Here is a 46698-nt window from a genome sequence, read left to right as displayed (position 1 = left end):
GAGCAGGCTCCTCCGAGGCCCCCCTGCCGCCCTCCCGCAGGATCGAGCGCCGCTGCCGGTCGATCGCATAGCGGGCGTGCGTGAGGCCGACCGAAAAGCCGCCGCCTTCGGCGCCGGGGTTTGTCCTGACGAACCAGGCGACAATGCCGGCCAGCTCCGTTTCGAGCTGTTCGAGCTGGCCAAGATCGCGTGTGCGCAACGCCTCGTCGGCGATGCCGACTAGGCGTTCGATCCGCCCCATCTCCTCACGTGATTTGCGGTTGGAAAACCGGCTGATGACGATGGCGACGACCGAGCCGACGGCGCTCAGCGCCATGCCGCCCATGTAAAAATATTCCTGGAATTTGTCGAAAAAGCTTTGCGCGCCATTTTCCAGAAAGGCCGCAACGCCGGGATGCACCGGCAGGACGGGATTTTTGTCGTCGGTGTCGGGGGCCTCGATCTGCGCCGCGAGCGGCGATATCTGCATCAGCCTTGTCTTGGCGGCGAACAGCGATTGGGCGATCGCGCCGGCGACAATGTCCAACATCGAATTCGGCGCGACCAAGCGGTAGGTAACGGCGAGCGCCGTCACCGTGTCGTCCGGCGTCGGCGGCCGACCCTTGAAGGCCCCGGCGGGAACGTCGATCGACTCGAAGGCGGGAAAGCGCTTGTTGATGGCGTCGGCCTCATCGACGGCAAGAATTTTCGGTGCCCCCCGCGTCGCCGCCTTGACCGCGGCGACAACATCGACGACGTCGCCGGGTCCGATCGGGCCAATCGCCAGCACCGCGCCGATGCGTCTGTCCGCGACCGCATGGCCGACCTCGGCCAAGGGCAGCACGAGGCGCCGCACGCTTTGCGGAGGAATGTCGTAAAAGCTGAGAATGACGTCGAGCGCCGCCGAATTATAGGCCTGCAAAGGACCCTCGACGAGGCCGATGGTCTTGTCGGCGAGATCCGATATTTTCTCGATGGGCGATTTCGCCGACGTCACGACGGCAACGACGTCGCGGCGCAGAATGGCGATCGTCGCCCCGTTTGCGGGGACGGCCGCATCCGAACGGATGATCGCAAGATCGGCCTTATGGGTTTCGATCGCTTGAGCGCTCGCCGTCAGATCAGACGTCTCCACCGGCTTGACGACGAGGCGCGGATGCTGCTGCGAGAGCGCCGCCGCGAAAGAAATGATCAAGCGATGGGCGGGACTGCCCGGCGGACCCTCTGCAATGCGCAAGGTCGCATGCGGCGAAACAAGGCGCACCACGGCGAGACCGGCCGCGGCGATCAGCAAAATTGCGGCAACCGTCAGCAACACAGGACGCAATGGCTTTGGCCCCTGTTCCGCCCGTTCAGGCCCGATCCGGCGGCGCGCCAGCGCCGACCCGCGCGATCCTCATGGCCGCGAACGAGCTGCATTCTCTACCCGAGGATGATCGACAATTCCATCAGGTTGTATTCGATCCACAGAATAAACGTCACCGAGTCTGTCTAAAACCGGTCGCCCAAAGTAGAAGTCTTGGCGCCCTGTCGGCGCAAACTCCACAGCGGCCCTTACGTAGATATGTAAAAGCCTGTCAATTTCAAAAAATCGGAGGAAAAATGCAACGGACCTTGCTCGCCGCCGCCACAATCGCAACGTGCCTCACCGCCGCCGCCAGCGCCCAGGTGGCGACGCCGCTCAGCGCCTATGCCGACAAGGACGGCTATCTCGACGTCCAGACGCTGACGTGCGCGCAGCTCGCCGGCACCTATCAGGAAGACGCGAACTACCTCACCGCCTGGTATAGCGGATGGTATAATGGGCTCGCCAAGAAGCATTTCGCCAATATCCCGCGCAGCAAGGAAGCAGAGCACCAAACGATCGTCTATTGCAAGACGCATCCCGAGAAGACCGTCATCGAGGCGATCGGGCTGGTCATAAAAGAATTCCGCGAAAAGAACGGCATAGAAATCAGCAAATAATAAGCCGCGGCAGGCGAAAGAATTACAACCATTGCTTGCATCCAGGCGGCGCGCTGGCGCCGCCTGGGCTGTAGCAGAATTGTAACGCTTTGCCCAAATCATGCAATTGGGCGGCGAAGCCGAGATTATTGCCTCGACGGCCGCAACATCGCCCCTAGACTAGCTCCGGCTGGGCGCGCTCGCTCCGGCAGGCAAAGCATGAAGGCGCCCTAACCCATGTTCCAGGGGCAAAACAAAACAGAATTCGTCGTCATTCTATTTGCCAGTCTTGCTCTGGGGTCCGAGGCCCCAGCGTCGGAATATGGCCTTAGCCTCTATCAGCTTGGATTAGTCCAGCCTGCGCCTGGCTATACGCCGCCGCCCGGTCTTTATTTCTACGATTCTTACTATCTTTATACAGGCAGTGGAAATCTCTATCAGCATAGCCTGACCAGGGATCCGACCCGCGTCACTTATCAATTTGCAGCAAATCTCGCCATTTTCGCCTGGTACTCCGATCTGACCCTGTTCGGCGGGCGGCTGGGTCTTGCGACGACCAATGCCGTCGGCTCTGACGTATCGAGCTATTCGACGCCTTTCACAGACGCCGCCGGGATCAATCGACATAGCGACGTGCAGAAGACCGCCATCGGCTTCGCTGATTCTGAACTGACGGCGATCCTCGGCTGGCAGGCCGGCGATCAGCACTGGAAGCTGACCGTGAGCGGGTTCTTTCCGACTGGAAACTATCTTGCCGGGCGGCTGGCCCAGACCGGCCTCAACCGCCCCGCGATCGACGTCAAGGGCGCCTATACCTATATCAGCCATGAAACCGGACTTGAAGCCTCGGCCGCGCTTGGCTTCACCATCAATGCGATCAACACGGCGACGGATTATCTGAGCGGCGCCGACATGCATTTTGAATGGTCGCTCGGCGAGCACCTCCCAAACGACCTCTATTTTGGCGTTGGCGGCTATTTCTATCAGCAGATCACGCCCGATTCCGGGACGGGGGCGGCAAAATTCGGATCGTTCCAAGGCCGCGTCGCCGGCGTCGGACCGATCGTCACCTATAAGCTCAGGGCGGGAGAACAGAGCGTCGACCTCGCGGTGCGGTGGTATCACGAATTCGCCGCCTATAACCGCGTCGAAGGCGACTCCATCTTCGCGACCGTCGGCTTCCCGCTCTGGACGCAGCCGCCGTCGGCGCTGGCGCAGAAATAGAGCCAATGCGCTCGCGGCGCGGTCTCGTCACAAGGCCCCTTGCCACGCGAACGCCAAGCGGCTAAGTCTGCATCGCCGAACGGCCAGAGCGCCTGCGAGCCATCTCGCAGCGTCTGAAGTCGTCAGCATGCGCCCGTAGCTCAGCTGGATAGAGCACTAGACTACGAATCTAGGGGTCAGGAGTTCGAATCTCTTCGGGCGCGCCAAATAAATCAATAACTTAGGAATTACTCCGCCGCCCTCGCTCCGCGGCGTTTTTTGTAGGGGCAACACTTGGGGCAACAAATGTCCCTGTCTCCTCTCGGCCCAGCTAGCCCCTCTTGGCTATAGCTCAGGTGGCGGATGACGTGTCACCTTGGCTATGCTGGCAGCCCGAACGTCTCTCCCTCCGGTGAGCGGGCAGCAGCAATCCCGCCAAGACGACTTGAAACCGGGCCAATCGCCCGGCTTCTTTTCGTTCCGCGTGCGTCAACAGTGCCATTTACGGCGCCCCCGCTCACTGTCGGCGCGAGCCGTCGGCCAGTCGTTACATCCGGCGGGGCTGGTTTTTACGAACGTCTTCGCCGCCCACGCGAAAAACAAAACCAAACGCGCAACTAACAACTAAAGAGTGCGTTCATGCGTCATATGTGTTGACGAAGCCTCGCTCAGTCGCAGCGCTTGCTCGTTGAAGCCTGGTGGGGCGGTAAAATGGCCCAAAATCTGATCCCATTCATTGCGCGCAAGCCGAACTTAGTGACGGATCCCGATTTACAGAATTATCTCGACCGCCATTTAATTCCGGGATGGCGGCAGTTTCTCATTAGCGTTGCGATAAAAGCCGACACTGGCGACGCCGAAGCTGCGAAGCTCTCCGCCGCTATGAGGGCTTGGGTCGCCACGCTATGCCGCCGGCGAAATATAAAAAATCGTAAGGCCAAAATAGCTGCCGCGGGCGTCAATGTCATCTCGATGGCCAAGTTCCGGGCCGCTGGAGCGCCGGTCGCGAAGAGTAGCCAGGCGGTCTAGCCCACCGCACGATCGGCGTATTTGCCTTCTCATAGAGCCCGCGCGCCGACCCTGTGACTGAATCTCACGCAAAAGTTGTATTTGGCGAATTTTAATAGTTTCAGTGAAAATTATAGTAGAAAATATAGCGCGAAAGTTGTCTTTCATAATCGATATGCGTGGTAGGACTCGTGGGTCATGGCATTGATGGAAGCTGCATGATGGCAGCGGCGTCGAAGCCGATGTCGAGACTAAGCTTCCGAGAAAAGCTGTCGGCGTTGTAGGAGGGCTCCCGCAACCGTCGTAACTTCACAACTGGGCACTACGCCTGGTTTTTTTTGCTGTTTTTCCAATCCAGTTTGGGTTACTCTCTATGGTTGAGAAATACAAGCAGCGGGTTCAGGGTGGATTCCGACTGCTTGCATTCCTCCAGTAGAAAGGCGGGAGTTAGGTGACTGGCTCCCGCCCGGTGTACAGCACGAACGCCTTGTAAAGTGCAAGTCGGTAAATTTGCTGTTGCATGTACTGTCAAATATCTGCAATTATTATCCGTCCAGAGGGGTGGATATCTCTGGAGCAACGCGGCCTGCTAAGAAGCTGCGATCTAACGCTTTCGTGCCGGGCCTCCTCACGAAAGGTTTTGATACTCCGGATTAGAAACCAGGCCTTGACCTGGTTTTTTCTTTGTCGCGCAGCTAAACCCGCCGCGGAACCTCATGCGTCCTCTAGCTCACGGACGCGAGCGCGCGCGGGCTCTGTCGTGTCGGCTCGATGCTGCGCCGTCTGCAACACGCGGAAGCGCTGCGGGGCGTAGCCACATTCATGGCGCCGGACCCCGTCCCGTCCGCGGAGGATTTCGTCGATATAGACGACGAAGCCGCTGATCATGTCTTCGTCGGGATGGAAGCAGCGAACCGTGTAGACGCGGCCTTCCGTCAGGCCGTCGAGGCTTCCTCGGGTGCTGATCGGGCGAGCATAAAAGGCGTCCCGCGTATTTATGCAGACAACCTTGGTCCCCGCAGGAGTATTCGGAGAGATCATCGCTCACATCCTCTGATAGTTGCGGCTCATGTCGAAGTCGTTTGACCGCCGTCGAAGCTGCAGCGGTTTCTTGCGGGGAGCGGCAGGCGGCGGGGCCTCCTGCCCTTGCGGATCACCTGCCTCAAGCAAGGCGGTGGTATTGCGGATAAGCATGTGAAAAACGGAGGCGTCCTCGCCCGCGGCCTCTGCTGCTGCGGCTTTCGCGATGAAATTCGCGAGCGCAGCTGTGAGGAATTGCTTGCGTATATCGGCCATCGCTAGGCCCTCCATTCGCAAGCCGCAGAGAGCAGATCGTTGACGATGGAGTGGCCCAGCGTCTTGCTCCATACGCAGTCGTAAGGTTCGATTATCTCGACGACGACGGCCTTGAATAAAATGTCGTCGATCGTCTTCGAGCGAGCTGTCCTGATCGCCGTGATCGGCTTTTTCATATAGCGGCGTATCTGCGCCGCCTTTTCCTGCTGGTCGCCAATTTCTTTGCGTAGCGCTGGCCAACGTGGGTCCGAGAGCGACGAAACCTTCTCTCGAACATGGTCCGCCATCTGAAGAGCTGCGGAATACTCGTCGAGCTGGACAAGAAATCGATCTAGCTCCTCTCCGGAGAGCATCGACGGCCGCAGCGCCTTGATGCTTTGCGAGCGAATGACGGCGAGCCCCGCCGGGTTTTCTGCTAGGCCTGACGGCGGGTTCATGTCTGAATTTGGCAAGCCTTCAACGGCTGCCGGAACGGTGTCGTTCGGCATTGTGGTTGCTCCTTAAGGTATTGCTACCGATATTCGGTATGGAGAGCCTAAATAGCCTTATTGGACACGTCAAGCTATTTTAGGTATGATAATCTAAATTAGCTGGAGCTTTGTATGCTACCCACGCAGTGCCGCGCGGCGAGAGGATTGCTCGATTGGTCACAAGCAGCGCTGGCCGAACGTGCCAAGGTTAGCCTAAGCGCTCTCAAGAACTTCGAGGGAGGTCGTTCGACGCCGATCGCGAACAATCTCGCCGCCATCCGTACCGCCCTCGAATCCGCCGGCGTGATATTTCTCGACAACGGCGAAGGACCTGGTGTGAAGCTGCGCAAATGATTGAACGCGAGGCGCGATCGAAGACGCGCTCCAGGGGCGCCGGGTGAAGACTTGCGGGCGCCACTCAGTACTCAGGGGATAAGCGTCATGAAAATCACAGTCGAACTCGATCCGAAGGATCTGTCCGCGATCACTGAGCAAGTTCTGAAGGCCGCAGGTCCCGAAGCCCTCAGCAAACTTTGGATGGAAATCGGTCAGCAAATCGCGGAACAGATGCAGGCAAAGATGTTGTCGCAGGTGCCGGAAGCGCTCCAACCCTTTTTCAATCTCTACGGCGGCGCCAAAGGGAAGAAATCGTGACCACCAAAGCCGGCGGCGGCAAGGACACTGAAATGACCTACGTCCCCTCACATATCCGCGGATTCGCCATTATCCACGACACGTCCGTCGAGATCGCGCGCGCGATTTTCGAGATCGCAGATGATGGCGACGAAGAGCGCATTTGGCTGGAACCGACCGCGGAGGAGAGCGAGGCAGTTCTGAAACGAGCCTGGGAGCTTGCCGGCCCAACGGGAACGGAGCTGCATTGGAGCGACGAAATTCATCGACGCCCTTAAAGCCGTTCGTCTTACTGTCAGATGCCGTCGAGTTCATCGCCGAGAATGCGGAGGGCCGGGCGCGAGGCGGAGGAAGGGATATTCAATGTTAGGGGACAGTCGGGAGGGACGGTCCAAGCTGAGACGCAGCGCCAAATACATCCCTCTCATTGCGTTTGCCGCAGGCGTTCTGCTTGGCATCGCGTTTTACTATCGCACGGGCTTGCCCACCCCGCGTTCCGATCCGGCAGCATCACGGAATAACTTTGGCTTCGGCCCAGAATGGACGTGCATCTCGCAAATCAAGGGAGACCCTATTTGCTCAAAGGGGTCGTCTACGAGATAGCGCGACTTCGTCCTAGACTCGCGCCTCGCAGATCGTTAGAACAAAACAGGAACAATCGCGGAGGACCGGCAATGTCGAGGCGACCCTATCGGCCCGAGATGCCGGATGATCCAGCTGCGGCGGTTCGCTCGCTTCGCGCCTGCCGCGACGTGATGATCGGAATTTCAAATCGCGTCCGCATCAATGGACCGGTCTATCAGCAAGCGCACCTTGTCTTGACGGCGATCGACGCACTCGTCACCGAGTTGACAGGCGATCGCGAATATTTCTGGAGCATCGGCTCCGGCGCAACGCCGGATCAGTGCAAAGCTCAGGAGGAGAAAGCGGCGCGGGAACGAGGGGGCATCCCATGGCGGAAGTGACGTATTTCGTGGCCATGCCCTTCCTTAGAACAGAGGATGGCGACTTGGCTGTGGGCGAGGCGAAAGAGCTTCAGACTGCCGGGGCAGCTGTCCGGGAAGCGCAACGCCTGGCGATGACAGCGGCGGGCGCCGTCGCCTTCAGCCGAAGGGGCGATCCAGGGACCGGAGAGTTTCAAGACGCCGTCGTGATCCACCGCTTTGGCGACGTTCCAGACGCGGATGCTTTCCTAGGCGAGACTTGACCAAGCCAATTACAATCGCTCTCCTGCCTCTATGTGCAACCTCTATTCGATCACCCGTGGCCAGGAAGCGATGCGGCGTCTCTTCCGGATCGGCCGCGACCTGACGGGCAATCTGGCTCCGATGCCCGGCGTCTTTCCCGACACGATGGCCCCCATTGTCAGGATCGCCCCGGATGGCGAGCGCGAGCTGACGATGATGCGCTGGGGCTTTCCGCCGCCGCCAAACCTCGGCAAGGTTCCGGTCACCAACGTCCGCAACACCGCCTCACCCTATTGGCGCAATTGGCTCAAGGCCGAATGGCGCTGTCTCGTGCCGGCGACGTCATTTTGCGAATGGACCGACAGCCGGCCGAAGGTGACGCATTGGTTCGCCCTCGACGAAAGCCGGCCCGTCTTTGCGTTCGCGGGGATCTGGCGGCTTTGGACCGGCGAGCGGAAAGGCGAGACGCGCGAGCATCGCCTGTTTTCATTCCTGACGACGGAGGCGAACGATATCGTCCGCCCGATCCACGCCAAGGCGATGCCGGTCCTGTTGACCACGCCCGAAGAATGGGACGCCTGGCTGTCCGCGCCGCTCGCCGATGCGCTGGCGCTTCAGCGGCCTTTGCCGAATTCCGCCTTGCAGATCGTCGCTAAGGGAGAGAAAACCGATGGCGCCTCGGTTTGAGAGTTCGTTCAGTCCTAAACGGCGACTCTAAATATCGGACTATCGAAACAATGAGCGAAAAATATTCTGGCCCTACCTCTGCCCTCCTGAGCGTGGTCCTCCTAGTTCTGCCTGTGGCCTGCAATGCTGAAGATCGGATCGTTACAGTCCATCCCAATCCGCATTTCGCGGTCGACGGGTTGGTTCTGGGAAGGCCTGTAGCCCCGAACTCCGCCGCTTATCGCCGCTATAGTTGCACGCCAAGTGAACAATATCCTGATTTTACTAGGTGTAATCAATCTAACATTAAGGACGGGGTGCGCGTTTCTGGAACCATATTGCACGGCTCCAATCTGTTGGCTTGGTACGTCAATAAACAAGTATCACCAGCATATTTCACGCCCTCCGAGGTCGAGTCAGAGATCGAAAGATTATCGAGGCAGTTTGGCGTTGCTCCTCAAATTTACCGCTTGCCTGACAATTCTGAATTTCCCGCTGCGGTCATCGCAACATTCGGTGGAATCAAGCTACAGCCTCTAAACGTGAGAGAGTTGGCCATACTTGCAAACGGGAAAAGTCCGAAGGCGGGGATATTGGTAGATTTTCTCAACGATTTTCATCGGTCCGCCGCAAGCCGCTTGCCTGTCTACAGGCTCGGAGGAAGCGAAGGTTTCGCATGGATTGCTAACTACGATCAGGAGGGCAAGGGGACCCTCCGATTTTTCGCTGCTGACCCGTCCCACATGAAGCGCGATGCCACGGAAGACTCTTCCTCCGGTCCAGAGCGAGCGGGCGACGTGATGACTCCGCTTGAGACTCGTCCGCAGATAACGCTGCCCTCAGAGGAAACCGGTCAACGTCCCGCCTTTATGGTCGCAATGGAAAGTGTCGGCGGCATCTATCAAGTTCCTATCCGCATCAATGACACTATAACTTTGGATGCAATTGTAGACAGCGGCGCCAGCGACGTAAGCGTTCCCGCTGATGTCGTCATGACATTAATGCGCTCCAAGACAATTTCCGCTGACGATTTCTTAGAATCCAAGACTTACACCCTTGCGGACGGCTCTAAAGTGCCGTCCGAGCGCTTCGTGATCAGATCGCTGAGAGTCGGCAACAGAACATTAGAAAATGTGCCTGCCAGTATTGCATCTGTAAACGCGCAAATTCTTTTGGGGCAGAGCTTCTTGAGCCGATTTAAGTCATGGTCCATTGATAATCAGAAGCACGGCTTGATCCTGAATTGAAGCCAATATCATTGCGCCACCGGCCGCATGTTCCGGACGAGATCGCTCCCCGCTCGCCTCAGATTGCCGCCGATGGCATTAGCCGTGTCGACGGGGCTCGCCGAACCATCGACATGAATGCTCACCGTCTGCGATGGCGAGTTGTGAATATTTGTGGTTTTCCACGAGTTGTTTACCGGCGAAACACCCAGCGGAGAGGTTTTGAACATCTGTCGCAGCCTGTCAGCATCGAATCCACCGAATGGGTTCTTGGCCTCGCCGGCATTCGCTGAGCCCACAAACGAGGGCAGTCCCCCGAGCCCGATCGGCTTCGGGACGCCGGAGTTCAGAAATCGATCGACGTTAGCTGCCTGTTCGCGCTGCATCCTAGCGACATGGGTAGCGACCGTTCCGTTTCCGTCAGATGCAGCGTAGCGGCCCGGCGATCCGGCGTTGATGGTCGAATAGAGGTCCATCAAACCCATGCCGGGCTTGAAGCCGCGGGTCTTGAGATAGCTAACGACAGCTGGCATCTGCTGAGCAAAGGTCTGCTTGTCGTTCGCGCCGAATTGCGCCCGCTCCGAGGGGCCGAACTGGATCAGCCCCATATAATTGCCGCCCTTGCCGCCCCAAATGCTAGGGCTGAACTTGCCGCCCGTCTCGTAGGCGATGACGGTTGCAAGGTCTTTAGGACTCGTTCCGAGCTGGGCGGCCGCCTGCTTCACAACCTCAGCGTTCGAGCCAGTGTAGTTGGTTGGGTCCTTCTGCGTTCCGCCTGGATTGCCGCCGGCCGGCGCATCTTGCCCCCCGAGCCACGTCGGCATGTTCCGCTTCCACCATCCTCCGATGCCGCCCGTATTCTCCGCTGGCTTGCGGAAGGATGATCCGGGATTGCTGTCCTCGGTCGTGGCTCCCCACGCGCCTGCGCCAAGGCCCAGCGCCAATGCAGCCGCGCCCCCTGAGACGCCGAGCAGACCCAAGAGCCACATTGGCATCCTGATCGCTAGAAGGCCCGCCAGCATCGTCGTGAGCCGCGCCAGGCCCGGGATTACATTAAGTAGCAGCAAGCCGCCGAGGATCTTCAGCGCATTGTTCCAGCCGCCGATCATGTCGACGAACTTGTCGATCTGCGGCATGGCCTTGCCGAGTTCTTCCGCCAAATTCAAAATCGCGCCGGCAACCTTGACGATGAAATCCTTGATCTCGGAGGCATGCGCAAGGAGGTAGTCGCCGAACCTCTTGAAGACGTCGCCATATTTCTCGAACACGGCCGATGCGGCGCCATCCCAAATATTTGAGATGTTTCCCCGGAGCTCACGCAACGATTGCATGAAACGCGTCGAGCCCTTGGCGGCCTCGTTGGCGTCAAGACCAGCCTGCTTCTGCTGCTTCAGATAGCTGTCGAAGGCCTTACGAAACTGCGGGTTCTCAATCGCATAGAATAGCTTTTCAGAATAGCCGTAGGCCTCCAGCCACGCATTGCGCTGCGCGGTCGGCATCTTCGCCACGCGGTCCATGAAGGACACAAGCTTGTCGGCGTTATCGCCCGACATATTGACGCCCATGCGCTGGAGCTGCTGAGCATAGCCGGGGCTGTCACGGAACTTTTTGGCGAGGTTTTCAACCGCAGCGCCAGCTTCTTCGACGGAGGAGCCGAACTGCTCCGCGGCGAAGCTGAGCGCCTTCAGATGAGCGGCGCTCGTTCCTGTGCGCTGGGATTGGTAATAGAGCTTTTCGAAAGCCTCCGCTGAATGCTCAACCGCTTTTGTGATCGCTACAGCGGCGGCGACGCCCACGGCGGCAACGGTCGTCAGACCCGTCGTAACGGTCTCGATGTTCTTTTGAAGCTTCCGGAAGCCCTCCTCGTCGATATCCCAGCCGAGCTTGATGAGAAAGTTCTTGAATACATCGTCGGCCATTTATGCGTTTCCCTGCTTCTGCGCGGCGATCAATTCCGCCCAGCGGCGATCGAAGGTTTTGCGCGCTGTGTCTGTAATTTCTTGGACCATCCGCTTGCGCTGTTGACGCGGCAAACCGGCAGCGCGAAACGTGTCTTTCGCCCTGGCCTCGACTGATCTGATGACTGCCTGTTGGCATGTAGCGCGTCGGTCGACGCCGTTCTCTACATCATAGGAAAACATCGAATCGCACAGCGCGACGACATCCTCCTGGATGCTGCTCAGAATCGGATCGACGCCGGGAATGTTCATTTCTTCACGTCCTTGCTTTTCATGATGACGTATTTGATTGCCGCGCGAAGCTGGCCGGTGTCGATCAGCGGTTGATCGCTATCACGCGGCGCTTCTTTGCGATGTTTCCTCGCGTAGACAGTTTTCGGTGACAGCGGCGTAAAGGGACCTTCGCTAAGCTTAATTTGAACAGCCACTTGCGCCTTGAGCCCGATCGCGTGCATTTCCTTCTCAACCTGCTCAACATTGCCGCCCAAAGCCGCCATGCCAGATTTCCGCATACTCTTTACGATCTCGCCCTTGATCGACTGGACGCCGGGAACAAGAAACGGCCTGGCCGGGATATTCTTGGTCGGCGATCCGGTCTCCATGATGTAGCCGATTTGGGCGTTATTGGCGCCCGGCTTGCCGCCAGTGCTTTCGCGATCGGCGTTTGCGGCCGGAACGCCAACCATGACGACGTTCTTCGTCAACGCCTTAATGGCGCGCATTAGATCGCCAGTATGATCGATGCTGCTCGTTACGCTAATCTTGACCATACCCTAACCCTTCGCGCGAGACGGTCGCGGAAAACAAAAGAAGGCGCCCCCGCCGTGGCCAATGGAGCCAAGAGGCAACCAAGGCAGGGCCGCCGATGGCCGGTTTGTTCGCACCCCCGGCCGAGCGGATGCGCCCTGCAAGGAGACCCACGACCGAACCTCGGGAAAGAGCGGACGGCGATGATCTGGGAGCCTATTCGAGAAACCCAACCAGCGCCGCCCCTCGCCTGTCTGTGGGCGGCGTTGATCCCGCACGACCCAGGCTATCCACTCCCCAGACAAGGAGAAACGGGGAGCAGAATTCGAATTCATGAAAGCACTGGCTCCGATAGCCATGAGCCGGACGAAACACACGTAAAGCGAACCGAGCTCAGCGGTGGCACGACGCCAATAAGTGGCGCGGCGTCAGATCCGGCCGGAAGCACGCCGACGCCATACGCGGCGCCCGCATTCGTGACGATGACGATGCGCTTGTCGCAGCCGACCACATTAAATGCGGTATTGTGCGGAGATTCCGAGCAGACCATTCCCTGCACGGCGTCAGGGAGCGTCACAGACTGGCCGGACGCATTCGTGATTACCGTCACAGCGCTCGCGTTAATAACCGCCGCTCCAGGCGTCCCTGACGCGGCTAGAGATTGAGTCGTGGCCAGCGGCGGCAAGGGGCCTGCCGATAAGAGAGTCACTGGTTCTCTCCCTCGAAAACCGGCATAGCCGCGGCGTCATGCGCCAAGGCACCGACGTACGAACGCCAGGCGAGAGCATGCTCTTGAGTACGACGCCAAGCGAGAGTATTGCGGAGCTCGCAATCACTGCCCTTGCGATGCTCGATCAATGCGGAAAGCTGAAACGGGCTTAGCGGGAAAGGCCGGGCGACGCCGGAGCTGTTTCGCACAGCGACAGATCCCAGCGCGTGAAGGCGCGTCCGGATTTCTGTCGCCTCAGCCTCCGCAGCCAAAAGTTCCGCCGCGAGCGAATCCGCTTCGTCGGCTACAACGTCGAAAAGACAGGCGTCCACCGCGCGCTTGGCCTCGTTTTCGTCGAGCACACAGGCGGCATGTTCGGATGCCAGCGCCGCAGAAGCTTGCCGGGCAGCCTCCAGCCGATTAGCGGCCTCTGCCTTGGCGACGGTGGCGCTGCGAAGATCATCAGAGAGCTCAAGCGTCGGAGCCATTCCGCCGCAGATGGCGTCGCGAATGTTCGACGTTCGCTCGCCCGCGATACGCGCATCGATATCAGCGAATTGCGCCAGCGATCCTTCGACTTCGCGCAAGAACTTCCGCGCGCCATCAACAACCACGGCCGCCTCTGCAACCTTCGCTGCCGCAGCCTGATGACGGTCGATCGCTTCGGCAAGTTTTGCGCGGCCGTCGATCGCGGCGGCCGGCGGGTCAAATTTCCTGACAACGTTCAGCAATTCTGTTTCTCCTTGTCTTCAATTCAAAGTTCGAGATCTGTCTCATCCAACCAAACGACCGGGCAATGACCACCCGTTGCGGACTCGGCTACTCTGGCCTTAAAGGCTTCTTGCCCTTCTTCGGGACACCGCTCCCAAGTCCGCAAACCGTCTGCCGTGCGGATGGTCTTCAGCGCATCTTCTGTATCGAATGCGCGTGGGGCGATGAGGATGATGAACTCATCTTTCATCCGCGAGCTCCGCCCGCCTGGCGACAATAAGGGCTTGATATTTTGCGGCGGTCATCGGCCCCTTATCCGCGTCAACGATCTTCTTTTTGCGATTGGCTTTGGCGCGCTCATCGCGCATCGCGGCTTCATAGGTTCCGTGCCCTCCGCAGCGGCAGATCCCGCCGTGCGAACACTTGCATTTAATTCCGTCTACCGTGTAAACCATTGTATTTCCTCTCTGATATGGTGTATGTTTATTGTCGTAACGCAGCGTCCAGCGCCGCGCACGAGTTTCTGATATGTGTAATCTCCGCGGGTGTTGGCTCGTAACCCGAATAGGCGCGGATGTGGGTCAGGACCGTCGTGACGCTTTGCCCCTCAAGGTCGGCCAGGTCGACAAGAACACCGGCCGCTGCATTGCAGGCGTCGTCATGCTGGCCAGGCGGATGATCAATCGAATCTCGGCCGCCGCGAGCTGTCCTCCGCTCCAGGCTGCAGAGCTGCGCAATGAGCTTGGTATCGTCCAACAGCTTCGCCCTGCCGCTGTTCAGCAAGGGCAACAGGTCGCGATAGATGTCGGATTTCGGCAGCGCTGACGGCTCATAGGACACGCCGTGCGATTGGAACGCCTCAACGACGAACGCTCCGCCCCACTTGTCGCCGCGAAGAGACCGGACGCCATAGCGCCCGCACGCTTGAGCGAACTCGCCGACGACGCTTTCGGGGCTGAACGGAGGCTGTACGACCGCCAGATGATCGAGAAAGCAAACATCGCCTTCCCGATGTCCGATGGCCATTGTCATGGCGTCAGAACCAGAGCCGCCGGCCGGATCGCAGAAGCCGCGATAAGCCATGCTCCGTTGCGGCGGCAGCTCGCGCATTCCAAGCATGATCGCCGAATTCACGACGTCCCGATCGATGTACGCTGCGATGTCGCTTCGGAACTGCGCGCCATATTCCGCAGCCGCCGCCTCCGGATCTTCCTCATAGGCCGTGTCAATGTCGGTCTGCGGCAGGCTCGGATTCATCGTCTTGGACGACGCCTGAACCACAAGCACGTGCGGGCGGTCGTTGTTGCCGTAGGAGCGTCGCCATGTCTCGAACAATTGGCCACGACGGGCATAGGGGCTCGAAATCATGATCAACGGGCCGCCGGTCGTCATCAGACTGGGGCGCAGGGCGCGAACGATTTCAAGGTCCGGGTTCGCGCTGTTCTCTGCCATCCAGAACGCAACCTCATCGCCGATGGCGCCAACGGCCGTAAATCCGCGCGCTCGCTTGTACGACGCTGTGCGGACCTGAATCTCGACGCGGCTCTTCAACGATATGGCGTCGGCCGTCACCGACTCCAGCATTTCCGTCAAGCCGGAGCAGTTCTGAAAGATGCCCATGCAGTAGTTGAAGATTTCCGCGGCCTGGTCGCGCGACGCCGCCATGATCGGCACGAGGCCCTTCTGTCCGGGCGCCAGCACATGCCGATAGTCGACGCAGGCGCTCAGGTAAGCCGCTACAACGGCGATGGCGCGACTCTTGCCGCCGCGCCTACCGATCGCGCACCAAAGCTCGCGTACGGGCTTCCCTGGCTCTTTATCGAGCCCTGTCAGGTCGCGATAGATGGTACGCTCCTCTGGCGTCAGGTCTTCGCCCATCGCCGCGATGAGGATCACCCGCCACGCTGCCCAGGAGTCGGCGCCAAGCATGTCATCGCCGCCGAAGTAGTCCGGGCGTGCGAGCGCCTGGCGCATGGTGATGAGCGCGCGCATTATTCGATGTCCTTTGCGGGGGGCCGGGAGAAGTGCTGGGCGAGTAAGCTGGGGGTGATATCGCGCTTGCGGCGTTCGATGCCCAGACTTTCGAGGATGCGACGCAGCCCGCCGGCGTGGCGATTGTAGGCGTCTAGATCGGCGTCTTTGCCAAGGCTCAATTGCCCCTCGATGCGTTCGAGCTCGACCTCCAGAGTCGCGGCTCTCCGGCAAAGGCTCATCTGCGCTTCGGACATAGCGGGCTCACCGCCGAGATCATCGACGTGCAAAGCGAGCAGATCCTTGAAGCGCCGATACCACGGGCTGTTGCCGTCTCCCTGGATGAAGGCCTTCGATCCATTAGTCACAGCTGACGCCGAACGCTTCCGGCTCGGCGCCGCTACGTTGGCGGCCACAGGCTTTTCGATGGCTTTCGGTTGGCTCACTGTTTCCATAGTGGCGATGATGTTCCCGGATATCATGTTGCCCTATTATTGCCCGGAACGAGCATGATGGCAATAATCTCATTCTATCTCATTGATTAACAATGGCGCGGCATGAGATAGGTTATCTCATGGCCGGGTGGTTTGCGGCGGCAGCGGACAGAAAAAATCGGCGATTTTTGTTGAGGTGGTTGCCTGTCCATTTTGCCCTCAAAACCACGGACAACGGATGACCACGGATGACTTTCCTATAGACCCCTGCGCGCGCGCATATAGGACTCTTATGAAAAGTCGTCCGTGTCGTCCGTGGTAATCCGTGGTCTAGGGGTGCGGACGGCCCGCTTGACTGGTCGGTATGTTTCACGATGCGGGACAACTTGCACCGCATGCGCTTCCCCTCACGATGTCTCAGTGCAATTTTGGCGAGGATGGCTGCTAGTCTCACAAGCGGTGCGCAGAAGCACATCGCGGCCGATTGCCCCGCAAGTACTATCGCCGGTCTACGCGTGCTGGCGAGCTGTGATCATGATTAAGCTGGAAGCCTTGAATCTTATCATCAGCGGAAATGACCGCGACGATCTTCTATACGAATGGTATCTGAACGAAAGGGCGGTTAATCCTGATACGATCCGACCGGCTGACTTCAACAAAATTGAGCGCGCGCCGGCTTCCGGGCCAAAGGTCGACAAGTATGAAGGCGAGATCCTCAAAGCTGTGATGCGTATTGCAAAATCAAGGGTTGGAGCAGTCATCCTTGGCGCGGCGATGAGGCTTCCCGAGCCTCTTTATATCCTGCCGATCGGAGCGCGCGACGCGGTCATGATGGGTGGATATATGAGCAGTTGCCTCGCTGATGAGGCCCATGTATCGAAAACAGACCCCGACGATAAACTTCCCCCTGTCAAGATTAATCCGCGCGATCCGAGCAGCTGCAAGCCGCTGAAGGCTGGCGGCACGGAAATCGATCCGCAGAACGAACTCGATTCCTCGCTCGTGCATGAGATGGCCCATGCGGTGCGGCCGAAAACCTCTGAACTATGGAAGAAGGTTCCCACCGGCGACCCGTGGCTGGATTTCGAGGAGTTTTTTGCGACCATCGTGCAGAACATGTTCAAATCGGAACGCGGTGATCTTGTCCTCAGAGGAGGTCATGACGAAAGCATTCTGTCTAAAGAACTCGCGACATCCGCAGGATTTATGAAGGACTTAAGGCTTCATGAGAGGATCGAAAAGCTCTACAGGGCGGAACCGCTCGCGCAAAAATTAGGGCGGCTGAAAGGCATCAAATTTAATCCATTCGGGCTGGCGACTGGGCAGAAATATGGCCTTGAACTGATATAGGCGCGGACCAGGCCTTTCACTTGCGTGAGTAGACTCGCGCCACCTTCAAGGCGCAATCCAAGGGCTATTTCCTTTCCAGTCCTTTGGCCCGCGTGACCACCGGAGCCGTTCAAGAATGGCGGTTATTCGGTTCTGGTCCGCACGGCCGATCCTGGGCGTCTCCAGTCCCAGCGCCTCTTTGGCAACCTGGCCGACCAGGACTGTTCGCTTATCGCGCAGCCATGTCGCTATGATTTCCTCCCAGGCGTCGGTCTCGAACCGGGCTTCCTGTTGCGGCCTTATGTGATCAAGCTCGAATTGCGCGTCAGGCCACCATTTCGCGCCGGCCCGGTAAAGATGAACGGCTTCGGCGAAGAGCTGGTCACGGTCGTGCGCCAGTGCATCTGTATCAATTGCTCCTACTTTGACCGGCCAGAAGCGTCGGCCCCCGGTTTCATCGCGGAGATAAGCCGCCTTGTTTGTAGAACCGATGAAAAGACATTGCCTCGGCTCGACGACTTCCTTCCGACCGAAGGCCGGACGGTAGCGCTCCGTCTGGCGGCTGATGAACGCTTTCAGGGCCGCACTTTCGGCACGGCTCATCGCCGACATTTCTGCGATCTCGATCAACCATTTCCCGCGAAGGTGCTGATCGACATCCTTGCCGCCCGTAATGTCTGGAAGGTTATCGCTAAACCACGCGCCGCCCAGTATGGCGCAAGCGCTGGACTTCCGCGCGCCCTGCGGCCCTTCGAGCACGACCATATAATCAGCCTTGCATCCGGCTTGAAAAATCCGGGCGACCATCGCGACAAGGAACATCCGGCCTATACCCTCGATGTACGATGAGGGATCGACGCCCAGATAATACGATAGCCACTTATCAACGCGAGCGCGCCCGTCCCAGATCGCGCCTGCCAAATAATCACGCACCGGATGGAAGGCGCATTCCTCCGCACGGAGGTCGACCGCTTGATGAACGGTGTCCTTTCCGATCTTTGGGAGGCCGCTCCGCTGCATCCATTCCTGCACCTGCGACACGTCTGCGTCACGCACCGGCCTGGGGAACGTGTCTTCATCGTTTTCGGGCGCCGCGCCGCCGAGGGCAGGCAGAGACCTGACGAGCACCGCCGCGCGCAGCATTTCATCCAACTGAAAGCAATTCGCGATCTGCGGCGCGTTGCGCAACGCCGCCATCGCGGAGGCAAGGTTCGGGACGATCTTGCCGTTTTCATCGCGGCACGCCTGAGCTAGCCAGTCATCATCGGCGATGTTAGGATACTCGCGCGCGGCCGCCCTCATTGCAGCCACCCGCAGTCGCCGTGTGTCCACAGTGCAATACGAATGCCCTCTCCGTGGCGCCCTTGAACGACTTGCATCCATCGCTGTACTCGATGCTCTCGCGATACGATAATCAGCGAATGCATTCGGCTTTCCTTGGCGACTCTCACAGCCTCGCAGTATCCCGCAGAGGACGTCCGCGTGAGAATGGTGACGAGCGCCGATAAGTCGATGAGCCTTGTCAGGGATGGCTTGTCAAAACCTGCCGATCCTTCGCTGCCCTCTTCGATGTCCCAAATTTTGAAAATGGTCGGCCGCACTAGCGAATCGAGATCGAAAGGCCGTCCGTCCATGTCATTTAGAATAGGGACGTATTCACATCCGTGATGCACGACGGCGTCGTAGATTGTAACATTGGAATTCCGCTTACCTTTGGGGTCTGGTACAAAGTTGTATAGTCGGATGGTCATTCAGCGGCCTCCGCGACGTCGGTCTGTTCGTCATGTTCTGCAACAGCGGCGCGCTCAAGCTCTGTTAGATCATTTGCAAACCGAACCGCGGCCTTGAAATGACCGACGCCACCCTTCAGGGCGTAACCCAAACCAAAGGCGTCGGCGGCGGCGGCGAACATCAACGCGATGTCGATTTGCATGCGCGCCTGTTCAAGCTGGTTGGCGATCTCATCAAAATACAGCGCGCGTGTGACGCGCGCGACCATGGCGGGATCGCGCGGTAGCTGAGGTAAGGGCACGTTCATGCCGGCCTCCCATCGAAGGCGAGCGCCGCGATCAACGCGGCTCGCACGGGAGCGAGACGGAACCGCGCGGCAAAGAATTGCTGTTGCAATTCCGAGGCGGAAGGGCTATTTTCGAAACTGTTCCAGCCGCCAAGCAAGGACACTTTCTCGGGCCCGGTCCGCGTCGCCAACGCGGCCGGGTTCTGCGTTTTGGACATCTCTCAGAGCGCCCCCGCCAAGTTGGACGGGGCGTTCACGACAGAGCGAGACTTGCGCCGCGGCCGAGCTTCCAGCCAGGCGTTGACTTCGTCCTCGAACCAGCCGACACCGCCGGAAATCTCTATTGCTTCTGGAAAGTCTTGCTCTTTGCGCATTCTGTGCAGCGTCATCCGACTGCCGCATACCCCGCGCTCTACCAGATCATTGTATCGGAGAACCTTGCGCATTCGCTGTGCCTTCTCAAGTTAGAACACCGCGTCTCGGTGTTTCTTGAGAGGTACGCTGTCGCCACAAGTGCATCACGGGACTTTGAGTTATCACTTTTCAAGAAGCTATGTCCCGAGTGCTCTAGCCATGGCTTTCGCCAAAGCGGGTACGCTCTGCGTGTGGCGGCGTGAATCTTCGGGGAAATCGCGTTGGAGCGCGGAAAAGAATTCAACGAATGGTGAATTCTTCCCGCTTGTATCGGCGTCATTTCGTATATTGGAGGGAAGCTGCCACGCAGCGAATCGGCCGTGAAGTTGGCGAACAAGTTCCTTCCATTGACGTCCTTCCTGAATGCCCTTCAAAACTGGCGCATCATCTCCAAAGCCGGCCGGTCGGTCGTCAAAATTCCTGTCGCAGGCTGCCACTGCGGATTTCAGAAATGAAGCGACGTCCTCCAGCGGCAACGTGGTTCCGTATGCGGCCAGCGAAATCTTATCAAATGCGATTTGCACTTCCGCAAGACCGTCACGCGCGGCGCGATCATGGCAGGGCGCCTGAATCAGATTACTCTCCAGGGTGTTCGCGATTTCTCGAAGATTGTCGATCCAACGATCGCGATCCTTTTTGAATGGAGCCGTGCGCTCCGCGCCCTCAAGGAGCATGTATTCTGTTGCGATCGCATTAACCGCGGCCCTCTGATCGGACGAAAGCGTTCGGCCTAAGGCCTGCTCAAGCCTATTCCAATCGAATTTCACCGGCTCCGACGCCCGGTAGACAGCTGTGTTGAGGCGTGGGGCGCGGCTGGCCTTAGTCATGCCGAAACCCGCGCCGTAAGAGCTACGACATTCACCCCGGCCTTTGGTTCAACGATCGAATTCAGCCGCCCTTCCCACAACTCCAGCGCCCGGCGTTTTTCTTCGCGATAGCTATGACGGTCATAAACTTTATGCAGGCCGGGCTGAGCGTGAGCGATCGTCATCTCGGCGACGTTGGTCGGAATCGGCATGCCGCCGAGGTGCGTCCTCATCGTCCGGCGTAGATCATGAAAGGTCCAGGCCTCGAAGTCCTTTCCTAGTAGCTGATCCACGCGCGTCTTCGCCCGCGAGAAGCCTGACACCGGGCGACGGCCGCCCGTGGTCGAAAAGACGAAGGACCCAGTCCCGCGGGGGAGGGCCCGCAAAAGATCCAACGCCGTCGGCGCCAGAGGCACTTCATGGGCGGTCTTGCCCTTCATGCGGGCGGCCGGAATGGTCCAGAGCGCCTTGTCGAGATCAATCTCTTTCCAATCGGCGTTCGCGCATTCGCGAAGCCTCTGGCCAGTTAGCGCAAGTAGGCGGATGAGATCAGCGAAGGGATACTTAAGTTCCGGTGCGGCCTTCCAGATTGCCCGGAGCTCTCCATCTGAAAGAACCCGCTGGCGGGCCTCCCGTTTGCCGATCAGATCAGAAGCTGTCACACCGGTGCCGCATGGCGACGTCTCGACGCCATAGCAATCCTGAGCAACAGCCCAGCCGAAGAGCTTCTTGGCATAGGCGAGCAGGTGATAGCTCGCGGTCGGATACTTGTCGGCATCCTTCCGGATTAGCTTGATAACATCGGCTTTAGTGATTTCTCCAATTGGTCGCCCCCGCCACGCCGGCACAATTTTGCCTCGAATAGCAGAGGTAACGTTTGCCTTCGACCGGAGACCTTCGACGTGCTGCGCGATGAAGGCTTCAGCGACAGTTTCGAAGGCGTTGTCCTGCTTCTTCTTTTCAGCTTGGGCCGCCGCTTCCCGTTTCACTTTGGGATCAATTCCATTCGACATTTCGAAGAGGACCCGGCGCGCCTCTTCCCGCGCCCTGGCCAAGGGGATGGGAAGATCCTCATCTTTCGGCCCCCTCCACGGAACAGGCCAAGCAGAGCCGATTGTTCGCCGGATAAGGCTGCCACCCTTGAGCCGCCGCATAACGATGAAGGTCGCGGAGCCCTTATCGGTGACGCGGACGCCGAAACTCGGCACCGTCGCGTCCCAAATCATAATGCGGGTCCCCGCCGGCGCGGGCTGCAACGCCCGGAGCCTTCGATCTGTCAGATTTTCCTTCATTCGGAAAATGTCCTGTGCTCTACCTGAGGGCAACTCTGGGGCAACAGAGATGCTATGTCAATCGATGATGCATGCTGATATCGAATGCGATGCTATCTTCAGATAAAACAGCTATTTCAGATAATTAGATTGGGACCAGCTGAGAAAACTTGATCACTCCTGGTAAGGCTGAGCATGGGACTACGAATCTAGGGGTCAGGAGTTCGAATCTCTTCGGGCGCGCCAGTCAAATCAACACGTTAGCTAAATTACACTGAGCTGGTTTTTGTCCGGGGCGCTCCCAGGGCGCTCCCATGCTAACATCAGCGGCGGAGCTGGGATGGCTGCTTAGGCGGCCCACGAGCGGTGCGACCGACTTTAACACGCGGCGCCCCTGACTTATCGGTGTGCGCCGTCACAGGACGTAGACATAACCAATAGGCCCCGACATTGCGATAGCCTTGAAACCGTGGTCGGGCTGACCTCGCAAGCACGAGCAAGGTCGAAGCCGCGGCCCCGACCGCGTGATGTCACGTCAGCTTGGCGGTCCGCCAATGCGAACGCGGCGGTAATGCGTCAGTTTGAAATTTCGCCCGATCGCGCTGCGTATAGGATCGAACCAGACTACGGGACAACCATTGATAGCGTCCCCAATGGGTTTGAGATCGTTCAAACGGAATTCCAGCCATGACGTAATTTGTGCAGACTGTCAGGTCTCCGCTTTGGGCAATCCGCATAAATGACCAGAGCCCCCAAACGTCCCCGCGACCCTAACCAGCTGGCCATGTTTATTGTGGACGTGGCCACCAATGAGCAGCCCCTCGATGAATCCGCAGTCACAGACAGCGCGCGTCGCGGCGGCCTGAAGGGCGGGGCAGCGCGGGCGGCGAAGCTTTCGCCGCGGCGAGGGCTCGGACTATAATGTTTGCCTGCGCGCCGGCTCTACCTGGCGCGGCCGCGCGTCGGCGTCCCAGTCTGCGACGACATCCTGGTAGATGTCCTCCTCTTGCGCGTTATGGAGCCGCACAAGGGCGTCGATCGAATCGATGATGCGCTGGGCGTCGCGAACGACATAGCGGTCCGAGTCGTCAGCACAAAGCCCCACGGCGAGGCGATCCAGTAGCCGCGCCTGATGCAGAATTTCGCGGTGGGCGCGGCTCATCGCGGCAAGGCCGTGGCGTTCCACGAGAACGCTTGCAAGTTGCGGCTGGACGGCTCCCTCGTCGTTGCGCTCATGCGCTGCTATATCCCCGCCGACAATGCGATTGGCCTCGATGATGAGATCGACGGCCTTTTGCCCCTCCAGATCGTCGAGGGCGTCGGCGATCTTGCGTAGGCGATCGAGGCTGGTCTTCAGGCGCTCGTGACCCTCCTGAAGCGACTGCGCGGCGCCTGGCGCCATCGCCGCCCGGGCGGAGCCGCGTTCGCCGCGGAGCGCCCGCAGCGCGTTAAGAATGACCGCTACGTCGATCGCCTCCTGCGTCAGCGCCCCGGCGACCGGAGGCAGATAGCCGAACGCCGCCATGCACATCGCTACTGCTGACAGGCCCATTCCGACAATGATGCTCTGAATGGCGATGGCCCGCGTGCGCCGCGCCACCGCGACGGCCTCGGACACCCGGTCGAGGCGATCGACCAGTATGACGACATCGGCGGCTTCCGAGGACGCGCTCGCCCCGCGCGCGCCCATGGCGATGCCGACGTCTGCTGCGGCAAGCGCCGGCGCGTCATTGATGCCGTCGCCAACCATGATGGTCGGATGCAGGCGCTGCTCGGCGGCGACCGCCTCGACCTTCTCGGTCGGAGCCCGGTCGGCGAGGATGGCGTCGAGATTCAGGGCAGCGCCGATTGTCTCCGCGGCATCGGCCCGGTCACCCGTCACCATGACGATGCGCGAAACCCCCGCTTCGCGCAAAGCCGCGACGGCGCGCGGCGCCTCCGGCCGCAACTCGTCCGCAAGCAGAAGGGCTGCGACCACGCGCCCATCGACGGAAACGAAGACGCTGAGAGCGGAGCGCCAAGAGGCGCGCCGCAGCGCGCGAATCGCCCAGTCCTGCGGCCGGCCGCCGCCCGAGGCGAGCGTATGCGACCCAACGCAGATTTTTCGCCCGTCAATGAGGCCACAGAGCCCCGACCCCATCGTCTCGCGGACGTCCGACGGAACAGCCAGGGAAATGCCTCTTTCCAATGCGGCGGCGACGACGGCGCTGGCGACGACATGATGCGAGGCTTGTTCGAGAGAGGCGGCAAGACGAAGCGCGTCTTCGGAATTTTCGCCGGGAGCGGTCTCTACGGAGACCAGTCGCGCGCCGCCGACGGTCAAGGTGCCGGTCTTGTCGAACATGACCGTATGCGCCCGCGCCAGCGCCTCGAGCGGTCCGCCCCCCTTGACAAGAATGCCGCGCCGGGCCGCGCGCGAGGTTCCCGCAATGAAGGCGACGGGCGCGGCGAGGATCAAGGGACAGGGCGTCGCCGCGACAAGCACGGCGAGACCGCGAATGGGATCGCCTGATAACGCCCAGGCCGCGCCGGCCAGCGCAAGCGTCACAGGCAGGAGAAGCAGGGCGTAGCGATCCGCCATGCGGGTGAACGGCGCCTTGGCCGTTTGCGCGGCCGTGACGAGGCTGACGATGGCGGCGTATGTGCTTTCGCCTGCGCTCGCCGACGCCTGCATCTCGAAAGTCTCTCCGACGTTTACGGTCCCGCTGCGCGCCGGCTCGCCTAAACGGCGCAAAACCGGCATCGGCTCGCCGGTGAGCGCCGATTCGTCGAGCGAAGCGGCCGAATTCAGGATCAGACCGTCGACGGGGACCACCTCGCCGGCCCGCACAAGAAGCCTGTCGCCGATCGCAACCTGATCGACCAGGACTTCCTCAAAAGCGTCGGCCACGCGACGGTGCGCGACGCGGGGGGCGCGGTCGACCAGCGATTTCAGTTCCCGCTCGGCGCGCCCAATAGCGTAATCCTCAAGCACGCCGCCGCCGGCATACATCACGGCGACGACCGCGCCCGCGAGCGGCTCACCGAGCGCGATCGCGGCCGTCATGGACAGGAATGCGACAGCGTCGACGCCGGCCCGCCCGGACAGGAGGTCGCGGACGATGGAAATGGCGAGGCTGACGGCGACCGGAATGGCGCCAGCCGCCCAGATCCAGCGCGCGAGATCGGGCCGGCCGACAAAAACCGCGACGAGGCCGCCGGTCAGGCCGATCAGCGCAATCAGGATCAGGGCGCGACGCGCCATTCGCGCATTGATCATAGATGTCTTCCGCATTTCAAGCGCGAGCGATCGGCAAAAGAACGAATGCCGCCGCGGGCGCGGACCTTGTCCGCTCGAGGGGCGTCAATTGTTTGAATGAGCTAGTCCAATGTTACCTCGGAGTTTCAAGCGACGCCTATCGTCGCTCCCGCGGAAATTTAGATAGTCTCGTGCATGACCGACTTTCCGCAAATAGAAATCCTCCTGCGTTTCAATTAACGCCAAGGCAAGGGGGCCAGGATCTCCGAACCCACAGCAGCATCTCTCCGAAAAACTGGATGTGGCAGAGCTAACCGCCAATCATCCCGAGCGTGAGCCGGGATTCGATCCAGAAGAGCCACAGCCCAGCGCCTCTTCGGTTATGCTCCAACTACGATTGTATCAACATTGACCCTTATCAATGCGCTCGGTCCGGGAATCCCGCCCGTTCAAGCGCAGCCGATCATCAGGCGAAATTTTCGACGACCTCGAACGCGATTGTCGGAGCCTTGCGAGCCTCTATGTAGCATGCAATTCAAAGTCGCCTTTTGGGCTCTTTCGGAAGTCAACTGTATCGAGGATGCTGCTTTTCACAGGCGATCCCGAACGCCTGAGAAATTGCACACGGATCGTATGTATTTCTTCATATTCGGCTTTGCCGTAAATGGCCCGGCCAACGACGCCGGCTATGGACGTCGCCTCCGTGTTGAATTCCTGATGGGTCGCCTTGCTGGCAGGCGTTTCGACGCGCAACACCGTAAATATGTTTCCTTTAAGCAGAGCCTCAACCGCCTCGTCAGCCGCTCCCAGATTTTGGACAACCAACACGCGGATATTTTCGATTTTTATCGCGGGCTGGGCCACATTGGTCTGCGCTGCGGCTGTCCCGGCCACGTTTGCGACCATTGGCGCGCATAAGATCAGTAATGCAGTCACAAAATTTGTTGACATCGCTGCGTCCTTTTTCATGGAACCTCCGATCCTTTCAGATCCCGGACGGTGATTGGGTGGAGCCAAAATTCCCACGGACCGCAATGCGACATCCGTCGCGACCGGCAAACAACGGGTGGGCAGGCTTCAGGCCAAAGGAGCGAACCTGCGGAAGAGCGCGATCGGCCCTCGATGGCAGAGACGTCCTGCCGGCTTGCGGGAAATGACGCACAGGCCATGCGGACGCGCCAGACTCGGATTCTACTCAGATCGACGGTGAGGATGCGCTTCTTGACCCGCGGCGCCTCCGGGCGGAAACCCAAGACGCCTGAACCGCCGTCAGTCGTCGTCCTCCTCCTGTTCACGCCGAACGCGTTCGAGGCTCGCCGGGTCATATTTAGCCTCGAGCCGCTCCCCGCCCGCCCTAGTTGCCTTGATCTTGTAACAGCCGTCGTCGGAGCGGATGGAAACCACGGTCCAGCCTTCGGCTTCGAGCTTTTTCTGGAGCGTTTCGCGAGGCTGCCAGTCGGCGAGCGGGACGCTGCAAATCTGGCGGGCTGCGACCGGCGCCGGGCCAAGGCATGCCGTGACAACCAGAATTGCGGCAAAGAACGCGTATTTCAATGCTGCTCCCCCTCTGGCACCCGCCGCACAGCAAAACAAGCATGCGGAACTGACGCCTGCCTGAATGAAGGCAGGAATTATACGCCCCATTCGCCAGGCCGACAGGTTAAGTTCGGACGAAATGCGCCGAGGCGACACATGCGTATCCTATTGGTCGAAGATGATCCCATCCTTGGAATGGCTGTACGCGACCAGATCATGGACGATGGACATACGGTTGACTGGGTCAAGCGTCTCGACGAAGCCGTTGAAGCAATCCATTCCGCCGCCTTTGAGCTCATCCTGCTCGACCTGATGCTGCCGGACGGTCGCGGTCTCGATTTCCTCAAGCGCCTGCGGTCGGCGGGCGATGTCACGCCTGTGATGGTGCTGACGGCGCGCGATCAGATTACTGACCGGATCGGCGCTCTTGATGTCGGGGCCGACGACTATCTCATCAAGCCTTTCGATCTCTTCGAGCTTTCCGCGCGCATCCGCGCGGTCGGACGGCGCTATTGCGGCAATCCCAATCCGCTGATCGCTTTCGGCGATTTCGAGATTGATCTCGCCGCCCGCTCCGTCCGGCGCGGCGGCAGGCTAGTCGCGCTGACCGCAAGGGAATGGTCGCTATTTGAAGCCTTCGTGCAGCGCCCGAACCAGCTGATGTCAAAATCACAGATCGAGGAGCGGCTCTATTCCTTCGACGCCGAGATCCAGAGCAATACGATTGAAGTCTACATAGGGCGCCTGCGCAAGAAGCTTGGGGCGCAGGCGATCGAGACGGTGCGCGGCATGGGTTATCGTCTTGGCTCGCCGAGAAATCTGACATGACTGGTAGCCGCCCGTCCGCCGGATGGAGCCTGAGCCGCCGCATCGGATTGTGGCTTGCCGCCGCGGTCACGGCTCTGTGGCTCGCAGCCGCGACGGCGGCCGGCCTGGCGCTGCGCCACGAGATCGATGAAGTGTTCGACAGCGCGCTGCAGGAAGTCGCGCAACGCGTGCTGCCCCTCGCCTATGCCGAATTGCTCACGCGTGAGGACGGCGGCGCGACCCAACATATGGCCCCGATCGGCCCCCACCGGGAATACATCAGCTATGTGGTCCGCGACAAGGACGGGCGCGAACTGCTCCAGTCAAGCGACGCCGGCCGCATGAAAATTCCGGGCGGTCTCGCGCCCGGCTACCATACCACCGACCGGCTGCGCGCCTACACCGAGGCGGCCGTCCGGGGCACGATCCTCGTCACTGCCGCCGAGGACCTGCGCCACCGCGAGGCGGCAGTCCGGCGCGCCGTCGCCGCCCTGATCTGGCCCCTCGTCGCCCTCGCGCCAATCGCGTTCCTTGGCGCATGGCTCTCGATCCGGCTATCGCTGAAGCCGGTGGTCGCCTTCCGCCGGGCAATCGAAGCGCGGGACCGCGGCAATCTCGCCCCGGTCGCCGCGGCGGGGCTGCCGGACGAGATCGCGCCTGTCGCTGCGTCGGTCAACGCCTTGTTGGAGCGCCTGCGCGGCGCGCTCGAGGCCGAGCGCAGCTTTACCGCCAACAGCGCCCATGAACTCAGAACGCCGATCGCCGCCGCGCTGGCGCAGACCCAGCGCCTCATCGCCGAATTGGCCGAGGGCCCGGCCAGCGAACGCGCCCGCTCCATAGCGACGGCGCTGCGGCGCCTCTCGCGCCTCTCCGAGAAGCTCCTGCAACTCGCGAAGGCGGAGGGCGGCGGCCTTCTTGCCGAGACCCCGGCGCCGCTCGGCCTCGTGCTGCGCCACATCATCGAGGAGGTCGACCGCCAGACAGATTGCGGCGACGCGCTCGAAATCACGATCACGCCGGATGGCGGCCCGCTTTCGGATCTGGATCCCGACGCCTTTGCGATCCTCGCCCGCAATCTGATCGAGAATGCGCTGAAGCATGGCGCGCCCGATACGCCCGTCTCGGTGCGGCTCGCCGATGGCCTGTTCGAGGTTTCAAATCACGGCGCCATTGTTTCAGCCGAACAGCTCGAGCGTCTTGTGCGGCCCTTCGAACGCGGCCCGACGCGCTCGCAGGGGTCGGGTCTTGGCCTTGCGATCGTGGCCGCCATCTGCCGCGGCGCGGGCCTCACGCTCGACCTCGCCTCGCCGATCCCGGGCGAGGCCGATGGCTTCCGCGCAACAGTGCGCTTGCCCACAGTACACTTGGCCACGCCCGCGCCGCGAGCCTGACGGGAAGCTGAACGCAAACCCGCATCTCCTTCAGGCCGCCGTCAGGCGCGAAGGCGAGGGTGGTCCGGTCAACACCAGCCGGAGAATCCCATGAAGAAACCCATTTTGATCGGAGCCGCCCTGCTTCTTTCCACAGCCGCCATTGGCGCCGCTCTGGCCGCTGCCGGCGGCGATTTTCTGGAAGGTCATCGCCAGCAAGTACGTCAAGGCGTCGAGGCGGCCGGCGAGGAGCGACCTGCGCTCCTCCTCGCGGAGCAGTCGCAGGAGCGCGACTCTTCCGCGCGACGCCACCATGAGGAGGATGATGATGACGACGATGAAGGCGGCGACCGCGGCGCGATCCCGCAGGCCGCCCCGGCCGATCCCAATGCGCCGGTTCCCGACAATGGCCTCTTCAAAGGTCACGCCCGTCCGAAGGTCGAGGTCCAGTGACCAGGCCGCGACTCGGCCGCCCCACTCTTCTTCGAGGAACAAACCGATGAAATTCGTCATGTCTGCGCTCGCCGCAGCCGCCGTGATCGCGCCAGGCCTCGCGGAAGCGCGCCAGATCACGTTCGAAACCACGCTCAAGAATTACAGCGGCAATGGCGCCTATGTCGTTCTCTGGGTCACGGACGCCGCCGGCAAATACAGGGCCACGCTCTGGATGGCCGGCGGCAAGGCGAAATACTACCGCCATCTTTCCGACTGGCAGCGCGCCTCGGGCGGCCGGCCGGCGGAGATCGACGGCATTACCGGCGCCAGCATCGGCTCGGGAAAGACGCTGAAGATCAGCCTCGACATCGCCGACGCCATGATCGACGCCGGCTACAGGCTCCACATCGACACGGCGGTCGAGGACGGCATGGACAACCCGTCCGAGGTCGTTGCGCCGCTCGAGGCCTCCGCCTCCGGCAAAGCTGTCTCCGGCAAGGGCTACGTCAGGTCCTTCTCGGTCGTCTTCTGATCCGACTGGAAACCCCATGCTTCGTCGTCTTCATTCGGCTCCGGGCGTGTTGCTCGCGCTCGGCCTCGCCGTCGTCGGCCTCACCGGGGCGGCGATCTCCGTCAAACCTGCGCTGGACCGCCTCTCGACGCCGGACATCTCGCGCGGCGTCAGTGTGGCGGCTCTTGCCGAGGCTGTCGCCGCCCGTCACGAGCGGATCGACGCCATCCGCAAGCGGCCTGACGGCGCCATGACCGTCGCTTTCGCCGATGGCGACATGAACGGCGTCGAACGGGTCGATCCGGCGACGGGCGCGGGTCTTGGCCCCTACAAGGTCTCGGAAAGTTTCCGCTTCCTGACCACGCTGCATCGCTCCTTCCTCGCAGGCGACGCCGGCCGTGCCGCGGCGGGATTGGGCGCGCTCGCCATGCTCGTGCTGTCGGCCTCCGGCGCCTTGATGCTTGCCCGACGCCTCGGCGGTTGGCGCGCGCTGATGCGCCCGATTCGGGGAACGCCCGCGCAGCGCTGGCACGGCGAGATCGGCCGCTTCGCGATCGCTGGTCTGCTCCTATCGTCGCTGACCGGCGTCTGGATGTCGGCGAACAGTTTTGGCTTGCTGCCCCAAAGCGAGGCTGCTGCGGCGGCGGTTGCGGCGAGCGGCGGCGCGTCGGCTCCGGTCGGCGCGCTGGCGGCATTGCAAGCCATCGATGTAACTGATCTGCGCGAGCTGAGCTTTCCTGCCCGCGACGATCGGCTCGACGCCTACAGCCTTCGCACATCAGCGGGCGAGGCGCGGATCGACTCGTCGAGCGGGGCGCTGCTCGCCTTCGCCCCGGCGACCGCGTTGGATCGCTTTCAGGATCTCATCCATATGCTCCACACCGGCAGGGGCGCGTGGGTTCTTGGCCTGTGGCTCGGCCTGTCCTGCGCCGCGGTTCCAGCGCTCGGCGTGACCGGCGTCGTGATGTGGCTGCGGCGGCGCGCCGCACGCCCGCGCTTTGCGGGGAATGTGTCGGCGCGCTCCGCGGATACGGTCATCCTTGTTGGCAGCGAAGGCAATTCGACCTGGGGCTTCGCCAGGACGCTGCACGCCGCACTGACCGCCGCGGGTCATCGAGTCTACACGGCGGCGATGAATGAATTGCAGCCGGTCCATACGAAAGCAGCGCGGCTGTTGATTCTCACATCTACTTACGGGGACGGCGCGGCCCCGGCTTCGGCGGCAAAGTTCCTCGCGCGTCTCGCCGTTCTGGACGGCAAGGCTCCAGTGGCAGTGCTTGGCTTCGGCGACCGCAATTTCCCGCGCTTTTGCGGCTTCGCCGAGGAGGTTTCGGCGGCGCTCGAGGCGAAAGGCTGGCCGCGTCTGCTGCCTATGAAACGCGTCGATCGCGGCTCGGCACAGGAATTCGCGCAATGGGGCCGCGACCTTGGCGCGGCGCTTCGCCATGATCTTACGCTTGCGCATGTCGCCGCGCCGCCGAAGACGCAAGCGCTCGAACTCATCGAACGCGAGGAATATGGCGCGGCTGTCGGCGCGCCAACCGCGATCCTGCGTTTCCGGGCGCCGGGCGGCCGCGGCGATGCCGGATGCCTGCCCGCGTTTGAGCCGGGCGATCTCCTTGGCGTCCTTCCGCCGGGCAGTACCATGCCGCGCTTTTATTCGCTGGCGTCGTCCTCCCGTGAGGACGTGGTCGAAATCTGCGTGCGGCTGCGCCCGGGCGGGCTTTGCTCGAGCTTCCTGCATGCGCTCGCGTCCGGCGATCGCATCGACGCCTTCGTCCGCGCGAACCCGACGTTCCGGCCGGTCGCAGGCAGGTCGCCGCTCATCCTGATCGGCGCGGGGGCTGGCGTTGGCCCGCTCGCCGGCTTCGTGCGCGCCAATGAGGCCGGGCGCCCAGTGCATCTCTATTTTGGCGGCCGGAGCCCGTCGTCGGACTTCCTTTACGAACATGAGTTCGCGCAGCGTCTCATCGAAAAGCGCCTGACTTCGCTGAACGTCGCCTTCTCGCGCGGGCCGGACGGCGGCGCCTATGTTCAGGACCGCATCGCTGCCGACGCGCCGCGCCTGCGCGCATTGATCCGCGAGGGCGCGCAAATCCTGGTCTGCGGCGGCCGCGACATGGCGACAGCTGTGACCAACACGCTCGACGCGGTCATCCGGCCGCTCGGCCTCGATCTCGCAACCCTCAAATCAAATGGACGCTATGTTGAAGATGTCTACTGAATCCCGGAACGCCAGCGCGCTGCGCCGTCACGCGCTGAACGGCCCGGCGATGGGCTCGCGCTGGTCGGCTGTCTTCTTCGCCGCCGATGATTTTGATGCAGCTGCCCTCGCGCGCAGCTTCCAGAGCGCCGTTGATCGCATCGAACAACAGATGTCGAGCTGGCGCGCGGATTCCGATCTCGCCCATCTCAACGCCGCGCCCATCGGGGCGTGGGTTTCGATCCCGCACGAGCTTGTCACGGTGCTTGCCGTCGCGCTGAAAATCGGCCGCCTTTCGGAAGGCGCCTTCGACATCGGCGTCGGCGATCTCGTCCGCGCTTTCGGCTTCGGCAGCGGAGCGCGGACGCCCGACGCGGGGCTGATCGCGCGTGTTGCGGGGCGCCCGTCCTTTGAACCTCCAAAGACGCTGCAGCTCGACATCGCCTCGCGCCGTGCGCGGCGTCTCGCGCTGCTGCAGCTTGATCTTTCAGGCATCGCCAAGGGCTTCGGCGTCGACGAACTGGCGCGCGAGGCGCAACGCTCTGGCCTCACATCCTGGCTTGTCGGCATCGACGGCGAGATGCGCGCCGAGGGTCTGAAACCCGGTGGACGCCCCTGGGCGGTCGCTCATGAAAAGCCAATCCCCGGATCGCGCGAAATCCTGGGGGTGCTCGACCTCTCCGGCGCCGCCGTCGCGACCTCCGGAGCGTATCGGCACGTGGCGGAGGTGGAGGGGCGGCGTGTGTCGCACACCATAGATCCGCGGCGGGGGAGGCCGCTCGAAAGTGATCTTGCCGCCGTCACCGTCCTCGCCGAGACCTGCACGGCGGCGGACGCATGGGCCACCGCCCTCATGGTCGCGGGCGCCGAGCGCGGCTTAGAACTAGCCTCACGTCTCGGCCTCGCCGCCTTGCTGGTTAGGTCCGACGGAAGCGTACTCTCGACCTTGCCGACCCCCCCCCGGAGACCGGTTGGACCAGCTCCCCGCGCTCGCGTAAGCTCGCGCGGCACATTGTGCGGTCGTAGTCCGAGGCGCGGGTGCTGATCGTCAACGCCGAACTCTGTACGCTGTATCTCAAGGACGGCGCAGACCTCGAAGAGCTGCTGCTACATGCCAGATGCGTCATTGGCCTCCGAGCTCGGAAACACAACAATTCATCGAAAATGGATCTTTCAGCGCCAGATTGCACTAAGGCGACTATCGCACAGCCTTCTAGCCTCTCAAGTGCTTAGTTGGCAGCCGCGATGATTCATTGAACCTTTTCTGTCGCTCTGAGGTGGGCGGCAACCGCGCGGTGCGCGTGACGTAGGTGCTCGCAGCGGACTGCTTTTTAGAAAGATAATCGCTCGGTAGACTGGTGCAAACTGCCAGTTTTTTTATAGCTCGATACATTTCTCCCGTACAGGAAGTGCATGGCCATCCGCGATCATGAATGGGAGCGCGTGGTGCCGAAACTGCACGGCCATCGCAGCGCCCCTCGCGCGCGTCACGCAAATCATTCCTTGCGACACCGATATGGCGCCGTGACGGTGAGATAACCCTGGAAAATTCGCTGGACGTGCGAAACGTCGCGTTTGGCTGCATCGCTGTCCGCCTTCTCGCCTTTATCGTCGAGAGAGCCGCTACGCAAGCGCTACATAAAATCCATGTACCATGCGATGCGCGACACCCCGAACTAGCAAACATGCAAATTTCCGTTGGTTCTTTGCTCCTTTTTGTTTGCGCAAGAAGTTGTACAGATGCCTTTGACCGACGGGCATCTGCCCACCCCACCTTTCCTCGACCAAAAAGGAGATCCGACTCAGCGAAAGGCCAGGGTTATTCGGCGTGATCGCGCCTGCGAGCTCGAGCGCAGTCTTTTGCCATCCATCTTCAGCCTTTTTTCGGCGGTCGTTGGCGCTTCGACTGGCGCCCTTTTGCCTGGCGATTCGCGGCAGGAGCCTACGGTCGATCCGGCTCGATGCTTCCAAGCATGCGCCGATCATGAAATAGCTGGATTGGAGAAACTCCGGGACGCCAGGTCGGCCTCGCAGCGCTTCGGTCTGCGCGACGAACCGCTTCTCATAGTCGTTTAAGCGTTCCAGGGCCTGCTGTAGGTCCCGCTGCTTGCGCTCATCCGGGCAGCGGTCGATTTCGTGTTGCAGACCACTGCGAAGGCCAAGGCAGAACTCGCGGATCTTCAACATGTGGCCCTAGAACATTCGGTCGGCAATGGTTTGACAAATCACCTCGGGCGCAGGCGGCTTATCATCATCCTCTGAAAGAGCCTCACCCTGATCATTGGACGGTGGATCTAAGGATTCGAAAGAGACCCGAGATCGATCAGGTTTCATGTGCGCCACGAAATCTTCGCTTTGCTCATTCTGTCCTCCTCCGTGCCGCTATCGTGACAACCTCGGCCATGCCGCCCTCCATCGCTACCGTGATAGTCGCGCCGATGGAGTCAGCTGTGCGGCGCATCGGATCAGCGTCGAGATGCGCGTAACGAGCGGTTGTCGCGGGCTTCTTATGCCCAAGCAGCTTGCCGATAATCGGCAATCCGAGTCCGCCGCCGGCGCCGATACTCGCGAATGAATGGCGCAAGTCATGGATGCGCAGGCCCTCAAGCCTCGCAGCCTTCGCCGCCGCCGCCCATGGTTTTTTAAGGTTAACACGGGGCCGACCCACTTTTCCTCCGGGGAACAGATTCAGGGAATTTTTCGATCCCGCGCGCGGGGTTATGCCATTCGCCGACATAGCCCGCCTTTTCAGCCCAGCTATAAAGGGCGCTTAAAATGGCCAGCGTCCTGCTCGCCTGGGTCGGACGGTCACTCATCGATGAATGAAGGAGCGCGACGTCCCGCCGAGGCCGCGATCAGCGCTGCTCTTGAACTCGCACGCGACGGCTCAGCCGCAGCAGCGCAAATCCGAACAGCGGGATGAAGATATCGGTCCAGAAGATGATGCCGGCATTGCCAGGTGCGAAATTATGCGCGGTCACCATCTGATAGAGATGGCCGACAGCCGCCCCCAGCGTGAAGATGCTGGGGCCGAGCACGGCGGCGAGGCGCAGATCATAACTCCGGAATGCCGCGAGCAATCCGACCGCGGCGAAGCCGAGGCTCGCGGTTCCGACCTCGAACTGGAACGGACTCTCGGCCCAGCCGATGAAAGCGGCTGACATCTGACCGAAGAAGACGTGCATGACAAAGTTATAGAAGTTGTCGATGCCGATGCTGAAGAAGACGTACCAGGCGAGGAGCTTTTCGACGACAAGCGACCGGTCTATGGAAGTTCTCGATCGTGCAATAGCAACAAGCGAGACGATCAGCCCGAGCAGGAAGAAACTCAGCGAGTAGTTCGACATCACGAATGCGATGATTGCCTTGATCAGATCAGCCGGCAACAGGGAAATATCCTTCAACGTGCGAGGGAAATGACCGTCGCCCCGGCGCAGATCAACAGAGCACCAAGGGCGACAAGTGAGAGATTAACGTTACGCCATTCAGAGAAAGCCACGGCGCTGACAAGGACAGCGATCAGAGCATTGCTGTTGGTCAACGTCGTGATGATTGAAACCGGCAGTTTCAACACGCCCATCCCATAAGCCATGCAGGCGATCGCCAGTGTCCAGATCGTCCCCATCGTCGCGGCGAGCAGCACGAGCCGGACAGAGGGAATTGGGCTCCCTGTCCGGATGAAGGCCGCCCAACCGAGCAGCGCCACGACGCTGCCTACGACCGCCAGGTAAAGGGGAATGGATGCGCCGGCGTCGAGGCTTGCCCGCATGAATACGGCTCCAAGCCCGAGGCAGACGGCCGGAACAACCCCTCCGACTAGGAGTTCCGAAAGCGTCATGACCGGCCCACCATCATTTGGGGAAGTGCTCGACATGGGTTTCGGCGGTACGGCCGAAATAGACGACGCGGCGGCCCAGAAACGAAACAAGGTATCCCGCGCAGCCTGCGCCTTTCACCTTCTCGCTGAAAGCCACGTAGCTGTAGTCGGCCGGGTCCGCCTGCGCCCATCGCACCAGACGCTCGACCTCGGCAGCGTCAAAGGCAGCGGCGACCTTGCCAGCGGAGGGCTGCAAATCCATCGTTGCGCTGTCGCCGTCCGGCAGATAGCAGGTCTGGCTGTTGCGGCGATAGTCGACCGCATAGCCCTCGAAGCCGGCGGCGATCAGCTTGCCGACAATTTCCGGAAAGCTCAGGCTTCCATCGTGAGCAGCATGCAGGCAGGTTTCGGCAATAGAAATCCGTTCCGCGTCCATGGCGGCTTCCTTTCGTTTCAATATTGATTTGGTCGGCGGGTTCAGTCTACCGGGGTTGCCCTCAGCTCGCGCCGTTCGGCGAGAACTCTCAGGATACGGTCGAGCGTTTCGTGCTCTTCCTTCGTCAACACGCCGAAGAATTCAGCGTCGTTCTCGTCGGCAAGCGATGCCAGGACCGGGATCTTGGCCCGGCCCTCTGGCGTCAGGGACAGGCTGTGAGCGCGCTTGTCCTGCTGGCTCTCCGTCCGCTCAACCAATCCTTTGGCTACCAGCCTTTCCGCAAGTTTACTGATCGCCCCCTTCGTCATACCCATACTTTCGGCCAGAACTGACGGAGGCGTCGGCTCCAAATCGCAGAGCGCCCGCATGAACGACCACTCCGCGACAGTGACATCTTCGCCCGATACCTTGCGCGCGAACTCCTGCGACACAGCGTTTGACGCCATTCGCATCCAGTATCCGGTGTGATCGGTCAGTTCCGAGGCTGAGGTCATGGGGCGCCATTGTTGACTAGGAAACTAACTCGTTTTTGTTTCCTAGTCAACATCATGATTGGAGCCGGATAAACGGGAGCAAGGGGGTCGCGACATACGCGGTCGAGCTTTGTCTGCACCATTGAAACGTCGTCGTTTCCGCTCGCTTTGCCGATCTATCGAGCGGTGGTAGGGAGGAAGGAATGTCTTCTCGCCTTCCGGCGGGATCGAACAAAGGAAAGCCTTCGCTGTGGCTACGAATAGCGCATCGCGTCAAGGTCGGCGATCAGCTTTGGGCCGGTCGGACGCCAGCCGAGCTTCGCCTGCGTTTGCGCGCTGGAGGCAGGCATGTCCATGCCGACGAACATACCCAACCATCCGAAATGCTCGGCGGCTTTTTCCGCTGAAATGCTGACTGTGGGAAGTTTCAGGCCGCGAGCGAGCGCTTCCGCAATCGCGCGCGCTTCGACGCCTTCTTCGCCGACGGCATGGTAACGCGCACCAGCTTCCTTCTTCTCGATTGCTAGGAGGTAAAGGCGCGCTACATCGCTCAAATGACCGGCAGGCCAACGGTTGCGCCCTTTACCCACATAGGCAGACACCCCTTTTTCCCGCGCGATCGCGACGAGCGGCGAGATCAGTCCTTGCTTGAACGTGTTGTGAACCTGCGGCAGCCGCATGACCGAAACATTGACGCCTGCATCCAGCAGTTCGTTCCCAGCCAGTTCGGAGGCGATGCGCGGAGTGGGATGGCCGGCGTCAAAGACATCCTCGGTCGCCGGTTGACCGTGCGTACCGCCGCCCACGCCGGCGCCGGAGGTAACGAGCAGGGGCCGGTCGGAACCCTTCAGGACGGAGCCAAGCGCACCGATGACGCGGCGGTCCTTTTCGCAATTCTCCACGAATTTCGAGAAGTCATGATCGAACGCGGTGTGAATCACGGCATCGGCTTTCGCCGCGCCGCTGCGGATAGTATCCAAATCCTCCAGCGCACCGCGGTGAACCTCGGCGCCGGCGGCGGCGAGCGACTTGGCGCCTTCGTCGGACCTTGTCATGCCGATCACCTGGTGGCCAGCCGTGATGAGCTCCGCCAAGACTGCAGAACCGATGAAGCCTGTGGCTCCCGTCAGAAAGATACGCATCCTTATTCTCCTTTTTGAATTCCATTTCCTCCAGTATGGTCGATATGGTATCATGTTAAAGTAGTTACATTATCCTATTATAATGACTAACAGGCTTGCCATGCCAGCAGAGACCGACAACACCCTCGCTGCCTTTTTGAAGGATCGCCGCGCCCGGCTCGATCCCGCCGCATTCGGATTCTCGGGGCGCAGGCGAACTCCAGGCCTGCGGCGGGAAGAGGTGGCGCAACGCTCCAATATCAGTTCGACCTGGTACACGTGGCTGGAGCAAGGACGTGGCGGCGCGCCTTCCGCAGATGTGCTGAATCGTCTCGCGACCGGCCTCATGTTGACCGAGATCGAGCGCGAACATCTTTTTATTCTTGCTTTGGGACGACCGCCGGAGATGCGTTACAAACCCACACTGGGCGTGACGCCGCGGCTCCAGCGCTTGCTGGACTGCTTCGATGCATGCCCAGCGTTTATCAAAACAGCGACATGGGATGTCGTCGCTTGGAATCGCGCCGCTGCGATCGTGCTGACGGACTACGGCAAGCTACCCGCGCACCAGCGCAACATCCTGCGTCTCGTTTTTGGCGATCCCGCCCTACGCGCCAAGCAGAGCGACTGGGTAGGCATGGCGCGATTTTTAGTCGGCGCGTTTCGGGTTGACGCCGCTCGCGCTGGCGCCGTCGCGGAAGTGACAGAGCTTGTGGACGAACTTTGTCTAAAGAGCCCAGAATTTGCAAAATTCTGGAAGGAAAACGACGTTTACGCTCCCAGCGATGGCGTCAAACACTTGCAGCATCCGGAACTCGGCACATTTGCAATGGAGTATTCCGCCTTCGCCGTCGATGGACGGCCCGATCTCGGACTGCTGGTCTACAATCCCCTGGATGATCAGGTCAAAGATCGCATTCGCGTGCTTGTCAAGCAAATGAACAAGCGCGCTTAGTTACTATTGGAGAAGCGAGTTATCCCGTGGAGCCAGCCGAAATCTGCTTCATAGAAGGGCTTGCGCCGCGACAGCTCATCAGCCAACGCGGTCGCGTGGTTGAATTCAATCTTGGTTTTAGCCGACGCCGCAATCGACGACAAACAATTAATATGACGCAGACAATCACATGCGAGCGCCCAGCTTCATCCTGTCGGGCGCGCCACTAAGATCAACAAGTCAGGGCTCCGTTTTGGTCGACTTTCTTCCCTGGGCGCTCCCAACTCGATAAAGCCGGCGTCATGGCGGTGGCGTCACCATGGAGGACGCACTGTTTCGTTGCTTCCCCAACCTTGGGACAATCAAGGGCCCCTCGGCGCGCCTTCATCCGCCAAACTGAACCTTTAAAAGCTCCAAGGCGTTGGGAACGCGCAATTTGCAGACAACGTTCTGATTGGCGAACCATGCCTTCCATTCGCGTCGGTTCCGAAAGCAGCGCTCCTTTGCGCCACTCCGCGCCGACCACATGTTCGGCAAGCAAAGGATCGTTCTGGTCTTGTCCAAAGCCCCGCTGCGCAAGCAGCCTGATCCAGAAGCGATCCGGACGTTGTCTCGAAATCGCGAGTCGCCATGGCTGTCCTGTGACGACGCCGCAGCCAACATAGCCCACACCTTTTTGATAAGCGACGATTTGATGACCGGGAGAGAGTTTGCCGAGAACGCCTTTCTAATAAAAAGAAATACACTATTGAGAAAAGCCGATTAAATGTGATCCGTTCTCGCGCAAAACTGCCGGCGATCGACAGTCTCCGGAAAATGAAATACTATTTTTTGAATCACATCAAAAATAAACAGCAAAGACCTTCTTGATGCCCCGCAAAAAAGGCTCGATCGGCGCCGATACCGCAAACGCCATCTATACGTCAGGCACTCGCTTGATCGCAACGCACGGGTTCGAGGCGATGAGCTTGCGACAATTGGCAGCGGACGTTGGAATACAGGCGTCGTCCTTGTATAATCACATTCTTAACAAGCATGCTCTCCTCCACGGCATCATGCTCAACTACATGCGGGACCTCCTCGACAAAGCCGCCGCAGAAGTGCCGCCGAAGGGCGAGGCTGCGGAGCAGCTTCGGCTGTTCGTGGCGTTCCATGTCCGTTTCCACATGACGCGGAATGAAGACCTCAGAATCATCAATCAGGAACTGAGAAGCCTTGAAGCTGCGCAGAGGGTCGAAATCGTCGCGATGAGAGACGACTACGAGAAGATACTCGAGGGCATCTTGAGACGCGGCGTGCGCAGCCGCGTCTTCCGCATCAAGGATATTCGCGTGACCACCTTCGCCATCATAGCGATGCTGACTGGAATAGCCGCCTGGTGGCGCCCCGATGGCCGTCTTCCGGTCGATGATCTCGTCGCGTTGCATCAAGATCTCGTCTTGAGGTCGGTCGGCGCCCGCTGAAAGCGCTTGCCAGGCCGCCCGCTTTTGCCCTATTTAGCTAACGGTCGTTCGTTAGTTAGTTGGTTGGTCACGGGCGAGAGGCGTCGTTATCGCTTCGCCAAGCTCCAGGGAGCGTCAATGCGGCTCAATTCGTCCCTCGATACGAAGTCGGAACTATTCCGGCGGAATCGCGACCGCAACACCCAGCTTGGCGAGCTGCTGCGTTCGACGGTCGCCAAGGCGGCGCTCGGCGGCCCGCAATCGGCCAGACAGCGCCATGTCGCGCGCGGCAAGCTGCTGGCGCGCGATCGGATCGATCGCTTGCTCGACGTCGGAGCGCCGTTTCTGGAAATCGGCCAGCTGGCCGCCCACGGCCTCTACAGCAATGAGGCTCCCGGAGCCGGAGTGGTGGCCGGAATCGGGCGCGTGCGCGGCCGCGAAGTCATGATCGTCGCCAATGATGCGACCGTCAAAGGCGGCGCGTATTTTCCGCTCACCGTCAAGAAGCATCTGCGCGCGCAGGAGATCGCCCTGCAAAACGAATTGCCCTGCGTCTACCTTGTCGATTCAGGGGGAGCAAACCTGCCGTATCAGGCCGAGGTCTTTCCCGACCGCGAACACTTCGGACGCATTTTCTTCAATCAAGCGAACATGAGCGCGCAGGGCATCGCGCAGATCGCTTGCGTGATGGGCAGTTGCACGGCGGGCGGAGCCTACGTCCCGGCGATGAGCGACGAAACCATCATCGTCCAGGGGCTGGGTAAGGAAAGTCAGGGAACAATCTTTCTGGCCGGGCCGCCGCTCGTCAAGGCGGCGACAGGCGAAGTCATTACCGCGACCGAACTCGGCGGCGCCATGACGCATGGCCGCCGGTCCGGCGTCGTCGATCATGTCGCGAACGATGATGTGCATGCGCTCGAGATCGTTCGCTCGATCGTCGGCACCTTGAGACCACAGAAGGCGCCTCGTCTCGAGATCCTCGATCCGCGCCCGCCGGCGCATGATCCGAATGATATTTATGGAATCATTCCCGAGGACGTCAGGGCGCCCTACGACGTGCGCGAGATCATCGCACGTTTGGTAGATGGTTCGAGCCTGCACGAATTCAAACCCTTGTATGGCGCGACGCTGGTGTGCGGCTTTGCGCATATCTGGGGTTTTCCGGTTGCGGTTCTCGCGAACAACGGCGTGCTCTTTTCGGAAAGCGCCCTCAAGGGCGCTCACTTCATCGAGCTCGCATGCCAGCGGGGCATTCCCCTGATCTTTTTACAGAACATCTCGGGCTTCATTGTCGGCGGCGGCTATGAGGCCCGCGGAATCGCCAAGGACGGCGCAAAGCTCGTCACAGCCGTTGCGACCGCGAGCGTGCCGAAATTCACTGTCCTCATCGGCGGTTCTTTCGGGGCGGGGAATTACGGAATGTGCGGGCGCGCCTATGCGCCGCGCATGCTGTTCACCTGGCCGAATTCACGAATCAGCGTCATGGGAGGCGAACAGGCCGCGAGCGTCCTGTCTACCGTCCGCCGCGAGGCGCTTGAAGCGGCCGGCAAGACCGCGGAAACGGATGATGAAACATCTTTCAAGGCGCAAATCCGGCAGCGCTACGAAGATGAGGGCAATCCCTATTTCGCCACGGCGAGGCTGTGGGACGACGGAATCATCGATCCGCTGCAAACCCGCGATGTTCTTGGACTGGCCGTGTCGGCCGCGCTGAACGCCCCGATTCCCGAAACTCCGCGCTTCGGCCTCTTCCGGATGTAATCGCCCATGATTGGCTCGTTACTCATTGCGAACAGGGGCGAGATCGCCTGTCGCATCATTCGCACCGCCCGGCGCCTCGGCGTCAGAACTCTGGCGGTATTCTCCGAGGCCGATTGCGACGCCCTGCATGTGCGGCTGGCCGATCAGGCCGTCTGCCTCGGCGGCGCGACGGCAAGGGACAGCTATCTCGCAGGCGACAAGATCATCGAAGCAGCCATCCGCACGGGGACGCAAGCCATTCATCCCGGCTACGGGTTCCTGTCCGAGAATGCCGAGTTCGCCGAAGCGGTCGAGCACAACGGGCTCATCTGGGTCGGACCGCCGGCGGCGGCGATTCGCGCCATGGGCCTCAAGGACGCCGCGAAGGCCCGCATGCTCGAGGCCGGCGTCCCCGTCACGCCAGGCTACCTTGGCGAGGACCAGAGCGAAAAACGCCTCGCCGCTGAAGCGGAAAAACTCGGCTTTCCTGTTCTGATCAAAGCCGTGGCCGGCGGCGGCGGCAAGGGGATGCGCAAGGTCGAGCGAATCGAGGATTTCCTCGACGCGCTGGCGTTATGTCGTCGCGAAGCCGGCGTGGCGTTCGGCGACCAGCGCGTCATGCTCGAGACCTATGTGCAGCGTCCGCGTCACATCGAAGTGCAACTGTTCGCGGATTGCTTCGGCAATGTCGTGCATCTGTTCGAGCGCGACTGCTCGCTGCAGCGGCGCCATCAGAAAGTGATCGAGGAGGCGCCGGCGCCCGATATGCCGGACGAGGCGCGCGCCGTCATCCATGAAGCGGCCGTGCGCGCCGCGCGCGCCATCGGCTATCGCGGCGCCGGCACGGTGGAGTTCATCGCCGACAGCTCAAAGGGACTGCGGGCCGACGCGATCTATTTCATGGAGATGAACACAAGGCTGCAGGTCGAGCATCCCGTGACGGAGATGGTGACGGGACAAGATCTCGTCGAGTGGCAGCTCCGGGTGGCGTCGGGCGAGGCGCTCCCGCTGCGGCAGGAGCAGATCACACTGAGCGGCTACTCCATCGAGGCGCGGCTCTATGCCGAAGATCCGCTGACCGGCTTTCTGCCGTCGATCGGACCCTTGCAGCGCTTTCGCACGCCGGCCAGGATTCGCGTCGACGCCGGGGTGGAAGAAGGCGGCGAGGTCACGCCGCTCTACGATCCGATGATCGCCAAGCTGATTGTCCATGCGCCGACGCGCAAACTGGCGGCCGAGCGACTGGCGGATGCAACGGCGCGCGTGGAGGTCTGGCCAGTCAAAACCAACGCCGGCTTCCTGACGCGCGCGCTCAGGCATCCAGATTTCGTCAATGGCAAGGTGCATACCGGATTTATCGCGGAGCATCTTGACGCTCTCCTGCCCAACGCGTTGCCGAGCGACGAAGTCCTGCTGGCGGGAGCCGCAGCGTCCCTGGCCCAGACCCGCGCGGCGGTCAAGGGGCCCCTCTCCGGCATTGAAGGCTTCCGGCTCAATGGCGCCCACGTCAAGAAAGCAAGACTGGTGCTCGGCCGCAAGGAGATCGTCGTTCCGGTCGATCGGGAAAGCGCTCTCGCCACCCTGGCCGTTGCTGACCAGATCATCGTCTTCGAGGATGGACAGGCCTTCACGTTCGACACCGAGCTGACGCAATTCGGCGAGCCCGAGTCCGACGCCGACGGCACGATCATCGCGCCGATGCCCGGCCGGATCGTCGCCCTTGCGACGACTTCCGGCGCGAGCGTGAAGAAGGGTCAGCTTCTGATCACGCTGGAGGCCATGAAGATGGAGCACGCGATGAAGGCCCCGTTCGACGGCGTCGTCGACCAACTCGGCATCGAGGAAGGGGAGCAGGTCAAAGAAGGCATGCTCCTCATAGCGCTGCGCAGGACGGACAATGACGGGACGATTTTATGAAGAATGGGCGCTCGGGGAGCGCCTTGTCCATCCGCTCCGGCGGACGGTCACGGAGACCGACAATTTGCTCATCAGCGCGTTGACGCATAATCCGCAGCCACTGCATCTCGACGCAGTGGCGGCGGGGGCCAGCGAGTTCGGGCAAATTCTTGTGAACGGAACCTTCACCTTCGCCCTGCTCGTCGGCGTCAGCGTCGCCGAGACGACGCTTGGCACGCTGATCGCCAATCTCGGTTACGATCGCGTCAAAATGCCAAAGCCGGTGTTTATCGGCGATACGCTTCGCGCCGAAACGCTGCTGGCGGAACTGCGCGAGAGCAAGTCGAGGCCCGATGCGGGCATCGTTGTTTTCCATCACAAGATGTTCAATCAGCGGGACGAATGCGTGTGCGAGTGTCTGAGGACCGCCCTGCTCAAACGGCGTCCGTCATGACGCCGCGCTCATGGCTTTTTGTGCCCGGCGATTCGTCGAGGAAACTCGAGAAAGCAGCGTCCGCCGGCGCCGATGCGCTGATCATCGACCTCGAGGATTCGGTGGCCGATTCCGGAAAGGAAGAGGCGCGCCGGGCGACCGCGGCTTATCTGGCGTCGAGCGGGCGCGCCGCGTCGATGTGGGTGCGCGTCAATCCGCTTTCATCATCCTGTGTTGCCGATGTCCATGCCGTCGCGTGCCCCGCGCTGGCGGGGGTTGTCCTTCCCAAATGTGAAGGCGGCGCAGATCTCGCGAGGCTCGGCGACATACTTCTGGCCGTCGAAAAGGAGCGTGGACTCGATCCGGGCCATATTCGCGTTTTGCCGATTGTCACGGAAACCGCCGCGGCGATCTTTCTGATGAACAGCTTTGCTCCAGCGCCGCCGCGCATGGCCGGCATGACATGGGGGGCGGAAGATCTTTCAAGCGCCGTCGGCGCCAGCAGTCCGCGCGATGACGCCGGCGAGCTGACCATGCCCTATCAAATGGCGCGATCATTCTGCCTCTTCGCGGCGGCGGCGGCAAATGTCGCGGCGATCGAAACCGTCTATCCAAACTTCAGGGACCTCGCCGGACTTGCAAATTATGCCGCGCGGGGCCGGCGCGACGGTTTCAGGGGAATGATGGCGATCCATCCGTCGCAGGTTCCAATCATCAATCAGGCGTTCGCCCCAAGCGATGAAGAGGTCCGGAGAGCGTCCGAAATCATCGCGCTTTTTGCAAACCAGCCAGGGGCCGGAACGCTCGCGCTGCGTGGCGAAATGATCGACCGGCCGCATCTCAGGCAAGCGCAAAACGTCCTGGCAAGGGCGCAGCAAGGAGAGCCGGACGGTTCTGCGAAAACGCCCCGACCAAAGTCTCGTCTTTGACGAAAAGCGCCCGGATCTGAGGCTTTCAACACGAATATTCCGCTGCGACGGATTACGGACCTCCCGACAGGATTGCAGATCTATAAGACGCGGCTGCGCGCTCGGGCTCGGATCACGGCGGCGACGGCGGCGATCGCAATCCGCGCCCATGCTCGCCTTCGGGCCAACGGCGACGCCGTCGCGGCCGGCAAGACGCCCGAAGCGCGCGGCGCGGCGCTATCCGCCCGGCATGATAAATTTCCAAAGCCCCTAAAATATCACTTGCTGTTTCCTACTAGGATCGCTAATTTCTTCGCAAGAAACATGGCGGGAGTCATTCGGGCGATGTGCGGCATTGTAGGATTGTTTCTGAAAGACAGGGCTCTGGAGCCAGAACTCGGAAGGCACCTTGCCGTCATGCTTGAAACAATGACGGCGCGGGGTCCTGACAGCGCGGGCTTTGCGATCTATGGCGAACGCGCGCCGGACGCGACCAAGATCACCTTGCGCGCGCCGGCCGATTTCGACGTCGCGCTATTTGCCGCCGAGCTCAACGCCGTGCTCGATTTTGACGCCGAAATCATCCAGCGGAGCACGCATCTCGTGCTCGTTGCGCCAAGTTCGGCCGAACAGCGCGCGCTCGCCGCGGTCAAGGCGCTCGCGCCGCAACTGACCGTGAGCTCGGTTGGCGCGCATATGGAGCTGTACAAGGAGGTCGGCCTTCCCGCTGATGTGGCGCGACGGTTCGATCTTGCCGGAATGTCTGGCACGCATGGCGTCGGTCATACGCGGATGGCGACCGAATCGGCCGTCACCACAGCCGGCGCGCATCCCTTTTCGACGGGCAAGGATCAGTGCCTCGTGCACAATGGTTCGCTGTCGAACCACAATCTGATGCGGCGGCGCCTTTCGCGCGAGGGCGTTTCCTTCGCGACCGAAAACGATAGCGAAGTCGCCGCTGGCTATCTGTCCTGGCGGATCCGCGAAGGCGATAGCCTCGGGGAAGCGCTCGAAGCTTCGCTGAAGGAACTCGACGGGTTCTACACTTTCGTCGTCGGCACCGACACGGGGTTCGGGGTGTTGCGTGATCCGATCGGCTGCAAGCACGCCGTCATGGCCGAGACCGATCAATATGTCGCCTTTGGCACCGAATATCGGGCGCTCAGCGCCTTGCCGGGAATCGAGCACGCCCGAATTTTCGAACCAGACCCCGCCACTGTCTATTTCTGGGAGCGCGCAGCATGACCACGGAAGCTCCCGCGAAAACCTTCGACCTCGCCACGAGCTCCGTGCGTGAACTCAACCAGTTCCTGCACAGGGTCAAGGAGGGGGCCAATCTGCCCCGTTGGCGCGTTCTCAATCCGCGCGGCGTTCACGCCATCGCGGCCGGCGTCGACGCTGACGTGACCATAGAGATCG

At 60.9% G+C, this 46698-nt stretch carries 54 protein-coding genes and 1 tRNA gene (1 of these 55 cut by a window edge); 25 read left to right on the top strand and 30 right to left on the bottom strand.

What is annotated here, in order from left to right; all coding sequences use genetic code 11:
- The coding region (locus CR492_RS12475; RefSeq protein WP_432431210.1) for a TAXI family TRAP transporter solute-binding subunit at window positions 1–1297 on the bottom strand (1297 nt) is incomplete at its 3' end.
- 284 nt (window positions 1298–1581) lie between these two features.
- Between CR492_RS12475 and CR492_RS12470 the strand changes: the two genes are divergently transcribed.
- The 4 genes from CR492_RS12470 to CR492_RS12455 all read left to right on the top strand — a co-directional run bounded on the left by CR492_RS12470 (window position 1582) and on the right by CR492_RS12455 (window position 4155).
- Window positions 1582–1944, top strand: coding sequence for an HdeA/HdeB family chaperone (locus CR492_RS12470; protein WP_102844077.1), 363 nt, complete (start codon window positions 1582–1584; stop codon window positions 1942–1944).
- Between the two features lie 216 nt (window positions 1945–2160).
- Window positions 2161–3147 carry a SphA family protein gene (locus tag CR492_RS12465; RefSeq protein WP_102844076.1) on the top strand — a complete coding sequence of 329 codons (987 nt, stop codon included), beginning with the start codon at window positions 2161–2163 and terminating at the stop codon, window positions 3145–3147.
- 129 nt (window positions 3148–3276) lie between these two features.
- Window positions 3277–3353 (top strand) — tRNA-Arg (locus tag CR492_RS12460).
- Window positions 3354–3837: 484 nt separating this feature from the next.
- On the top strand, window positions 3838–4155 hold the full coding sequence (locus CR492_RS12455) for a hypothetical protein (protein ID WP_102844075.1): 318 nt from the start codon (window positions 3838–3840) through the stop codon (window positions 4153–4155).
- Between the two features lie 693 nt (window positions 4156–4848).
- Here the strand turns inward: CR492_RS12455 and CR492_RS12450 are convergent.
- Genes CR492_RS12450 through CR492_RS12440 form a run of 3 tightly spaced genes read right to left on the bottom strand, consistent with a single transcriptional unit; the run spans window position 4849 to window position 5918 of the window.
- The gene (locus tag CR492_RS12450; protein WP_102844074.1) at window positions 4849–5175 is read right to left on the bottom strand and encodes a hypothetical protein; all 327 of its coding nucleotides are present in this window, start codon (window positions 5173–5175) and stop codon (window positions 4849–4851) included.
- A 3-nt stretch (window positions 5176–5178) separates the two neighbouring features.
- Window positions 5179–5430, bottom strand: coding sequence for a hypothetical protein (locus tag CR492_RS12445; protein ID WP_102844073.1), 252 nt, complete (start codon window positions 5428–5430; stop codon window positions 5179–5181).
- Between the two features lie 2 nt (window positions 5431–5432).
- Window positions 5433–5918, bottom strand: a complete 486-nt coding sequence (locus CR492_RS12440) for a hypothetical protein (protein WP_102844072.1) — start codon at window positions 5916–5918, stop codon at window positions 5433–5435.
- A 114-nt stretch (window positions 5919–6032) separates the two neighbouring features.
- Here CR492_RS12440 and CR492_RS12435 point away from each other — a divergent pair, with 114 nt between their 5' ends.
- The 7 genes from CR492_RS12435 to CR492_RS12405 all read left to right on the top strand — a co-directional run bounded on the left by CR492_RS12435 (window position 6033) and on the right by CR492_RS12405 (window position 9633).
- Window positions 6033–6254, top strand: a complete 222-nt coding sequence (locus tag CR492_RS12435) for a helix-turn-helix domain-containing protein (RefSeq protein WP_102844071.1) — start codon at window positions 6033–6035, stop codon at window positions 6252–6254.
- 87 nt (window positions 6255–6341) lie between these two features.
- Complete coding sequence (locus CR492_RS12430; protein WP_102844070.1) at window positions 6342–6554, top strand: hypothetical protein; 213 nt, start codon at window positions 6342–6344, stop codon at window positions 6552–6554.
- Window positions 6551–6811: a YccJ family protein gene (locus CR492_RS12425; protein WP_102844069.1), complete on the top strand. Its 261-nt coding sequence runs from the start codon at window positions 6551–6553 to the stop codon at window positions 6809–6811. The genes CR492_RS12430 and CR492_RS12425 overlap by 4 nt, the downstream gene beginning before the upstream one ends.
- 396 nt (window positions 6812–7207) lie before the next feature.
- Window positions 7208–7498 (top strand): hypothetical protein, encoded by a 291-nt coding sequence (locus CR492_RS12420; RefSeq protein WP_102844068.1) that lies wholly within the window; start codon window positions 7208–7210, stop codon window positions 7496–7498.
- Window positions 7486–7740 (top strand): hypothetical protein, encoded by a 255-nt coding sequence (locus CR492_RS12415; RefSeq protein ID WP_102844067.1) that lies wholly within the window; start codon window positions 7486–7488, stop codon window positions 7738–7740. The genes CR492_RS12420 and CR492_RS12415 overlap by 13 nt, the downstream gene beginning before the upstream one ends.
- A 31-nt stretch (window positions 7741–7771) precedes the next feature.
- A complete protein-coding gene (locus CR492_RS12410) occupies window positions 7772–8407 on the top strand; it encodes an SOS response-associated peptidase (RefSeq protein WP_102844066.1) in 636 nt (211 codons plus the stop codon).
- Window positions 8408–8457: 50 nt separating this feature from the next.
- Window positions 8458–9633 carry a retropepsin-like aspartic protease family protein gene (locus CR492_RS12405; RefSeq protein WP_102844065.1) on the top strand — a complete coding sequence of 392 codons (1176 nt, stop codon included), beginning with the start codon at window positions 8458–8460 and terminating at the stop codon, window positions 9631–9633.
- Window positions 9634–9641: 8 nt separating this feature from the next.
- Here CR492_RS12405 and CR492_RS12400 read toward each other — a convergent pair whose 3' ends face one another.
- From CR492_RS12400 to CR492_RS12365, 8 genes are all read right to left on the bottom strand, one after another.
- Window positions 9642–11531, bottom strand: coding sequence for a hypothetical protein (locus CR492_RS12400; protein ID WP_102844064.1), 1890 nt, complete (start codon window positions 11529–11531; stop codon window positions 9642–9644).
- Window positions 11532–11822, bottom strand: a complete 291-nt coding sequence (locus CR492_RS12395; protein WP_102844063.1) for a hypothetical protein — start codon at window positions 11820–11822, stop codon at window positions 11532–11534. It abuts the gene before it with no gap.
- A complete protein-coding gene (locus tag CR492_RS12390; RefSeq protein ID WP_102844062.1) occupies window positions 11819–12340 on the bottom strand; it encodes a hypothetical protein in 522 nt (173 codons plus the stop codon). Before CR492_RS12390 ends, CR492_RS12395 begins: the two co-directional genes overlap by 4 nt.
- A gap of 308 nt (window positions 12341–12648) precedes the next feature.
- Window positions 12649–12927, bottom strand: a complete 279-nt coding sequence (locus tag CR492_RS12385) for a hypothetical protein (RefSeq protein WP_146030256.1) — start codon at window positions 12925–12927, stop codon at window positions 12649–12651.
- Window positions 12928–13022: 95 nt separating this feature from the next.
- Window positions 13023–13640, bottom strand: coding sequence for a hypothetical protein (locus CR492_RS12380; RefSeq protein ID WP_146030255.1), 618 nt, complete (start codon window positions 13638–13640; stop codon window positions 13023–13025).
- A gap of 140 nt (window positions 13641–13780) precedes the next feature.
- Window positions 13781–13987, bottom strand: coding sequence for a hypothetical protein (locus tag CR492_RS12375; RefSeq protein ID WP_102844059.1), 207 nt, complete (start codon window positions 13985–13987; stop codon window positions 13781–13783).
- A 233-nt stretch (window positions 13988–14220) separates the two neighbouring features.
- Entirely contained in the window at window positions 14221–15729 is a 1509-nt protein-coding gene (locus tag CR492_RS12370; RefSeq protein WP_180982532.1) for a hypothetical protein, read from the bottom strand.
- Entirely contained in the window at window positions 15729–16190 is a 462-nt protein-coding gene (locus CR492_RS12365; protein ID WP_245412063.1) for a hypothetical protein, read from the bottom strand. Before CR492_RS12365 ends, CR492_RS12370 begins: the two co-directional genes overlap by 1 nt.
- A gap of 486 nt (window positions 16191–16676) precedes the next feature.
- On the opposite strand from CR492_RS12365, the gene CR492_RS12360 reads away from it, so the two are divergent.
- On the top strand, window positions 16677–17492 hold the full coding sequence (locus CR492_RS12360) for a hypothetical protein (protein ID WP_102844058.1): 816 nt from the start codon (window positions 16677–16679) through the stop codon (window positions 17490–17492).
- Window positions 17493–17537: 45 nt separating this feature from the next.
- On the opposite strand, the gene CR492_RS12355 is transcribed toward CR492_RS12360, so the two are convergent.
- The 10 genes from CR492_RS12355 to CR492_RS12305 form a co-directional block, all read right to left on the bottom strand.
- Window positions 17538–18773: a virulence-associated E family protein gene (locus CR492_RS12355; protein ID WP_102844057.1), complete on the bottom strand. Its 1236-nt coding sequence runs from the start codon at window positions 18771–18773 to the stop codon at window positions 17538–17540.
- Window positions 18770–19222: a hypothetical protein gene (locus tag CR492_RS12350; protein ID WP_102844056.1), complete on the bottom strand. Its 453-nt coding sequence runs from the start codon at window positions 19220–19222 to the stop codon at window positions 18770–18772. Before CR492_RS12350 ends, CR492_RS12355 begins: the two co-directional genes overlap by 4 nt.
- Window positions 19219–19470 carry a hypothetical protein gene (locus CR492_RS12345; protein ID WP_102844055.1) on the bottom strand — a complete coding sequence of 84 codons (252 nt, stop codon included), beginning with the start codon at window positions 19468–19470 and terminating at the stop codon, window positions 19219–19221. The genes CR492_RS12350 and CR492_RS12345 overlap by 4 nt, the downstream gene beginning before the upstream one ends.
- A 35-nt stretch (window positions 19471–19505) precedes the next feature.
- On the bottom strand, window positions 19506–19706 hold the full coding sequence (locus CR492_RS12340) for a hypothetical protein (RefSeq protein ID WP_102844054.1): 201 nt from the start codon (window positions 19704–19706) through the stop codon (window positions 19506–19508).
- 3 nt (window positions 19707–19709) lie between these two features.
- A complete protein-coding gene (locus CR492_RS12335; RefSeq protein ID WP_102844053.1) occupies window positions 19710–19934 on the bottom strand; it encodes a helix-turn-helix transcriptional regulator in 225 nt (74 codons plus the stop codon).
- Window positions 19935–20039: 105 nt separating this feature from the next.
- Entirely contained in the window at window positions 20040–20729 is a 690-nt protein-coding gene (locus CR492_RS12330; protein WP_146030254.1) for a hypothetical protein, read from the bottom strand.
- The gene (locus tag CR492_RS12325) at window positions 20726–22000 is read right to left on the bottom strand and encodes a site-specific integrase (protein ID WP_102844051.1); all 1275 of its coding nucleotides are present in this window, start codon (window positions 21998–22000) and stop codon (window positions 20726–20728) included. Before CR492_RS12325 ends, CR492_RS12330 begins: the two co-directional genes overlap by 4 nt.
- Window positions 22001–22895: 895 nt before the next feature.
- Complete coding sequence (locus tag CR492_RS12315; RefSeq protein ID WP_180982531.1) at window positions 22896–25238, bottom strand: heavy metal translocating P-type ATPase; 2343 nt, start codon at window positions 25236–25238, stop codon at window positions 22896–22898.
- A 498-nt stretch (window positions 25239–25736) separates the two neighbouring features.
- Window positions 25737–26186 carry a hypothetical protein gene (locus CR492_RS12310; RefSeq protein WP_146030253.1) on the bottom strand — a complete coding sequence of 150 codons (450 nt, stop codon included), beginning with the start codon at window positions 26184–26186 and terminating at the stop codon, window positions 25737–25739.
- 300 nt (window positions 26187–26486) lie between these two features.
- Complete coding sequence (locus tag CR492_RS12305) at window positions 26487–26771, bottom strand: PepSY domain-containing protein (protein WP_245412062.1); 285 nt, start codon at window positions 26769–26771, stop codon at window positions 26487–26489.
- A 138-nt stretch (window positions 26772–26909) separates the two neighbouring features.
- Here CR492_RS12305 and CR492_RS12300 point away from each other — a divergent pair, with 138 nt between their 5' ends.
- Window positions 26910–27581, top strand: a complete 672-nt coding sequence (locus tag CR492_RS12300) for a response regulator transcription factor (RefSeq protein WP_102844047.1) — start codon at window positions 26910–26912, stop codon at window positions 27579–27581.
- Window positions 27578–28951, top strand: coding sequence for a sensor histidine kinase (locus CR492_RS12295; RefSeq protein ID WP_102844046.1), 1374 nt, complete (start codon window positions 27578–27580; stop codon window positions 28949–28951). Before CR492_RS12300 ends, CR492_RS12295 begins: the two co-directional genes overlap by 4 nt.
- 30 nt (window positions 28952–28981) lie before the next feature.
- Here CR492_RS12295 and CR492_RS20815 read toward each other — a convergent pair whose 3' ends face one another.
- A complete protein-coding gene (locus CR492_RS20815) occupies window positions 28982–29443 on the bottom strand; it encodes a hypothetical protein (protein ID WP_180982530.1) in 462 nt (153 codons plus the stop codon).
- Here CR492_RS20815 and CR492_RS12285 point away from each other — a divergent pair.
- The 3 genes from CR492_RS12285 to CR492_RS12275 are packed head-to-tail and all read left to right on the top strand — an operon-like array spanning window position 29430 to window position 33124.
- Entirely contained in the window at window positions 29430–29897 is a 468-nt protein-coding gene (locus CR492_RS12285) for a DUF2271 domain-containing protein (RefSeq protein ID WP_102844044.1), read from the top strand. The two genes, CR492_RS20815 and CR492_RS12285, sit on opposite strands and share 14 nt — an antisense overlap.
- A gap of 16 nt (window positions 29898–29913) precedes the next feature.
- Window positions 29914–32100 carry a PepSY domain-containing protein gene (locus tag CR492_RS12280; RefSeq protein ID WP_102844043.1) on the top strand — a complete coding sequence of 729 codons (2187 nt, stop codon included), beginning with the start codon at window positions 29914–29916 and terminating at the stop codon, window positions 32098–32100.
- The gene (locus CR492_RS12275) at window positions 32081–33124 is read left to right on the top strand and encodes an FAD:protein FMN transferase (protein WP_102844042.1); all 1044 of its coding nucleotides are present in this window, start codon (window positions 32081–32083) and stop codon (window positions 33122–33124) included. Before CR492_RS12280 ends, CR492_RS12275 begins: the two co-directional genes overlap by 20 nt.
- A 578-nt stretch (window positions 33125–33702) precedes the next feature.
- Here CR492_RS12275 and CR492_RS12270 read toward each other — a convergent pair.
- The 7 genes from CR492_RS12270 to CR492_RS12240 form a co-directional block, all read right to left on the bottom strand.
- Window positions 33703–34266, bottom strand: coding sequence for a hypothetical protein (locus CR492_RS12270; RefSeq protein ID WP_102844041.1), 564 nt, complete (start codon window positions 34264–34266; stop codon window positions 33703–33705).
- 172 nt (window positions 34267–34438) lie between these two features.
- The gene (locus CR492_RS12265) at window positions 34439–34816 is read right to left on the bottom strand and encodes a tyrosine-type recombinase/integrase (RefSeq protein ID WP_102844040.1); all 378 of its coding nucleotides are present in this window, start codon (window positions 34814–34816) and stop codon (window positions 34439–34441) included.
- A 118-nt stretch (window positions 34817–34934) separates the two neighbouring features.
- On the bottom strand, window positions 34935–35465 hold the full coding sequence (locus CR492_RS12260; RefSeq protein WP_348626715.1) for a DUF6790 family protein: 531 nt from the start codon (window positions 35463–35465) through the stop codon (window positions 34935–34937).
- Window positions 35466–35479: 14 nt separating this feature from the next.
- The gene (locus CR492_RS12255; protein WP_102844039.1) at window positions 35480–35917 is read right to left on the bottom strand and encodes a hypothetical protein; all 438 of its coding nucleotides are present in this window, start codon (window positions 35915–35917) and stop codon (window positions 35480–35482) included.
- A 13-nt stretch (window positions 35918–35930) separates the two neighbouring features.
- Window positions 35931–36332 (bottom strand): DUF1398 domain-containing protein, encoded by a 402-nt coding sequence (locus CR492_RS12250; RefSeq protein WP_102844038.1) that lies wholly within the window; start codon window positions 36330–36332, stop codon window positions 35931–35933.
- 41 nt (window positions 36333–36373) lie between these two features.
- A complete protein-coding gene (locus CR492_RS12245; RefSeq protein WP_180982529.1) occupies window positions 36374–36826 on the bottom strand; it encodes a MarR family winged helix-turn-helix transcriptional regulator in 453 nt (150 codons plus the stop codon).
- Window positions 36827–37059: 233 nt separating this feature from the next.
- Complete coding sequence (locus tag CR492_RS12240; RefSeq protein WP_102844037.1) at window positions 37060–37947, bottom strand: SDR family oxidoreductase; 888 nt, start codon at window positions 37945–37947, stop codon at window positions 37060–37062.
- A 100-nt stretch (window positions 37948–38047) separates the two neighbouring features.
- Between CR492_RS12240 and CR492_RS12235 the strand changes: the two genes are divergently transcribed.
- From CR492_RS12235 to CR492_RS12195, 8 genes are all read left to right on the top strand, one after another.
- Complete coding sequence (locus CR492_RS12235; RefSeq protein WP_102844036.1) at window positions 38048–38881, top strand: helix-turn-helix transcriptional regulator; 834 nt, start codon at window positions 38048–38050, stop codon at window positions 38879–38881.
- A gap of 848 nt (window positions 38882–39729) precedes the next feature.
- On the top strand, window positions 39730–40323 hold the full coding sequence (locus CR492_RS12225; RefSeq protein WP_102844034.1) for a TetR family transcriptional regulator: 594 nt from the start codon (window positions 39730–39732) through the stop codon (window positions 40321–40323).
- A 117-nt stretch (window positions 40324–40440) separates the two neighbouring features.
- A complete protein-coding gene (locus CR492_RS12220; protein WP_102844033.1) occupies window positions 40441–42063 on the top strand; it encodes a carboxyl transferase domain-containing protein in 1623 nt (540 codons plus the stop codon).
- A gap of 6 nt (window positions 42064–42069) precedes the next feature.
- Window positions 42070–43959: an acetyl/propionyl/methylcrotonyl-CoA carboxylase subunit alpha gene (locus CR492_RS12215; protein WP_102844032.1), complete on the top strand. Its 1890-nt coding sequence runs from the start codon at window positions 42070–42072 to the stop codon at window positions 43957–43959.
- The gene (locus CR492_RS12210) at window positions 43940–44392 is read left to right on the top strand and encodes a MaoC family dehydratase (RefSeq protein ID WP_102844031.1); all 453 of its coding nucleotides are present in this window, start codon (window positions 43940–43942) and stop codon (window positions 44390–44392) included. The genes CR492_RS12215 and CR492_RS12210 overlap by 20 nt, the downstream gene beginning before the upstream one ends.
- Window positions 44389–45300 (top strand): HpcH/HpaI aldolase/citrate lyase family protein, encoded by a 912-nt coding sequence (locus CR492_RS12205; RefSeq protein ID WP_102844030.1) that lies wholly within the window; start codon window positions 44389–44391, stop codon window positions 45298–45300. Before CR492_RS12210 ends, CR492_RS12205 begins: the two co-directional genes overlap by 4 nt.
- Window positions 45301–45624: 324 nt before the next feature.
- A complete protein-coding gene (locus tag CR492_RS12200; protein WP_102844081.1) occupies window positions 45625–46524 on the top strand; it encodes a class II glutamine amidotransferase in 900 nt (299 codons plus the stop codon).
- On the top strand, window positions 46521–46698 hold the beginning of the coding sequence (locus CR492_RS12195) for a protein glxC (RefSeq protein ID WP_102844029.1). Its footprint extends 530 nt past the window's final position; the window shows 178 of its 708 coding nt (coding positions 1–178); the start codon lies at window positions 46521–46523; its stop codon lies beyond the right edge, outside the window. Before CR492_RS12200 ends, CR492_RS12195 begins: the two co-directional genes overlap by 4 nt.

It is taken from the genome of Methylocella silvestris (genome assembly GCF_002891535.1).
Taxonomy (GTDB): Bacteria; Pseudomonadota; Alphaproteobacteria; order Rhizobiales; family Beijerinckiaceae; genus Methylocapsa; species Methylocapsa silvestris_A.
This window is presented reverse-complemented; position numbering and strand designations above follow the sequence as displayed.

Excerpts from the sequence above, each read along its gene's own strand:
- CR492_RS12210 (WP_102844031.1), top strand. The coding sequence starts at position 43,940 with ATGACGGGACGATTTTATGAAGAATGGGCGCTCGGGGAGCGCCTTGTC.
- CR492_RS12390 (WP_102844062.1), bottom strand. The coding sequence starts at position 12,340 with ATGGTCAAGATTAGCGTAACGAGCAGCATCGATCATACTGGCGATCTA.
- CR492_RS12445 (WP_102844073.1), bottom strand. The coding sequence starts at position 5,430 with ATGGCCGATATACGCAAGCAATTCCTCACAGCTGCGCTCGCGAATTTC.
- CR492_RS12450 (WP_102844074.1), bottom strand. The coding sequence starts at position 5,175 with ATGATCTCTCCGAATACTCCTGCGGGGACCAAGGTTGTCTGCATAAAT.
- CR492_RS12235 (WP_102844036.1), top strand. The coding sequence starts at position 38,048 with ATGCCAGCAGAGACCGACAACACCCTCGCTGCCTTTTTGAAGGATCGC.
- CR492_RS12420 (WP_102844068.1), top strand. The coding sequence starts at position 7,208 with ATGTCGAGGCGACCCTATCGGCCCGAGATGCCGGATGATCCAGCTGCG.
- CR492_RS12300 (WP_102844047.1), top strand. The coding sequence starts at position 26,910 with ATGCGTATCCTATTGGTCGAAGATGATCCCATCCTTGGAATGGCTGTA.
- CR492_RS12335 (WP_102844053.1), bottom strand. The coding sequence starts at position 19,934 with ATGCGCAAGGTTCTCCGATACAATGATCTGGTAGAGCGCGGGGTATGC.
- CR492_RS12375 (WP_102844059.1), bottom strand. The coding sequence starts at position 13,987 with ATGAAAGATGAGTTCATCATCCTCATCGCCCCACGCGCATTCGATACA.
- CR492_RS12330 (WP_146030254.1), bottom strand. The coding sequence starts at position 20,729 with ATGACTAAGGCCAGCCGCGCCCCACGCCTCAACACAGCTGTCTACCGG.
- CR492_RS12370 (WP_180982532.1), bottom strand. The coding sequence starts at position 15,729 with ATGCGCGCGCTCATCACCATGCGCCAGGCGCTCGCACGCCCGGACTAC.
- CR492_RS12325 (WP_102844051.1), bottom strand. The coding sequence starts at position 22,000 with ATGAAGGAAAATCTGACAGATCGAAGGCTCCGGGCGTTGCAGCCCGCG.
- CR492_RS12415 (WP_102844067.1), top strand. The coding sequence starts at position 7,486 with ATGGCGGAAGTGACGTATTTCGTGGCCATGCCCTTCCTTAGAACAGAG.
- CR492_RS12400 (WP_102844064.1), bottom strand. The coding sequence starts at position 11,531 with ATGGCCGACGATGTATTCAAGAACTTTCTCATCAAGCTCGGCTGGGAT.
- CR492_RS12215 (WP_102844032.1), top strand. The coding sequence starts at position 42,070 with ATGATTGGCTCGTTACTCATTGCGAACAGGGGCGAGATCGCCTGTCGC.
- CR492_RS20815 (WP_180982530.1), bottom strand. The coding sequence starts at position 29,443 with ATGACGAATTTCATCGGTTTGTTCCTCGAAGAAGAGTGGGGCGGCCGA.
- CR492_RS12205 (WP_102844030.1), top strand. The coding sequence starts at position 44,389 with ATGACGCCGCGCTCATGGCTTTTTGTGCCCGGCGATTCGTCGAGGAAA.
- CR492_RS12430 (WP_102844070.1), top strand. The coding sequence starts at position 6,342 with ATGAAAATCACAGTCGAACTCGATCCGAAGGATCTGTCCGCGATCACT.
- CR492_RS12270 (WP_102844041.1), bottom strand. The coding sequence starts at position 34,266 with ATGTTGAAGATCCGCGAGTTCTGCCTTGGCCTTCGCAGTGGTCTGCAA.
- CR492_RS12220 (WP_102844033.1), top strand. The coding sequence starts at position 40,441 with ATGCGGCTCAATTCGTCCCTCGATACGAAGTCGGAACTATTCCGGCGG.
- CR492_RS12455 (WP_102844075.1), top strand. The coding sequence starts at position 3,838 with ATGGCCCAAAATCTGATCCCATTCATTGCGCGCAAGCCGAACTTAGTG.
- CR492_RS12285 (WP_102844044.1), top strand. The coding sequence starts at position 29,430 with ATGAAATTCGTCATGTCTGCGCTCGCCGCAGCCGCCGTGATCGCGCCA.
- CR492_RS12435 (WP_102844071.1), top strand. The coding sequence starts at position 6,033 with ATGCTACCCACGCAGTGCCGCGCGGCGAGAGGATTGCTCGATTGGTCA.
- CR492_RS12360 (WP_102844058.1), top strand. The coding sequence starts at position 16,677 with ATGATTAAGCTGGAAGCCTTGAATCTTATCATCAGCGGAAATGACCGC.
- CR492_RS12250 (WP_102844038.1), bottom strand. The coding sequence starts at position 36,332 with ATGGACGCGGAACGGATTTCTATTGCCGAAACCTGCCTGCATGCTGCT.
- CR492_RS12255 (WP_102844039.1), bottom strand. The coding sequence starts at position 35,917 with ATGACGCTTTCGGAACTCCTAGTCGGAGGGGTTGTTCCGGCCGTCTGC.
- CR492_RS12240 (WP_102844037.1), bottom strand. The coding sequence starts at position 37,947 with ATGCGTATCTTTCTGACGGGAGCCACAGGCTTCATCGGTTCTGCAGTC.
- CR492_RS12310 (WP_146030253.1), bottom strand. The coding sequence starts at position 26,186 with ATGAAAAAGGACGCAGCGATGTCAACAAATTTTGTGACTGCATTACTG.
- CR492_RS12465 (WP_102844076.1), top strand. The coding sequence starts at position 2,161 with ATGTTCCAGGGGCAAAACAAAACAGAATTCGTCGTCATTCTATTTGCC.
- CR492_RS12225 (WP_102844034.1), top strand. The coding sequence starts at position 39,730 with ATGCCCCGCAAAAAAGGCTCGATCGGCGCCGATACCGCAAACGCCATC.
- CR492_RS12365 (WP_245412063.1), bottom strand. The coding sequence starts at position 16,190 with ATGATATCCGGGAACATCATCGCCACTATGGAAACAGTGAGCCAACCG.
- CR492_RS12355 (WP_102844057.1), bottom strand. The coding sequence starts at position 18,773 with ATGAGGGCGGCCGCGCGCGAGTATCCTAACATCGCCGATGATGACTGG.
- CR492_RS12200 (WP_102844081.1), top strand. The coding sequence starts at position 45,625 with ATGTGCGGCATTGTAGGATTGTTTCTGAAAGACAGGGCTCTGGAGCCA.
- CR492_RS12315 (WP_180982531.1), bottom strand. The coding sequence starts at position 25,238 with ATGATCAATGCGCGAATGGCGCGTCGCGCCCTGATCCTGATTGCGCTG.
- CR492_RS12340 (WP_102844054.1), bottom strand. The coding sequence starts at position 19,706 with ATGTCCAAAACGCAGAACCCGGCCGCGTTGGCGACGCGGACCGGGCCC.
- CR492_RS12280 (WP_102844043.1), top strand. The coding sequence starts at position 29,914 with ATGCTTCGTCGTCTTCATTCGGCTCCGGGCGTGTTGCTCGCGCTCGGC.
- CR492_RS12440 (WP_102844072.1), bottom strand. The coding sequence starts at position 5,918 with ATGCCGAACGACACCGTTCCGGCAGCCGTTGAAGGCTTGCCAAATTCA.
- CR492_RS12245 (WP_180982529.1), bottom strand. The coding sequence starts at position 36,826 with ATGACCTCAGCCTCGGAACTGACCGATCACACCGGATACTGGATGCGA.
- CR492_RS12275 (WP_102844042.1), top strand. The coding sequence starts at position 32,081 with ATGTTGAAGATGTCTACTGAATCCCGGAACGCCAGCGCGCTGCGCCGT.
- CR492_RS12265 (WP_102844040.1), bottom strand. The coding sequence starts at position 34,816 with ATGTCGGCGAATGGCATAACCCCGCGCGCGGGATCGAAAAATTCCCTG.
- CR492_RS12345 (WP_102844055.1), bottom strand. The coding sequence starts at position 19,470 with ATGGTCGCGCGCGTCACACGCGCGCTGTATTTTGATGAGATCGCCAAC.
- CR492_RS12405 (WP_102844065.1), top strand. The coding sequence starts at position 8,458 with ATGAGCGAAAAATATTCTGGCCCTACCTCTGCCCTCCTGAGCGTGGTC.
- CR492_RS12395 (WP_102844063.1), bottom strand. The coding sequence starts at position 11,822 with ATGAACATTCCCGGCGTCGATCCGATTCTGAGCAGCATCCAGGAGGAT.
- CR492_RS12470 (WP_102844077.1), top strand. The coding sequence starts at position 1,582 with ATGCAACGGACCTTGCTCGCCGCCGCCACAATCGCAACGTGCCTCACC.
- CR492_RS12410 (WP_102844066.1), top strand. The coding sequence starts at position 7,772 with ATGTGCAACCTCTATTCGATCACCCGTGGCCAGGAAGCGATGCGGCGT.
- CR492_RS12295 (WP_102844046.1), top strand. The coding sequence starts at position 27,578 with ATGACTGGTAGCCGCCCGTCCGCCGGATGGAGCCTGAGCCGCCGCATC.
- CR492_RS12350 (WP_102844056.1), bottom strand. The coding sequence starts at position 19,222 with ATGACCATCCGACTATACAACTTTGTACCAGACCCCAAAGGTAAGCGG.